46 protein-coding genes and 2 pseudogenes (1 of these 48 running past the window's edge) are annotated in these 57,671 nt (G+C 27.4%); 31 read left to right on the top strand and 17 right to left on the bottom strand.

The features are described from left to right. From hisS to F1B92_RS06625, 10 genes and pseudogenes are all read left to right on the top strand, one after another. Positions 1–802, top strand: partial view of a histidine--tRNA ligase gene (hisS, locus tag F1B92_RS06670; RefSeq protein WP_154571088.1) — the 3' portion only. It extends 431 nt beyond the left edge of the window; the window shows 802 of its 1,233 coding nt (coding positions 432–1,233); its start codon lies off the left edge, out of view; its stop codon occupies positions 800–802. Next, positions 792–2,636, top strand: coding sequence for a biosynthetic arginine decarboxylase (speA, locus tag F1B92_RS06665; protein ID WP_154571087.1), 1,845 nt, complete (start codon positions 792–794; stop codon positions 2,634–2,636). The genes hisS and speA overlap by 11 nt, the downstream gene beginning before the upstream one ends. A 2-nt stretch (positions 2,637–2,638) precedes the next feature. After that, positions 2,639–3,151 (top strand): annotated as a pseudogene (gene cysE / locus F1B92_RS06660) (serine O-acetyltransferase); the annotation flags it as partial. Between the two features lie 1,039 nt (positions 3,152–4,190). Further along, complete coding sequence (locus F1B92_RS06655; RefSeq protein ID WP_154571085.1) at positions 4,191–5,366, top strand: pyridoxal phosphate-dependent aminotransferase; 1,176 nt, start codon at positions 4,191–4,193, stop codon at positions 5,364–5,366. A gap of 269 nt (positions 5,367–5,635) precedes the next feature. After that, on the top strand, positions 5,636–6,391 hold the full coding sequence (locus F1B92_RS06650; RefSeq protein WP_154571084.1) for a MetQ/NlpA family ABC transporter substrate-binding protein: 756 nt from the start codon (positions 5,636–5,638) through the stop codon (positions 6,389–6,391). 11 nt (positions 6,392–6,402) lie between these two features. Beyond that, entirely contained in the window at positions 6,403–7,185 is a 783-nt protein-coding gene (locus F1B92_RS06645; protein WP_195836312.1) for a MetQ/NlpA family ABC transporter substrate-binding protein, read from the top strand. Between the two features lie 23 nt (positions 7,186–7,208). Then, complete coding sequence (locus tag F1B92_RS06640; protein WP_154571082.1) at positions 7,209–7,982, top strand: MetQ/NlpA family ABC transporter substrate-binding protein; 774 nt, start codon at positions 7,209–7,211, stop codon at positions 7,980–7,982. 62 nt (positions 7,983–8,044) lie between these two features. Next, positions 8,045–8,488 (top strand): MFS transporter, encoded by a 444-nt coding sequence (locus F1B92_RS06635; RefSeq protein ID WP_154571081.1) that lies wholly within the window; start codon positions 8,045–8,047, stop codon positions 8,486–8,488. Between the two features lie 5 nt (positions 8,489–8,493). Beyond that, positions 8,494–9,174, top strand: a complete 681-nt coding sequence (locus tag F1B92_RS06630) for an MFS transporter (protein ID WP_326833118.1) — start codon at positions 8,494–8,496, stop codon at positions 9,172–9,174. A gap of 126 nt (positions 9,175–9,300) precedes the next feature. Next, positions 9,301–10,131 (top strand): class I SAM-dependent methyltransferase, encoded by an 831-nt coding sequence (locus F1B92_RS06625; protein WP_154571079.1) that lies wholly within the window; start codon positions 9,301–9,303, stop codon positions 10,129–10,131. Here the strand turns inward: F1B92_RS06625 and F1B92_RS06620 are convergent. The 3 genes and pseudogenes from F1B92_RS06620 to F1B92_RS06605 all read right to left on the bottom strand — a co-directional run bounded on the left by F1B92_RS06620 (position 10,128) and on the right by F1B92_RS06605 (position 13,500). After that, positions 10,128–11,297: an MFS transporter gene (locus F1B92_RS06620; RefSeq protein WP_154571078.1), complete on the bottom strand. Its 1,170-nt coding sequence runs from the start codon at positions 11,295–11,297 to the stop codon at positions 10,128–10,130. The two genes, F1B92_RS06625 and F1B92_RS06620, sit on opposite strands and share 4 nt — an antisense overlap. A 135-nt stretch (positions 11,298–11,432) precedes the next feature. Further along, positions 11,433–13,205: pseudogene (locus F1B92_RS09205) on the bottom strand (TonB-dependent receptor). Between the two features lie 37 nt (positions 13,206–13,242). Then, positions 13,243–13,500, bottom strand: coding sequence for a hypothetical protein (locus F1B92_RS06605; RefSeq protein WP_154571077.1), 258 nt, complete (start codon positions 13,498–13,500; stop codon positions 13,243–13,245). Between the two features lie 116 nt (positions 13,501–13,616). Here F1B92_RS06605 and F1B92_RS06600 point away from each other — a divergent pair, with 116 nt between their 5' ends. The 5 genes from F1B92_RS06600 to F1B92_RS06585 all read left to right on the top strand — a co-directional run bounded on the left by F1B92_RS06600 (position 13,617) and on the right by F1B92_RS06585 (position 16,407). Then, positions 13,617–14,525: a helix-turn-helix domain-containing protein gene (locus F1B92_RS06600; protein WP_154571076.1), complete on the top strand. Its 909-nt coding sequence runs from the start codon at positions 13,617–13,619 to the stop codon at positions 14,523–14,525. A 184-nt stretch (positions 14,526–14,709) separates the two neighbouring features. Further along, positions 14,710–14,841: a hypothetical protein gene (locus F1B92_RS09380; protein ID WP_268233928.1), complete on the top strand. Its 132-nt coding sequence runs from the start codon at positions 14,710–14,712 to the stop codon at positions 14,839–14,841. Positions 14,842–14,940: 99 nt separating this feature from the next. Continuing rightward, positions 14,941–15,315 (top strand): YopX family protein, encoded by a 375-nt coding sequence (locus tag F1B92_RS06595; protein ID WP_154571075.1) that lies wholly within the window; start codon positions 14,941–14,943, stop codon positions 15,313–15,315. A 49-nt stretch (positions 15,316–15,364) separates the two neighbouring features. Beyond that, positions 15,365–15,595, top strand: coding sequence for an XRE family transcriptional regulator (locus F1B92_RS06590; protein WP_154571074.1), 231 nt, complete (start codon positions 15,365–15,367; stop codon positions 15,593–15,595). A gap of 401 nt (positions 15,596–15,996) precedes the next feature. Beyond that, positions 15,997–16,407, top strand: coding sequence for a Rha family transcriptional regulator (locus F1B92_RS06585; RefSeq protein ID WP_154571073.1), 411 nt, complete (start codon positions 15,997–15,999; stop codon positions 16,405–16,407). A gap of 932 nt (positions 16,408–17,339) precedes the next feature. On the opposite strand, the gene F1B92_RS06580 is transcribed toward F1B92_RS06585, so the two are convergent. Both F1B92_RS06580 and pta read right to left on the bottom strand, forming a co-directional pair. Further along, entirely contained in the window at positions 17,340–18,530 is a 1,191-nt protein-coding gene (locus tag F1B92_RS06580) for an acetate kinase (protein ID WP_154571072.1), read from the bottom strand. Further along, the gene (pta, locus tag F1B92_RS06575; RefSeq protein ID WP_154571071.1) at positions 18,531–19,958 is read right to left on the bottom strand and encodes a phosphate acetyltransferase; all 1,428 of its coding nucleotides are present in this window, start codon (positions 19,956–19,958) and stop codon (positions 18,531–18,533) included. A gap of 200 nt (positions 19,959–20,158) precedes the next feature. On the opposite strand from pta, the gene F1B92_RS06570 reads away from it, so the two are divergent. From F1B92_RS06570 to lpxD, 3 genes are read left to right on the top strand one after another with little or no spacing between them, the layout of a single operon-like run. After that, positions 20,159–21,847, top strand: coding sequence for an acetolactate synthase large subunit (locus F1B92_RS06570; protein ID WP_154571070.1), 1,689 nt, complete (start codon positions 20,159–20,161; stop codon positions 21,845–21,847). A gap of 8 nt (positions 21,848–21,855) precedes the next feature. Further along, positions 21,856–22,320, top strand: a complete 465-nt coding sequence (ilvN, locus tag F1B92_RS06565; protein ID WP_154571069.1) for an acetolactate synthase small subunit — start codon at positions 21,856–21,858, stop codon at positions 22,318–22,320. A gap of 9 nt (positions 22,321–22,329) precedes the next feature. Next, positions 22,330–23,274 (top strand): UDP-3-O-(3-hydroxymyristoyl)glucosamine N-acyltransferase, encoded by a 945-nt coding sequence (gene lpxD / locus F1B92_RS06560; RefSeq protein ID WP_154571068.1) that lies wholly within the window; start codon positions 22,330–22,332, stop codon positions 23,272–23,274. 1,412 nt (positions 23,275–24,686) lie between these two features. On the opposite strand, the gene F1B92_RS06555 is transcribed toward lpxD, so the two are convergent. From F1B92_RS06555 to ruvA, 5 genes are read right to left on the bottom strand one after another with little or no spacing between them, the layout of a single operon-like run. Then, on the bottom strand, positions 24,687–26,120 hold the full coding sequence (locus F1B92_RS06555; RefSeq protein WP_407643638.1) for a Mur ligase family protein: 1,434 nt from the start codon (positions 26,118–26,120) through the stop codon (positions 24,687–24,689). A gap of 16 nt (positions 26,121–26,136) precedes the next feature. Next, positions 26,137–27,336, bottom strand: a complete 1,200-nt coding sequence (locus F1B92_RS06550; RefSeq protein ID WP_154571066.1) for an alpha/beta fold hydrolase — start codon at positions 27,334–27,336, stop codon at positions 26,137–26,139. Beyond that, positions 27,326–27,550, bottom strand: coding sequence for a type II toxin-antitoxin system prevent-host-death family antitoxin (locus F1B92_RS06545; protein WP_154571065.1), 225 nt, complete (start codon positions 27,548–27,550; stop codon positions 27,326–27,328). Before F1B92_RS06545 ends, F1B92_RS06550 begins: the two co-directional genes overlap by 11 nt. A 57-nt stretch (positions 27,551–27,607) precedes the next feature. Continuing rightward, entirely contained in the window at positions 27,608–28,630 is a 1,023-nt protein-coding gene (locus tag F1B92_RS06540; RefSeq protein ID WP_154571064.1) for a D-alanine--D-alanine ligase, read from the bottom strand. Positions 28,631–28,640: 10 nt separating this feature from the next. After that, positions 28,641–29,195, bottom strand: a complete 555-nt coding sequence (ruvA, locus tag F1B92_RS06535; RefSeq protein WP_154571063.1) for a Holliday junction branch migration protein RuvA — start codon at positions 29,193–29,195, stop codon at positions 28,641–28,643. Positions 29,196–29,368: 173 nt separating this feature from the next. Here ruvA and murJ point away from each other — a divergent pair, with 173 nt between their 5' ends. The 10 genes from murJ (at position 29,369) to F1B92_RS06485 (ending at position 39,963) form a co-directional block, all read left to right on the top strand. Further along, the gene (murJ, locus tag F1B92_RS06530) at positions 29,369–30,802 is read left to right on the top strand and encodes a murein biosynthesis integral membrane protein MurJ (protein ID WP_229770963.1); all 1,434 of its coding nucleotides are present in this window, start codon (positions 29,369–29,371) and stop codon (positions 30,800–30,802) included. Beyond that, positions 30,786–32,168: a cysteine--tRNA ligase gene (gene cysS / locus F1B92_RS06525; protein ID WP_154571061.1), complete on the top strand. Its 1,383-nt coding sequence runs from the start codon at positions 30,786–30,788 to the stop codon at positions 32,166–32,168. The genes murJ and cysS overlap by 17 nt, the downstream gene beginning before the upstream one ends. Then, positions 32,165–33,883, top strand: coding sequence for an ABC transporter ATP-binding protein (locus F1B92_RS06520; protein ID WP_154571060.1), 1,719 nt, complete (start codon positions 32,165–32,167; stop codon positions 33,881–33,883). Before cysS ends, F1B92_RS06520 begins: the two co-directional genes overlap by 4 nt. A gap of 156 nt (positions 33,884–34,039) precedes the next feature. Beyond that, entirely contained in the window at positions 34,040–35,290 is a 1,251-nt protein-coding gene (locus F1B92_RS06515; protein WP_154571059.1) for a M16 family metallopeptidase, read from the top strand. Between the two features lie 2 nt (positions 35,291–35,292). Beyond that, positions 35,293–36,192 (top strand): 4-hydroxy-tetrahydrodipicolinate synthase, encoded by a 900-nt coding sequence (gene dapA / locus F1B92_RS06510; protein WP_154571058.1) that lies wholly within the window; start codon positions 35,293–35,295, stop codon positions 36,190–36,192. Continuing rightward, on the top strand, positions 36,192–36,968 hold the full coding sequence (locus F1B92_RS06505) for an enoyl-ACP reductase (protein ID WP_154571057.1): 777 nt from the start codon (positions 36,192–36,194) through the stop codon (positions 36,966–36,968). The genes dapA and F1B92_RS06505 overlap by 1 nt, the downstream gene beginning before the upstream one ends. Continuing rightward, positions 36,968–37,513, top strand: coding sequence for a CDP-diacylglycerol--glycerol-3-phosphate 3-phosphatidyltransferase (gene pgsA, locus F1B92_RS06500; protein WP_154571056.1), 546 nt, complete (start codon positions 36,968–36,970; stop codon positions 37,511–37,513). The genes F1B92_RS06505 and pgsA overlap by 1 nt, the downstream gene beginning before the upstream one ends. Further along, complete coding sequence (locus F1B92_RS06495; RefSeq protein ID WP_154571055.1) at positions 37,510–38,211, top strand: aspartate/glutamate racemase family protein; 702 nt, start codon at positions 37,510–37,512, stop codon at positions 38,209–38,211. The genes pgsA and F1B92_RS06495 overlap by 4 nt, the downstream gene beginning before the upstream one ends. Positions 38,212–38,218: 7 nt before the next feature. Further along, complete coding sequence (rseP, locus tag F1B92_RS06490; protein WP_326833121.1) at positions 38,219–39,328, top strand: RIP metalloprotease RseP; 1,110 nt, start codon at positions 38,219–38,221, stop codon at positions 39,326–39,328. Further along, entirely contained in the window at positions 39,328–39,963 is a 636-nt protein-coding gene (locus F1B92_RS06485) for a YggS family pyridoxal phosphate-dependent enzyme (RefSeq protein WP_326833120.1), read from the top strand. Before rseP ends, F1B92_RS06485 begins: the two co-directional genes overlap by 1 nt. Here F1B92_RS06485 and F1B92_RS06480 read toward each other — a convergent pair. The 7 genes from F1B92_RS06480 to F1B92_RS06450 form a co-directional block, all read right to left on the bottom strand. Next, positions 39,956–42,562 carry a M16 family metallopeptidase gene (locus tag F1B92_RS06480; RefSeq protein WP_195836310.1) on the bottom strand — a complete coding sequence of 869 codons (2,607 nt, stop codon included), beginning with the start codon at positions 42,560–42,562 and terminating at the stop codon, positions 39,956–39,958. The genes F1B92_RS06485 and F1B92_RS06480 overlap by 8 nt on opposite strands. Continuing rightward, positions 42,555–44,378, bottom strand: coding sequence for a DUF4857 domain-containing protein (locus tag F1B92_RS06475; protein WP_154571051.1), 1,824 nt, complete (start codon positions 44,376–44,378; stop codon positions 42,555–42,557). The genes F1B92_RS06480 and F1B92_RS06475 overlap by 8 nt, the downstream gene beginning before the upstream one ends. Continuing rightward, entirely contained in the window at positions 44,378–45,214 is an 837-nt protein-coding gene (locus F1B92_RS06470; protein WP_154571050.1) for an ATP-binding cassette domain-containing protein, read from the bottom strand. Before F1B92_RS06470 ends, F1B92_RS06475 begins: the two co-directional genes overlap by 1 nt. Further along, positions 45,214–48,054 carry a TonB-dependent receptor gene (locus F1B92_RS06465; RefSeq protein WP_195836309.1) on the bottom strand — a complete coding sequence of 947 codons (2,841 nt, stop codon included), beginning with the start codon at positions 48,052–48,054 and terminating at the stop codon, positions 45,214–45,216. Before F1B92_RS06465 ends, F1B92_RS06470 begins: the two co-directional genes overlap by 1 nt. A 145-nt stretch (positions 48,055–48,199) precedes the next feature. After that, positions 48,200–50,524, bottom strand: a complete 2,325-nt coding sequence (locus F1B92_RS06460; protein ID WP_195836308.1) for a TonB-dependent hemoglobin/transferrin/lactoferrin family receptor — start codon at positions 50,522–50,524, stop codon at positions 48,200–48,202. Between the two features lie 13 nt (positions 50,525–50,537). Further along, positions 50,538–51,020, bottom strand: a complete 483-nt coding sequence (locus F1B92_RS06455) for a flavodoxin domain-containing protein (protein WP_154571047.1) — start codon at positions 51,018–51,020, stop codon at positions 50,538–50,540. 26 nt (positions 51,021–51,046) lie between these two features. Next, the gene (locus F1B92_RS06450; RefSeq protein ID WP_154571046.1) at positions 51,047–53,614 is read right to left on the bottom strand and encodes a translocation/assembly module TamB domain-containing protein; all 2,568 of its coding nucleotides are present in this window, start codon (positions 53,612–53,614) and stop codon (positions 51,047–51,049) included. A gap of 212 nt (positions 53,615–53,826) precedes the next feature. On the opposite strand from F1B92_RS06450, the gene groES reads away from it, so the two are divergent. The 3 genes from groES to F1B92_RS06435 form a co-directional block, all read left to right on the top strand. Continuing rightward, a complete protein-coding gene (gene groES / locus F1B92_RS06445; RefSeq protein WP_154571045.1) occupies positions 53,827–54,093 on the top strand; it encodes a co-chaperone GroES in 267 nt (88 codons plus the stop codon). Between the two features lie 18 nt (positions 54,094–54,111). Then, the gene (groL, locus tag F1B92_RS06440) at positions 54,112–55,749 is read left to right on the top strand and encodes a chaperonin GroEL (RefSeq protein ID WP_154571044.1); all 1,638 of its coding nucleotides are present in this window, start codon (positions 54,112–54,114) and stop codon (positions 55,747–55,749) included. Positions 55,750–55,914: 165 nt separating this feature from the next. Then, on the top strand, positions 55,915–57,671 hold a 1,757-nt coding region (locus F1B92_RS06435; protein WP_154571043.1), incomplete at its 3' end, for a hypothetical protein.

Raw genomic sequence — 57,671 nt, 5'->3', positions numbered from 1 at the left:
AGGAGCCGAAATTTTAAATCGCCTTGGCATAAAAACGACACTTAAGATAAATTCTTTAGGCGATAAAGAGTGTATGCCAAAATATAAAGCAAAGCTAGTTGAGTATTTAAATAGCCTTGATGGACTTTGCCAAGACTGCCTAAGAAGAATTGATACAAATCCTATAAGAGTGCTTGATTGTAAAAATGAAAATTGTCAAAATTTACTAAAAAACGCTCCTTTAATAACTGAAAATTTAAACGATGAGTGTCAAAAAGATTTTGATAAGCTTAAAGAAATTTTAACTAATAACAATATTAAATTTGAAGTAGATCCAAAGCTTGTTCGTGGGCTTGATTACTACAGTAAAACAGCATTTGAGTTTATAAGCGATGAAATCGGCTCTCAAAGTGCAGTTTTAGGCGGTGGTAGATATGATAACTTAGTTGAGTATTTAGGTGGGCGTCAAACTTACGCAGTTGGCTTTGCTATGGGAATTGAGCGGATTATGGAAATTTTAAAATCTCGCACTCAAAGCGATGAAAGAAAAGGAATTTATCTATGTGCTTTAGATGATAAATTTATAGATGAAATTTATAAACTTGGATTAAATTTAAGAAAAACTCATAATGTCGAAACTAACTATGAAGCAAAAAATCCTGCAAAACATCTAAAATCTGCTGATAATTTAAATAAAAAGATATTTTTATGTTTAGGTGAAAATGAGTTTAAAAATAACGAAATTTGGTATAAGAATTTAGATAATGGCGATGATGAAAAGCTAAATTTAAATGATTTAGAAAGGTTTTTAAATGCTAGATAAAAAGTATGGTATTGGAATTTGGGGAGATTCAAATTTCATAATAGAAGATGGGGAGGTTTGTTTAAATACTGATTTTAAACCATCTTTATTAGATATAGTAAAGCAATTAAGAAAAGAAGATGTAAGAGGACCTGTTCTTCTTCGCTTTCCACATCTCATAAAAAAACAAATAGTTGAAATTTACTCAAATTTTGCACGAGCTATGAGAGAGTCTGAATATAGCGGAAATTTTAGTGCCGTTTATCCTCTAAAAGTAAATCAATACCCTGGCTTTGTAAAAAACTTAGTTGAGCTTGGAAAACCATTTAACTACGGACTTGAAGCAGGAAGTAAGCCAGAGCTTTTACTTGCTATGGCATATAATAACTTTGGTGCCCCAATTACAGTAAATGGCTTTAAAGATAAAGAACTAATTAATATAGGCTTTATCGCTGCTGAAATGGGGCACGATATAACTCTTACAATTGAAGGCTTAAGCGAACTTGAAGCTATAATAGAAACTGCAAAAGAGAGATTTACGCCAAAACCAAATATTGGTCTTAGAGTTAGACTTCATAGTACTGGTAGCGGAATTTGGCAAAAAAGTGGCGGGATAAATTCTAAATTTGGGCTAACTTCAACTGAGTTAATTGAGGCTATAAATTTACTAAAAGAGGCAAATTTGCTTGATAAATTTACAATGATACATTTTCACATTGGATCTCAAATAAATGAAATTCATCCACTTAAAAAGGCTTTAACCGAAGCTGGAAATATTTACGCTGAACTTCGCAAAATGGGTGCTACAAATTTAAAAGCTATAAATTTAGGTGGTGGGCTAGCGGTTGAGTATTCTCAAGTAAAAGATTCAATGCAAAGAAACTACACTTTAAGAGAGTATGCAAATGATGTCGTGTTTTTATTAAAAACAATTGCAAATTCAAAAGATGTCGTTGAGCCTGATATTTTTATAGAATCAGGCAGGTATATAGCAGCAAGTCATGCTGTTTTAGTGGCTCCAGTGCTAGAGCTTTTTTCTCAAGAATACACAGAAACAAAGCTAAATTTTAAAGCTACAAATCCGCATATTATAGATGAACTTTACTATCTTTACCAAAATATAAAATCATCAAATGCTTTAGAATACCTCCACGATGCAATTGCACATATGGATAGCATTTTGACTTTATTTGATTTAGGTTATGCTGATTTAACAGATAGGTCAAATGGCGAAATTTTAGTGCATTTAATCATTAAAAAATCAATTCCTCTTTTAGGAAATAAATACAATTTAACAGATATTTTAGATATACAAAATGAGGTTCAAGAGAGGTATTTAGTAAATTTTTCTTTATTTCAGTCATTGCCTGACTTTTGGGGTCTAAAACAGCACTTTCCAATAATGCCTCTAAATAGACTTGATGAAATTCCAACAAGATCAGCTTCTATTTGGGATATAACTTGTGATAGCGATGGAGAGATAGAATTTGATCCAAAAACAAATCCTTTATTTTTGCATGATATCGATGCAAGTAAAGAGGAGTATTTATTAGGATTTTTCTTAGTTGGAGCATATCAAGAGGTTTTAGGGATGGATCATAATCTCTTTGTTCATCCAACAGAAGCCACTGTGGTATTAAAAGATGATGGAAGTTTTGAAATACAAAATCTTTTAGAATCTCAATCAGTTATAGATATTTTAGATGATATGGATTATGATATAGATGAGATTCAATATATCCTAAATCAAAGGATAGAAAAATCAGATCTTGTAGATGAGAAGCAAAAAAAGCATATTTTGGGCGAACTTTATTTATTTTTAAATGACAATGGATATTTAAAATCAATAGGCTAAAGATGAGTTTTTTACAAATTTTAAAAGAGGATTTTACACAACCAAAAGCTCAAGATCCGGCTTTTGGTAGTTATGTTGAGATATTTTTTAACTATCCTGGTGTTTGGGCTTTGATAAATCATCGTTTTGCACACTATCTTTATCGTAAAAATTTTAGACGCATAGCAAGAGTGATATCTGGAATTTCAAGAATTTTTACAGGTGTTGATATGCATCCTGGAGCCGTTATAGGAAGAAAAGTCTTTTTTGATCATGCAACAGGTATTGTCATAGGAGAAACCGCTATAGTGGGAGATGAAGTACTTTTATATCAAGGCGTAACACTTGGAGGTGTTAGTTTAGAAAAAATTAAACGCCATCCTACTTTAGAAGATGGTGTTATAGTTGGAGCTGGGGCAAAAATTTTAGGCAATATAACTATTGGCAAAAACTCTAAAATAGGTGCAAATGCAGTAGTTACAAAAGATATACCGCCAAACTCAACTGTCGTTGGAATACCTGGCAAAATCGTGAAGTAAATTTAAAATCATCTTAAGTAAGATGGCCCTACTAAATACTTGAAAAATTTTATAAATTTAGACTTTATGTGCAAAATATTTGCTGAAATTTTGACTAAAATCTAAATTTATTGATACTAAAACTACCTATTTTGCGATAATTAATCTCTTTTTGAATTTTAGCTTTTAATTTATCACTTCTAATAGTATATGTTATAATTTTCATCGATAGCTTGTTTCATCATATTTTCGGTAAAATCCTCCATTAATTTTGATAACTTTTTTATAAAATCTCCAAATCCCATCTTATCTCCTTATTAAAAATTTTATTTAAACTTATCATTTTACTTATATAATTATAGGTTCATCACTCATCATCATTTTATCAAATTCATTAAAATCTTGATATTTTAACTCCATTCCAAAAACTCTGTTTATATCGGCTAAACTTGAAGTAAATCACTTTGAGTCTTTAAAATTAATAGATTTTTGTAAATCAGAAAAATAGCTATCAAGACTCAATTTTAGATTTTTATATTTAGTATCTATTAAATTTTCAAGTTTTTATTGTCTTTAATTAATTGTTGTAAAAATTCATTCACAATAGCCTCTATTTTAACTCTATGAGCCCTACTCTTTAAAAGACTAGCGTGCAATCCAAATAAATAATTTATCATTTTATATCAACTACAATTGCAAAAGCTCTATCAACTATCGCTAAATCGGAGATATAAATGAAGCATTATAGGTAAAAGCTAGCTTTTATGTTTGCTTTAAAACCTAGTAAGTCTATAATTGTCGCAAAAGAAAACATATTTGAATCTTTGTCTATAGGTTTTCTGAAATAAAAATTTGCATATTTTGATTGATTAAATTGATAAATTTAGACTCTTTTTTAAAAGCATTACTAAGTTTTAAATCTTATTATCTTCAATGGCGATTAAATGCCAAATTCCATTTAGTTAAAAATAAAAATAAAATTTAAAATATTATGCTATTTATTAGAATTTGATATAATTAAAAGTTCATAAAATTTTTAAAAATAAGAGGAGTTTAAATGTTAGCAAAAAGAGTTAAAAATATATCAGAATCAATAACAATAGCTATTAGTACTCTTGCAAAAGAGTTAAAGGCAAAAGGTGAAGATGTGCTTATTTTTAGTGCTGGAGAGCCTGATTTTGATACACCAAAAGCCATTAAAGATGCTGTAATACAAGCACTTGAAGAAAAATGTAAATGTTCAAAATACACACCTATTCCAGGCACAAATGATATTTTAGAAGCAATTGCTTATAAATTAAAAAAAGATAATAATTTAGAGTATAAAACATCTCAAATTTTAACAAATGTTGGAGCTAAACACTCTTTGTTTAATCTTTTTCAAGTTTTATTAGAAGAAGATGACGAGGTGATAATTCCTGCACCATATTGGGTTAGTTATACAGAAATAGTTAAATTTTGTGGTGCAAAGCCTGTAATTATTAACACTGACGAGAAAAATGGTTTTAAATTAAATGCAAATGATCTAAAAAAAGCTATCACCAACAAAACTAAATTAATAATTTTTAATATGCCATCAAATCCAACAGGTGCAGTTTATAGTAAAGATGAGATTGCTAGTTTGGGTGAAGTTTTGAAAGATACAAATATAATAGTAGCTAGTGATGAAATTTATGAAAAATTAACTTATGAAGGCGATTTTACATCTGTAGCTAGCGTAAGCGAAGATCTTTTTAAAAGAACAATAACCATAAATGGCTTAAGTAAATGCGGTGCTATGCCTGGCTGGAGATTTGGATATATGGCTAGTGCAAATGAAGAGATAATTAAAGCTTGCAAAAAACTTCAAAGTCAAAGCACTTCAAATATTAGCTCTTTAGTTCAAATAGGTGCAATTCCTGCATTAATGGGAAAAACAGATGAAGATATTAAATTTATGAAAAATGAATTTCAAAAAAGAAGAGATTTAGTTTATGCACTGTTTCAAGATGTAGAAAATCTTAGCTTAGTTAAGCCAAATGGTGCTTTTTATGCTTTTGTGAATTGCAAAAAGATAGATGAAGATTCTATGAGATTTTGTAAAAAATTACTAAATGAAGCAAAAGTGGCTGTTGTGCCAGGGATAGGATTTGGAATGGATGGATATTTTAGATTTTCTTTTGCAACAGATGAAAAGAGCATTATTGAAGGTATAAAACGAATTTCAAATTTTGTTAAAAATTATCAAATTTAATTAAAGATGGGGCTATCTCCATCTTTTAATTATTATTTAAGCAAAATTCGCTAGAATTACAAAATTATTTTTAAAGAAAGGATACGATATGAAATCAGATATGTGCGAGATGTATGGTTTAGAGTTTAGTTGTCAAATGACTTAAAAGCACTTATTATAAAATTTCTTTTTAAGTGCTTGTTAAACATTTAAAAAGGAATTTTATGATTTCAATACTTTTAAATTTCATAAATTCAGTTTTAAATGGTTTTATTTATTAAAGGAAATTTATGAAAAGTATTATTAAAACATCGATTTTAAGTTTAATCTTATCACTTAATTTATCTGCTAAAACTATTCATGTTGGAGCAGTTCCAGTCCCTCACGCTGAAATTTTAGAAGTTGTAAAACCACTTTTAAAAGAAAAAGGCTATACTCTTCAAATCACTGAAATGGATGATAAGATTTTAAATCAAGCCTTAAATAGTGGTGATATAGATGCAAATTTTTATCAACATAAACCGTATTTGGATGAATTTAACAAAGAGCATAAAACAGATCTTGTAGAATTAGTGGGTGTTCATATTGAACCAATGACGATTTATAGTAAAAAAATCAAAAATTTAAAAGAGTTAAAAAATGGTTCTAAAGTTAGCATTCCAAATGATCCTATAAACGAAAAAAGAGCTTTAATTTTGCTAGATAAGGCAGGGTTGATAAAATTTGATGCCAAAAATTTTATTATTACCAAAAATGATAAAAATTTAAAGATCATCACTCTTTTAGCAGCTACTCTTCCAAGAAGTATAGATGATGTAGATATATCTATAATTAGCACTTCATACGCTCTTGCTGGCGGGCTTGATCCAAAAATTCACGGTCTTTTTGTTGAAGATAAAGATAGCCCTTATATAAATATCGTAGCTATAAAAAGAGGAAATTTAGGCGGTGAGAAATTTGAAGCTTTAAAGAAGGCTTTAAATTCAGATAAAGTTAGAGATTTTATAGAAAAAACGTATAAAAACTCAGTAATTCCTGCGTTTTAAATCGATAAAGGATGAATATGAAAAAGATATTTAAATTAGTCTTGTTAAATTTAATTTTAGTGTCAAATTTGCTTTCTTCTAAAATTATAGTCGGTGCCTCACCTGTGCCACACGCTGAAATAATTAATTTCATAAAACCAGACTTACAAAAAGCTGGATATGATGTAAAGATAGTTGAATTTAATGATTATGTTATACCAAATTACGCTTTGGAAAATGATGAAATCCATTTTAACTTCACAATCGGACTTCCATATATGAAAGAATTTAATAGAGAAAAAGGCACTCATATGGTTGCAGTTGCTGGAGTCCATATAGAGCCACTTGGAGTTTATAGCAAGAAAATCAAAAGCTTAAATGAGTTAAAAAACAGAGCTAAAGTTACCATTCCAAATGATGTTTCAACTGAAACAAGGGCTTTAAGACTTCTTGAAAAAGCAGGACTTTTAAAGCTAGATAAAGCAGATGCTGAGTTTGTAACGGTCTTAGATATCTTAGAAAACCCTAAAAATTTAGAAATTATAACCCTTGAGCCAGCTAGTGTTCCAAGAAGCTTAGATGATACAGATATCGCAGTTATAAATGCAAATTTTGCATTATCGGCTAATTTAAGTCCAAAGAATGATTCTTTATTTTTAGAAGATAAAGACAGCCCTTATTTAAATGTTTTGATAGTAAAAGAAGGCAATGAAAATCTTCAAAGCACAAAAGATTTTGTAAAAATTATTACGAGTGATAAAGTAAGAGAGTTTATAGAATCAAAATATGATGGTTCTATTATACCAGCGTTTTAAAAATTTATAAAAAAGGATAAATTATGAAAAAATTATTTACAAGTTTAGTAGCAGTTTTATGCTTAAGCACTTCGCTTTTTGCAGAAAAAATTGTAGTTGGTGCCACACCTGTTCCACATGCTGAAATTTTAGAAGCTGTAAAAGGCGAGCTAAAATCAAAAGGATTTGATTTAGAAGTTAAAGAGTTTAATGACTATGTTATCCCAAATTTAGCCACACAAGATGAGGATCTAGATGCAAATTTTTTCCAACATATTCAGTATTTAGATGAATTTAATAAAAACAAAGGCACAAATTTAGTTAAAACTGTTGGCGTTCATATAGAACCAATGGGAATTTACTCTAAAAAAATTAAAAATCTTAACGATTTGCCAAACAAAGCAAAAGTATCGCTTCCAAACGATCCTACAAATGAGAGCAGAGCTTTAGATTTACTAGAAAATGCAGGACTTATAAAGCTTGATAAAAGCGTAAAACTCAAAACTCCACTTGACATTATAGAAAACCCTAAAAATTTAGAATTTATAGAAGTTGAAGCAGCAAGTGTGCCTAGAACTTTAGATGATGTAACAATAGCGGTTATAAATACAAATTTTGCTTTTAACGCAGGGCTAAATCCTTCAAAAGATGCTCTTGCAATCGAAGGCAAAGATAGCCCTTATGTAAATATCGTTGTTGTTAAACAAGGAAATGAAAATAGCCCTAAAACAAAAGCTTTAAATGAAGCTTTAACAAGTCAAAAAGCTAAAGATTTCATTGAAAAAAAATATAGCGGTGCGATAATTCCAGCGTTTTAATTTATTATCAAGGTAGAGCTTTCTACCTTGATTTAAATCACTAATCCCCACTAAGGCTCTTAATGAGAAATTTTGTAATAATTTGCATTGTAAATTTTTCTTTATATTTTTCAACATATCTTACTATGATAAGTGAAACAAACTACGCCAAAATAGAACTTTTTGCTTTAACTAGCACCTCTGGATTAATTACTTTTGTTTATGTTTTGGGTCTTATTTTTAGCACACTTATTTTTGGCAAATTTGTAGATAGAGTAAATTTGAAAAAAGCTTTATTTATAATTATTGGGCTTGAGGGAGTTATAACTTTTGGCTATTTATTTGCAAATAGCATAGAAATTTTACTAATTTTAAGAGTTTTAACTGGGATTTTATTTGGGATAGGAACTTGTATTTGCAATACTACAATTTCTAAAATCATACCTGAGAGTAAAAAAGGCGTGGGGATAGGTTATTTTAGTTATCATCTCATCGGCTATTTCGCCATTTTTGGCTATTTGGTTTAACTCTAATGGCTTATATAAACAGAGTTTTTTTTCTTGCAATGATATCTTTTATTATAAGTTTTTTTGCAATTTTATTTCTGAATTTAAAAGAGATAAAAATTTATAAAGCTCCTATAAAACAGCTTCAAATTTCAAATTTTATTGAGATAAAAGCAGTGCCAATATCAAGCGTGGTTTTTATAGCTGGGTTTTCATATGGTTCTATACTTGCGTTTTTAAGCCTTTATACACAAAATTTAAATTTAACTTCAGGGGTATTTTATTATCCATTTTACTCAGTTTTTGCCATAGTTTCAGTTTGGATTTATGGCAAAATATTTGATGATAAAAAAGAAAATTTTGCCACAATGCTATCGCTTTTTTTATTTTTTATAAGCCTCATTGTTTTATCAAAAGCAAAAAATAATTTTCATATTTTAATATCAGCGTTTTTTCTTGCTTTTGACTGGGCAAGCATAAAAAGCCTTTGTCAAACTATCGCCATAAAACTATCACCTAAAGATAAAATCGGTCTTGCAAACTCAACATTTTTTATCTTTGTAAATTTAGGAATAGGAATAAGTCTATATATTTTAGGAATGTTTGAGCCAATTTTTGGATTTAGAGGAGTTTATCAAATTTCAGCTTTTGCTTTAATTTTAGGAATGATTTTTTACTATAAATTTGTTTGGAAGAGTTTTAAATAGATGTTTTTATTTAAGATGGCTTTATTTTAATTTTTGCAAATTTCACTAAATTTATTTCCAAATTCATTAACTAGAGTTACCAAATTTATATATAATTATAATATTAATTTTAATAAAGGTAGTGCCATGCAAACGTCCAAGAACAAAGAAAAAATAAGTTTTAATAACACAGTTAGCGAAACTTTGCTTATAAATTTATACTTTAGAGCTAAAGAAAATGAGCTTAAAAACCCTATTTTAAAAGATGAGTTTTCAGGCGAAGTTGTAAAAAAAATTGATTATGATTTTAGTAAATTTGATAAAAGCAAATTAAGCAGAGTTGGAACTATTATAAGAGCTAAGTTTTTTGATGATGAACTTTTAAAATTAAATAATGAAAATTTAGTCATTGTTCAAGTTGGAGCTGGACTTGATACAAGACCACTTAGGCTTGAGAACAGCTTTAAAAATGCTTATTTTTATGATCTTGATTTGCCTGATGTAATAAATTTAAGAGATAATCTTATCCCAAAAGCTAAAAATAACTTCTATTTATCAACCTCTATGCTTGAAACTGCTTGGATGGATGAGCTAAAATCTAAGCATGAAAACGCTAAATTTATCTTTATTTTAGAAGGCGTTAGTATGTATTTTTGCCAAGATGATTTAAAAGAGTTTTTTATAAATTTAGCTTCTAGATTTAACGGGCTTATAATGGCTGATTTTATGAATAAATTTGCGGCTTATAAATTTGATAATAAGCATCACGATGCGATGAAACATATAAAAAATGCCAAGTTTAAATTTGGCATTGATGATGAAAGCGAGATTTTAGCGTGGGATGAAAGAATTCAATTTGTTAAAAAAGGTGTTATGTTTGATATGCATAGAAAAAGATGGGGGCTTTTAGGAAATATCGTAAGGCTTTTTAAAAGAGTTAGATATTCATGCGTGATGTATGTTTTTAAGATAAATTAAATTAACCCTAATTTATCTTTTACCAAATTTATATAAACAAAAGTAACCAAACACAAACCCGATGATAAAACAATTACAAATTTATATCCTAAAAAACTTGCTATTAGCATACCTAAATAAAACGATATAAATTGAAATAACATAGAAATACTACTTTGTATAGCAATTTGACTAGCTGGATTTACTCTATTAGCCTTACTCATCATAATAGTATTTAAAACAACACCATTTGATACATAAAAGCCAATCATTAATGAAACTATTAAAATAACTATAAATTTAGAAGTTTGTATAGGTAAAAGCATTGTTAAAATAACTATGCTCATTAAAATCATCATAAGTAAAAGAGCGTTTATTAATTTTAGTTTTTTTATAATAAATGAAACCAAAAAAGAGGTAATTATAGCAAATAGTGTCCCATATATATGAACCACGCTTCCTATATCACTAAGTCCCCATCCACTATCAACTAAAATTGGAGTTAATAGTCCATAACTCATACATATTCCAAATGCTCCAAGTATCATCACACTTATCCATATTTTTTCATCTTTTATAAAGATAAACATAGATTTAAAATCTAGCTTTTTATCTAAATTTATTGTAGATTTTTCCTCTTTAAACAAAGCCATATATAGCATAGCTATTAAAACTAATGATATTAAAAACATAGATGAAATTTGAAGTCCAAATTTATCATAGATTATTAGTGTTACACCTGAGCCTAAAATATGTCCTATTAAATTTCCACTTGCTTTAAATGAGTTTGCTAAGCTAAGTTCATTAGTTTTAAATATTTTATGTATTAAAGCCCCAGATCCTATATCATTAGTTGCTGATAAAAAGCCCATTATTGCTGCTAATAATATTAAGATAACTAAATGCTTATTTACATCTAAAAAACTTACTACTATTAAAGTAAGTATCATTAAGGCTTGAATTTTAATAATAAAGCTTTTGTATAATCCAGTTTTTGATACTATTTTATCTACAAAAGGAGCCCATAGTCCTCTAAATGCCCAAAATATAATAGTAAAATATAAAAGCCCTACTTTTTCAAGCCCTACTCCACTTTGTCTAAATATAACAACCAAACCCTCCATCAAAAATCCAGAACTTACATATCCAGTTAGATAAAGCATAAAAACCAAAACATATCTTTTCAAATTTAATCCTTTTTTGTCGTAGTAAATAAAATGGTGATTTTAAAACCAAACCCCCATCACGCCATATGCTCTTTTGCATAATTTCTCATTCTATTATTGCCTCAGCATTTTTTAAAAGCTTTTTATAATAAATTTTTAAAAGTAATACTTAAATCCCACTCCAAATTTCCTTGGATTACTATAGTTTATATAAGCCCCATCTCTTCCAAAAAAAGCTGCTTCGATATGCTCTTCATCGCCGATATTTTCTATAAAAGAGTAGATATCTAAATTATTATAGATATATCCTACTATTAAATCAGCACTTACCCACGCATTTTGCTTTTCATTATTTGCAGCGTTTAGATATTTATTTCCTTGTGAGTAAATATCAAGCCTTGAGTAAAATCCGCTTTGGTGATGATAGTTAAGTCCTACACTTAAGGTATAATCAGGTGTATTTTCTATCTTATTTCCTTTAGCTGTTTTATCTGTAATATACTCCTTGTATTCTGTATCAATTAGACCAAATTTTGCATCTACGCTAAAATTTTCATTTATATCATATATAGCCTCAAGCTCTAATCATTGTGATTTAGCTTTTCCACCGTTACTTACTCTATGTATTCTACTTGTACCACTTCCAACTATTTCAAAGAGATGCATATCATCTATATCCATATAAAATAAATTTGCTCCAAACATTAGCCTATCATCCAAGAAAAATCCCCTAAATCCTATCTCATAGTTATCGCTTATTTGTGAATTAAATTTGTTATTATCTATGTCTCCAGTTGGTGTTAATCTATTAAATCCTCCTGGCAAATAGCCCCTACTATATCCTGCGTAAATATTAAAACTATCATTTATTTTATAATTAAGTGCAATTTTTGGTAAAAATTTATTCCACGAAGTATCAGCATTTAGAGTATAAGATGGTTGTGCTAAGTGCATTCCAATTGGATATTTATAGGATTTTAGATTGATATTTTTTTCTATTCTTTGATATCTTCCGCCCAAAGTTAAAGTTAAGTTATCTAAAATGTCATAACTTCCTTGACCAAAGATAGCATAAGTATTTGCCGTACTTTTCATAGGAGTATCAGACTCTATATTTTTTTGATTAATAGCCATCTGTCTTCCTGCTCTTATATGCGTAGTATCTTCTTTTTCATAGTAAAGTCCAGCTACCCATCTAAATTTATCACTATTTAAACTTGATAGCTTTAGTTCTTGTGAAAAAGTATCAAGCTCAGCATCTTGAAAGATCTTAAAACCATCTTGCTTATTTCCATAAGTACCATCAATATCATACCGACGAATATTATCTATCTCTTTATATGTTGTGGTTGAGCTAAATTTAACACTGTTAAAATCATACTCTAAATTTAAGCCTGCTGTGATAGAGTCAGTTTCATAAAATGTATCTACATCAAATCCTGAGTTTTTAACCTTGTCTCTAGAAAGCTCTTTTACTTTGCCAAATGGCATATACGCACCCGTTTTATCTCTATCAACCATAAGAGATAAATTTAACTTTAATCTATCTATTGGCCTATAAGTTAAGGTAGTATTAAAGCGGTAGATTTTCTCATCATTTACGTCGCTTCCGTTATATGTATTAGTCATCCAGCCATCAGTTTTATTAAAATATCCACCTAAATTTAAAAATAAAATATCATCTACTATAGACCCACCTAAATTTAAATTTGTCATAATTGTGTTATCTTCTGCGTATTCAGCTCCAATGCTTCCGCCCCACTCATTTGATGGCTTTTTAGTAATGATATTTATAACTCCACCAATTGAATCTTTTCCATAAAGAGCTCCCCCAGGCCCTCTTAAAACTTCAATTCTCTCAACATTTTCAAACTGAGCTTCATACCCATAGGTGTTAGTTTGAGGTATTCCATTTATATAAAAAGTTATGGGATTTGAGTTTGTAAAAGTAGATGAGTTTATCTCTCTAAAAATTTATATTATTGGCTTCCATAAATTTAAATTGATTTGTGTTTGGAATTTGTCTAACTAGCTTTTTAATGCTTCTTATCCTTTTGTCTTCAAGCTCTGTTTCATCGATAACAGTAATAGCGTGCGGGATATCGTTAATGCTTTCTTCCATCTTTTGAGCTGTAACAGTAATCTGACTTAAAGAGATTTTATCTGCATATAAAAAATTTATAGTTATCAAAGATACTGCTAAACCTTTGCTTAACTTTTTCATTTTGTTTCCTTTTATAGTTATTTAATAGTTTTTCGTGTATAATTTTATAAAAAACAAAAATAATTATCAATATTTAATTAACGATAAAAATAATAAATTTAACGGAAAAAAAATAAATGAGCAAAATCATTAGAAATTATGAATTTCTAGAAAACTTGAAAGAAAAAAATCTTATAAAAATAGATGGCTTAAAGAAAAGTTTTAGTTATCAAGATAGAAATTTTAAGATGAAAATGTCTGTTTATGATTTGCAAAATGGCATACTTTATCGCACAACAAATATCTTACTAAATGAAGATATAACTTTTATAAAAAATTTTGCTGATAATTGCCATTTTTTGCACTTTAATACTTTAAATTCTTCGTCTGTTTGCCCTATAAATGGTAAAAGAGCTATATTAAATACAAATCAAGTCTGGACAGGTTCTATCATAAAAGATTTTAAAGGAAAAATGGACTTTTTAGGAAATACCCATCAAATTCAATCAATCATACTTAATGATAATTTAATAAAAGAATTTAATGTTTTTAATCACTTAAATCCACTAAATGATTATTTTCATATAAAATCTTCAAATATCTCTAAATTTCAAAACCAAATTTTAAACGAACTTAGAAACGCTGATATTTATAGTGGGAAGTTAAAAGAGCTATTTATTGAGAGTAAAGTTTTAGAACTACTTTTTATAACTTTTTCAAATTTAAGCATTAACGATAACAAAACAGCACAAAGAGCAAAGGAACTTTTACTAAAAGACTTATCAAGCCCACCAAGTATAAAAGAGCTAGCCAAGGCTTGCACTACAAATGAAGTTAGTTTACAAGAGAGTTTTAAAAAACAGTTTAAAAATACAATCTATGGATACTTAAAAGATGAGAGATTGAAAGTTGCTTTTGAGCTTTTAAAACGAAAAGATGTTAATGTAAGCGAAGCTGCTAAAATAGTAGGATATAATAGCCTTAGCCATTTTACAAAAATTTTTAAAGATAAATATGGCGTTTTACCTAGTAATATAGCTAAATAATTGGTTGAAAATTTATTTTATTTTTAATTTAATTAATAAAAACATAAAACAAACACGCAAATTAAGGCTTTTATGGATTTTAAGGGCATTTCTATTCACTAGATTTTACACACTTTTACGCTATTTTATAATAAAATCAGGAACAAGTCAGACACAAAATGGGCACAAAAAAAGGAGCAAAAAAATGATAAAAGGCGTGATATGCGATTACTCAAAAAGTCTTTTTGAGGTTAGAGGAATTTATATCGTATGCAAAAGCACAAATAAGATTGTAGATAAGATAAAGAATTGGAAAAGCATAGTGTTACGCTTTTAAAAGGTAAAATAAGAAATAGATACTATTTTACCATCAATATAAAAGAATTTAGCATAACAAATCTTTTATATCAAAACAACATTTTAGAAAGGATAATTAATGGAAAATTTAAAATTTAAGGCTTGGATAAAAAAACAGAATAAAATAACCGAAGTTAAGGCTATATTCTTTAAAGAAAATAATACTTTTGTAGAGACAAAACACAACATATATAACATTAAAGAGGTTCATTTAATGCAACACATAGGATTAAAAGATAGAAACGGTGATGAAATCTACGAGGGGCATATATTGAAAGACATCTACACTGGTAAAAGGTCATTTATTCACTTTATAAATGGAAATTTTTATTTAATAGACGATGGGAACTATTTCTCTTCTTTGTATTGTTTGGATACAAAATATTATGATATCGCTGGTTATGTTTATGATGACAAGGAGTTGTTACAAACGATAGATACCATTAAGATATAAATATAAATTTAAAAAATAAAGTGTATAATAATAATAAAAAAGGTTAAATATGGTTGATGAAAACATAGTTAAAAAGGTTTGTAAAGAGTTAAATTTAACGTATAGACAATTAGGCGAGCTTATAGGGTATAGTGAGGGGAGATTAAAACAACTTGCTATTACAGAGCCAGGCGAACAGGTAGAAAAAGTTTGTAAATTGCTTTTAAAAGTTAATGAGCTAGAAACTGAATTAAAAAAACAAAATGAATTAAAAAAGCTACTAAAAGACTTCATTTCTTAGGACTAATCAAAAATGATTAGTCCTAAAAGTTATAAAAACTAACTAAAATCAGAAAATAAATTATAAAATTATACTTTTAACCTTGACATTAGTTTGTATTTATGTTATAATTACAGCATAAAAGTTATAAAACATAACTTTTAAATCTAAGAAAGGAGTTAAAAGATGGAAACTATAACCGCCGTAATCGGTTTAATTTCAGCTTTGATACAGCTTATCGTAATACTTTACGAAGCTAAGAAAAAATCAAAGTAGCAAAGGGGAGCAATCCCCTGCGTCATCTTTTAACCCTGCAATTATACCATAAAGGAGCAAAAAATGGTTGATTTAGTTCAAAGTATTTTAATTTTGGTTTTAGTTTTGCAAGTTGCTTACCTTACATATAAAACAAGGGGGCTAAAATGAGTGCAATAATATCTATAAACGATATAAAAGTAAATTTTGAAATTATCGGCGATGAAATATTCGCCGACACTTTAAAAGTTAGTGAATTTTTTAACAAAAATCACCCCGAAATTTTAAGACTTATAAGAAATTTACCAAACGATGAGTTTAAAGAGTTAAATTTTAAAAAGAGCCTTTATATTGATAAACAAAACAGGACAAAACCAAAATTTAACCTAACAAAAGATGGCTTTAGTTTATTAGTTATGGGCTTTACAGGAGAGAAAGCCTATAAATGGAAAGTTGAGTTTTTAAAAGCGTTTAATAAAATGGAAGTAATATTGAAAGAAAAAGATGAAAAAGGCGACAGTTTTCACTTAAATATTTTCAAATTGGTAAATGCTACTTATATTAATGGAAAAAGATAAAAATAAATAAGACAAAATCACACACAACTATACAAAAAAGCGTTATGTAAGGATATATTGCTACCTCAAAACAATGATTATAAACATAAAATTTCTAAATTTAAATTTTAAAGAAGATATACTTTTATTGAATTTATATATAAAAAATTAAATTAAAAATGCTAATATAAGATATATTGCAAGAGGTTAAATTTAAATACAGATTAGAAAATATATAATTTTATTGGAAAAATAGTTTTGGATAGAATAGTAGATAAAAACTTAAAATTAGAAGACTTTTTAAATAATAGTAAGTTTTGGTATGTTTTTAGCTAAAAGAATGGGATAATAATTTTACTATCAATAGTAGATTGATGATAATTTATAAGTATTTTATAATAGATATGATTTTATTATTAAAGAAATTCTTAATAAATACAACAAAAAGTGATTCGCCAAGCTTAAGATACTTAAAAAAGGAAAATGAAAAAATTAAATATTCAAGCAAGGTATAAAAATAGAATATATTAAAAAATATAAATAGATAACATCCTAGTCAATTTTATTTATAATAAAAAAGTAAAAATAAGCATTGAATCATAAATAAAATTTAAAGAAGAAAAATGATAATAAAACAATCTAAATTTAATATAGAAAAAACTTGATTAAAAAATAGGATAAAAACATAAAAAATGAGTATATGAAAATAACTTGAAAAATTTACTCTATACCTACACATTTTTCTCATTACAAGCAGATAAAATGTCAGTAAAATTTAAAATATTCTTCATTTTTTATATCATCTTAGATGGCTTATTTAAAATTTTTATATAAAGCTATATAATAAAATTTACGCACAAAAATAGACTATATTATTTTCCCAGTCTTTAGGAGATTTAGCTATTTTCAACCATATTTTAAGGTTGAAAATAATATATATAATCTTTTAAAAATTATTTCTTTAAAATTAAATTTTTTACATCAAGTGCTATTGCAAGTTCCTCATCAGTTGGTACAACTAAGGCTTTTATAGGTGAGTTTTCTTTGGTTATAAATCTTATATCGCTACTTTGTTTTTGATTTAACTCTTTGTTTATTAAAACCCCAAGATGAGTTATTTTATTGCAAATATCATCTCTTAACTCAAAATCATTTTCTCCAACACCTGCTGTAAAAATCAAAGCATCAACTCGCCCTAAAACCGCAAAATAAGAACCAATATATTTTATTATCCTATACATATACATACTATAGGCTAGTTTTGCTAATTCATTATCTTGAGTTATCATTTTTCTAACTTCTCTCATATCATTTGTCCCACAAATTCCCAAAAGTCCGCTTTTGTTATTTAAAATTTTATAAATTTCTTTACTTCTTACATCTAAAACTTCAGCTAGATAGGTAATTGCAGCTGGATCTATATCACCGCTTCTTGTACCCATCATAAGTCCTTCAAGTGGAGTTATACCCATAGAAGTATCAATGCTTTTACCATTTTTTATAGCAGTTATGCTAGCACCATTTCCAATGTGCAAGGATATAGCGTTAAATTTATTAATATCTATATTTAAAAATTTAGCCGCTTCTTGGCTAACATATTTATGTGAAGTTCCGTGAAATCCATACTTTCTAACATGATAGTTTTTATATAAATCATAAGGGATTGCATACATATAAGCATAATTTGGCATTGTTTGATGAAACACAGTATCAAAAACAGCTACATTTGGAACATTTGGCGCTTCTTTTATGGCACTTTTAATGCCTTCTAAATGTGCAGGGTTGTGAAGTGGGGCTAGAGGAGATAGATATTTAATGATATCTATAACCTCATCATCTATAATAACTGAGCTTTTAAATTTATCCCCTCCATGAACTATCCTGTGTCCAATTCCATCAAGATCGTTTAAACTATCTAAAATACCATTATCTTTTAACATTTGATTTAAGATATGAGTTCCAGCTTCGTGGTTTATAATCTCTAAATTTTTAGTTACAACTTTGCCACTAAATTTTAAAATAGCTTTTGAGTTTTTATTTCCAATCTCTTCTATAATTCCACTTGCTAAAACGCTTTTATCATCCATATTGTAAAGTTTAAATTTAATTGAACTGCTTCCTGAGTTTAAAACTAAAATTTTCATCTATTCTCCTACTTGAATTGCACTAATTAGTACTGTATTTATAATATCTTCTACCAAACAACCTCTACTTAAGTCATTAACGGGTTTTTTAAGTCCTTGTAAAATTGGTCCTATTGCAACTGCTCCAGATAGCCTTTGAACTGCTTTGTATGCTATATTTCCTGAATTTAGATCTGGAAATATAAAAACATTTGCTTCGCCCGCTACTTTCGAATTTGGCATTTTTTTACTAGCTACTATCTTATCTACTGCTGCATCAAATTGAAGTGGTCCATCAATGATATCTCCAAGTTCATCTTTTGCTAAATTTATAGCTTCTTGAATTTTTTCAACACTATCACCGCTACCGCTATTACCAGTAGAATAACTAAGCATAGCAACCAAAGGATTAAAACCAAAAGCTCTAGCCATCTCCACACTACTTTTTGCAATATTTGCTAAATCTTTCGGATACGGATTAGGGATTATGGCACAATCGGCAAAAATGCAAACTCTATCTTCTAAACACATAAAAAATGCTCCACTTACAGAATTTACATTTGGTTTTGTTTTAATTATTTGAAGAGCAGGACGAACGGTATCGGCAGTTGTCCCAACAGCTCCACTCACAACTCCACTAGCTCTATTTGTAAAAACTAGCATATTTGCAAAATAATTTCTATCTTTTACTATATTTTTTGCCTCTTCTAAACTAACGCCTTTATTTTTTCTTAACTCATAAAAAGTATTAGAAAATTCATCCAAAAGATCAGAATTTAGTGGATTTATAAAGTTAGCTTTTTCTAAATTTAGACCAAGATTTGACGCATTATTTAAAATTTCATCTTTATTGCCAAGAAGTGTTAAATTTACAGCACCGCTTTTTAATAAAATTTCACTGGCTTTTAAAATTCTCTCATCTTCACTTTCTGGTAAAACTATATTTTGAATCTTTTTTGAGGCCATTTTAAAGAGCATATTTTCAAATTTAATTGGAGTAATGATTTTTTTATTGAAAGATTTTAATTTAAGCATTATATCTTGAAAATTTGATAAGTTTTTATTTAGAAATCCAATGCTATTTAAATTTAAAAATTCACACTGTTTTGTAAATAAAATTCCTTCTATATCATTTAAAAAATGCCCTAAAACTGGCGAGTTTAAATCATTTGCTAATTTAAAATTTAATGAGTTTGCCACCACTAAAACAAAACTATTTTTAAAGCTTTCAAACTTATCTATGATGGTTTTTTTAGCTTCTTTTATCATATTTTTTGCAATCATTCCATCAAATTCTTTTTGAGAAAAACACGAATTTTCATCTAGATTTTCTAGCCTAATTGGAGTAAAAATAATTAAATTTTGAAACTCTTTAATCAATGCTTTTTTTAAATTTTCAAATTCACTTAATTTTTTATCGGTTACAAAATACAAACTTTTTGCAGACATTTTAAAATTCCTTTTTGTAAAATAAGCTTATTCTATCATTTAAAAATGAAATTTTAGATAAATTATTTATATTAATTTATTTTTTTATAAATATATTAATTTTTAGTTAAATATCTTTTTAAATTTCATCAATTAACTTATACAAAATTTATCTTTTTAAGATATAATTAGCGAATTTAATATTTTACAAGGTTTTAAATATGGCAAAACTTAATGGTTCGCAAATGCTGATGGAAGCTCTTAGTAAAGAGGGTGTTGATGTTGTGTTTGGCTACCCTGGAGGAGCTGCTTTAAATATTTTTGATGAAATTTATAAACAAAATAATTTTAAATTAATTTTAACTCGACATGAACAGGCTGCAACACATGCGGCAGATGGATATGCAAGAGTTAGCGGAAAAGTTGGTGTTGCTATTGTAACTAGCGGACCAGGTTTTACAAATGCTATAACTGGGCTTGCTACTGCTTATATGGATTCTATACCTATAGTTTTAATAAGTGGGCAAGTTGCAAATTCTCTTATTGGAACAGATGCTTTTCAAGAAATTGATGCTATTGGAATTTCAAGACCATGCGTGAAGCATAATTTTTTAGTAAAAACAATTGAAGAGTTGCCAAGAATTTTAAAAGAGGCTTTTTATATAGCAAGAAGTGGCAGACCAGGACCTGTGCATGTAGATATACCAAAAGACATAAGTGCCGCAATTGGCGAGTTTAAATACTTAGATGAGATTTCTATAAAAACCTACAAACCGACATATAAAGGAAACTCAAAACAGATTAAAAAAGTAGTAAATTTAATAGCAAATTCTAAAAAACCACTATTTTATATAGGCGGCGGTGTAATAAACTCAAATGCCTGTGAAGAGTTAAGAGAATTAGTAAAAATCACACAAATTCCAGCTGTTGAGACTTTAATGGGACTTGGAGCTTTAAGAAGTGATGATGAAAATAATCTTAAAATGCTTGGAATGCATGGTAGTTACGCTGCAAATATGGCTATGAGTGAAACTGATTTAGTTATAGGAATTGGTGCGAGGTTTGATGATAGAGTAACTGGTAAATTAAGCGAATTTGCCAAAAATGCAAAAATTATCCATATAGATGTAGATCCTAGTTCAATTTCAAAAATAGTTACCGCACACTATCCTATCGTTGGTGATGCAAAAAGTATATTAAAAGAGATTATAGTAAGAGCAAAAGATGAAATAAATCCTCAAAATTTTAAAGATTGGCGAGAAAATATAAAAAAATATAATCAAATTTACCCACTCACTTATACAGATAGTGATGAAATTCTAAAGCCTCAATGGGTTATACAAGAGTGTGCAAAAATAGTAAATGATGAAGATGCAGTTATTGTAACTGATGTTGGTCAACATCAAATGTGGGTCGCACAATTTTATCCTTTTCAAAAACCACGCACACTTCTTACAAGTGGCGGACTTGGAACTATGGGTTACGGTCTTCCTGCTGCTATTGGTGCTAAATTTGGAGCAAAAGAAAAAACAGTTATTAATATTAACGGCGATGGTGGATTTTTGATGAATTTACAAGAGCTTCAAACTATAAGCGAATATGGAATTCAAGTTATCAATATAATCATAAATAATAAATTTTTAGGTATGGTAAGGCAGTGGCAAACTCTATTTTATGAAAATAGATTTTCTTCAACAGATATTCAAAATCAACCAGATTTTATAAAACTAGCTGAAAGTTTCGGAGGGGTTGGATTTGTGGTAAATACAAAAAACGAATTTAAAGATGCACTTGAAAAGTCTTTAAAAACAGATAAAGTTTGCATAATAGATGTTAGAGTCGATAGATTTGAAAATGTAATTCCAATGGTTCCAGCTGGTGGAGCTTTATACAATATGATACTAAAATAAGGGTTTTTATGAGAAGAAGAGTGATTTCGGTTATAGTTTTAAATGAGCACGGTGTTTTATCAAGAGTTGCAGGGCTTTTTGCTGGGAGAGGTTATAACATAGATAGTTTAACTGTTGCACCTATTCCAAATAGTGAATTTTCAAGGCTTAGTGTAGTAACAAGTGGGGATGAAAAAATTTTAGAGCAGATTGTTAAACAACTTCACAAAATCATACCTGTATATAAAGTTATAGAGGATGCCAAATTTGTTGAAAAAGAGATGGCTTTGGTTAAAATACCTTTAAATTCTGATTTATCAGGACTTGATGCTGTGCTTAAATCTTGTAATGCAAATGTAGTAAATAGTGATGAAAAAGTTCTTATTATAATGGCTTGCGATGATTTTGATAAGATAGAAAATTTTGTTAAAACTATGAAAAAATACGCCCCAATAGATATAGTAAAAAGCGGATCTGTTGCTCTTGAAATTTAAAGGATAAATATGAAATTAAGTAAAATTTGTGAAATTTTAGATATTAAATTTGATGGTAAAGATTGTGAAATCAACTCTTTAAATTCAATAGAATTTGCTAAAGGGGATGAGCTTAGTTATTGTGATAGTGAAAAAAATGCTAAATTTTTAGAAGCTTGCAAAGCAAAAGCTATTTTGATAACTCCAAATTTAAAAAATTTAGTTTCAAAAGAGTGTATTATATTAGAGTGCAAAAACCCTCATCTTTGTTTTGCAATTTTAAGTAAATTTTTTGCAAAGGATCTGCTTAGAGATAAAAAATCAAATAAAATTAGTGAATTTGCAAAAATTATGCCTGGTGCTTATATAGGCTCTGGTGTTAGTATTGATAATTCCAGTTTAATTATGCCTGGTGCTTATATTGGCGATGATGTGAGTATCGGGCAAAACTGCATAATACATCCAAATGTTGTTATTTATAATGATACAAAAATAGGCGATAATTGCATTATAAATGCAAATTCAGTTATTGGAAGTGATGGATTTGGTTTTGCACATAAAGAAGATGGAACTCACATAAAAATTTATCATAATGGAAATGTTGTTGTAGAAGATGATGTAGAAATTGGAGCTTGCGTTACTATAGATAGGGCTGTTTTTGCAACTACTTTAATCAAAAAAGGCACAAAAATTGATAATTTAGTTCAAATTGGGCATAATTGCGAACTTGGTGAAAATTGCTTAATAGTCTCTCAAACTGGACTTTCTGGATCGACAATTTTAGGAAAAAATGTCATAATGGGCGGTCAAAGTGGCACTGCTGGACATTTAAAAATAGGTGATTTTGCTATGATAGCAGCAAGAGGCGGCGTAAGTAAAAATTTAGAAGGTGGTAAAAAATACGCAGGACATCCACTTTGCGAGTTGAAAGATTGGTTTAAAATACAGGCTAAAATTCATAAAAATTTTAAGTAAATTTTAGCCATAAATTTAATATTTATTTCGAAATTAATATTTATAAAATTTATAGATAAGGTATTATCTATAAATTAAACTAAAATATTATTGTAAAATTTATAAGACGGCAAAATAGCTAAAATTTATGATGTCTTATATAAAATCACAAAATAGGATTTCAATGAAGTTATAAATATAAATAAATTTAGCGACGAAATACAACTTTGTAAAGAGCTTAAAAACGTGAATATTTAAAAATTACTATATTTTTGATAATTTTATTTAAATGAAGTGCAAATGAGATTGAAAGATATGGAAAATGCAATATTTTGATGGCTAAAAAGTTTTATAAAAAAAGAGTTTTAGAGAATATATTAAATAATCATAAAAAGTATAGAAATTTTTTGAGAGAAGAATTAACTGACTTAAATTTAGTGCATTAGAAATAATTATTCTTCAATTTCAAGCATAAATAGATAATTTTTTATAAGCGAAGTAAAATTATGATAATTTTGGATACAATATCAAATTTTATTAAATTAGCTAAATTTATAGGATTATTCTATCTTTATCTATAAAACAAAAAGCTAAATTTAGAATTAAAAACAAAATAACAAATTTAAATATCAAAGCTCTTATGATAAGAATCAACTTATACAAAGCAATTTTATTATCACTAAATTTAATGGTTAAAAGTAAAAAAACAGAAATAATTAATTAAAAAATATTTATAAGAAAAATTTTATGAAATCTTTCTGTTTTGATTTAAAAATCATAAGAATTAATAAAATTTAAAAAAAATAATCTTAAAATGAATACTAAAATAGTACAAAACTTTGCAATAAAAATTTTTATGTAAAAAAGTTATGGTAAAACTTAAAATTTTAATGAAATATTTAATTGTTATAGGGTAACTTTTTTGTTTAAAAGTAAAAATAAGTTTGCAAATAATAAAACCATCAATTGAATTGAAATTTTAGGGATTGCAGAGCTAGAATGAATAAATTTAGAAGAATTAAGATAAAATTTTATTTTGCATTTTAAAATAATAGCTAGGATTTTGTTTTAATAGTCAAAAATAGATAAGTTTTCAGTTTTTCTTTAAATTTTCTATCTAAAAACTTTTAAATAATTATCATTTTTTTAACTGCCCAATAGTCTAAAATTTATCTATTTAGTTAAAATGCAAAAACTTAAATCAAAAGCTAGCAATATCTAAATTTATAATACAAAAATAATAGATAAATTTAATTAGAATACAAAACTAAGGATAATTTATAAATAATGCAAGTTAAATTTAGAATTTAAGTATAAGCAAATTTAGAGCCATTAATTAAAAGGATCTTAGATTGCTTAATCTTAATTAAACAACGCTTACTTTTATAAATACTATCAACTATAAAAATATACAACACAATAAAATTTTCATTTTAAATAAAACTCGGTGCATCGTTTGAAAATAAAATCAAATCCCCCGCTTTAGTTTTTTCTCCTAAAATTTTTGTTAAATATCTTTTATCTTTTAAAATGATAAGCTTATTTTCATCTATGATATTTTTAAAAATTTCAGCATTTAAACTTCCTGTGATAATAATTAAATCAAAAATTTCATTAATTTTTTTAGCTAAAGCTTCATTCATCTCTTTGGTTGCTTCAACAATTCCAGGAGTTATTATAACTTTTTTACCCTCATACTGACTAACTAGCTCATAACTTTTACTCATACCTTCAAAATTTCCATTAAAGCTATCATCGATTATAAATTTACCTTTAGCTTCAATCTTTTGAAGTCTGTGTTCTACGCTTTTTAAATTTGAAACTTTTTTTATAATATTATTAATATCCATTCCAAGATATTTTGCCACATTTATACAAGCAGCTAAATTATAGGCGTTAAATTTACCTAAAATAGGAGCTTTAAACTGATAAATTTCATCATCAAATTTCATCTTAAATTTAATGCCATATAAATTTGCTTTTATATCTATTAAATTTAAATCATAAATTTTAGATTTATCATCTTCTTTTTTATCCGTACTGCTATGGATAAAAGCAGCTTTTAAATTTGGCGAATTTAGGGCTTCAAGCTTAGTTTTTTTAATGTTTTCTATAGTTTTAAAATACTCTATGTGTTGCTCGCCAACTTCACCAACTATAACAATATTTGGCTTTAAAAATTTAGTAATTTCAGCTATATCGCCATTTTTTCTAGCTCCTGCTTCGGCGATATAAATTTGAGTATCTAGACTTAAATTTTCATTTATATCCTTAACTAAACCCATTAAGGTATTTACGCTTCTTGGGGTTTTATAGCATTTAAAATCATCCTTTAAAATTTGGTATAAAAAATTTTTAATGCTTGTTTTTCCGTAACTTGCTGTAATTTCTATAATGGTTAAATTTTGCATTGTGGCTAATTTTTTAGTAGCTGTTTTTATAAAAAATTTTGTTTTATAGTCCTCAAAAATAAAACTTATAGTAAAACTTATAATAATTGGCAAAAATACAGGTAAAAATTCGGTTTTTTTAAATAATAAAATTCCGCAAAAAATAGTTGCCAAACAAGAAATTATGAAAAAAAATTTCACCCTTTGAGTAAAAACCAGTTTTTTATCAAGTTTTTTGTGCCAAAAAAATAAAATTGGAATATTTATTAGATAAAAATATATATAAAATAAATTTTTATTTAAAAAATTTAATCCAAAATATAAAATAATAGGCACCACAAAAAACCATATATGCCAAATCGGCTTTGTAAAATGAAAAATAACTCTTTCTATTTTATATGAAAACCATTGAAAAGAGGTTATGAGATAAAAACAAAGAGATAAAACAAATAAAAAGTAAGTTGTGAGTTTTAAAATTTCCATTATTTTTACCTTATTTAATTTTTTCTAACGCTTTTTTAAATCTTCGTTTGTATATTTTGCTAAATTTTAAATCATCTGGATTTAAAATTTGTGATTTTGTAAATGAGAAATCGCCTTTTTCCATTTTTTTATTACTAATTAAAATATCTTCTTTTATATCTTCTTTTATATCTTCTCTCTCAAATACCTCACCAACTGCTGAAAAATCATCTAAATTCTCATATTTATTTTCAGGTAATTTTATATACTCATCTTGCAAACTCTTAAACTCTTTTAAAATTTTATTACCAGTCTCTAAATCATCCTTTAAACTTGCTTCAAATTTAATCTCTTCTGTTTTTAAAACAACTGGTTTTTGACAGAGTGCCGAATCTATAGAAGATATTACATTTTGTTCAAAATCATTTATGTTTTGTTCTTTTTCAAAAACTTCACTTACTTCATAATTATCATCTAAAATTTCATTATTTAATGCATCTGTTTTTTGAAATTTTAAATACATTTCTTCTATTTTTTGTGCTATAAAATTTGAGTGCAATAAAAAGAAAAAATGATCTCCACTCAATGGAAAAAATTCACTTTTTTTAATAATTTTATGTATAAGTTCTCCACTTTTTAAGCTAACTGCTCTATCTTCTTGACCCCAAAAAATAAGCGATTTACCGTTATAATTAGAAAATTTTTCACGAAAATCTTCATCAACTACATTTTTTAGAGTTTCATACATAACTCTACTCATACCCTCAACATCTTTTGAAGCAAATAATCTATACAACCCCCCAAATCCTAAAATTTTAAAAATTTTAAAAATTTTAATTTTTAATTTTACTAAAAATGGCTTTTTTTCAACTATTCCTGCGGTACTTAAAAGAATTAAATTTTCTGGATTTAGTAAAGTGGCTACTTTTCCGCCAAAGCTATGTCCTAAAATAAAAGATGGTTTATGATTAAAATCTTTTATAAAATTTTCTACTATTTTTGCATAATCTTTTGTTTTAAGTGGCGTAAAAATATCACTTCCGCCAAAGCCCGGTAAATCAATATAAATTTGTTTTAGATGGTTAAATTTATTTTTAAATGCTTTAATCATAAGCTCTTTTTTTGCACCCCAGCCATGAAGTATTAAAATATAATCTTTTTTATCTAAATTTAATATTTCATAACTTATTTTATATGTTCTTGAACTGAATTTTACTTCTTTAATTGCCATCTTTTTGCCTTTTTTGTGCAAGTATATTCAATAAATCAATAGCTTTACTAAGCCTCTCATACTCTTTTGTACTTAATAGCACTGCTTCAAATTTATTATTTTTTACTATAACTACTTTTTTCAATTCTGCACTACTTACTTTATTTAAAATAGAGCTAAAATTTCTAACGACTTCAGTAGCTGTATAAATTTCATCTTTATTAAAACTGCTCATAAATTTACCTCAATACATAAAATTTTACATAAAATTTAACATATTTTTAATTAAATTTTACTTATTTGATGAAATTAGGTGTAAATAATCATAGTTTATTTTAATATTATTTGTATTTGGTAAATTTTTTGCCAATTCATATACTAAATTTTCAAAATCATCAAACAAATAATAAGCCAAACTTCCAGGATTTGCATTAATCTCATTTAAATAAACTTCATTATCAATCACAAAAAAATCACATCTTATTATTGCACCATCAAAACCAAAATTGTAAATTTTTTTAAATTCTTCTTGAATTTTTTGCTCTAATTCTTGTGTAATATCTGCTTTTTTAATCTTAGAATTTCCACTAAAATTTAGATATTTTTGTTCAAAATCTAAAATCTCTTTTTTGTTTGGTTCTTCAATAAAAGAGAATTTAATCTCATCTTTAAGCCTAAAACCAGCTAAATTATACTCTTTAACGCCATCAATAAATGGTTCAACTAAAAGATTTTTAGAATATTCAAAAGAGTTATCTAAAGAGTAAGCAAGTTTTGATTGCTCTTTTACAACACTTATTCCAATACTGCTTCCAAGCTCAGCAGGTTTTAATATCACAGGGAAATTTAAATTTATCTCATCTCCTCTTTTTAAAACTTGATAATCAAGAGTTTTAACTCCAACCATTTTTGCTAAATATTTTGTTAAAATTTTGCTATAGCTAAGCACGCTTGCTTCTATTTTTGCACCTATAAATTTAATATCAAAAAATTCAAATAAAGAAGCTATTTTGCCATCTTCGCCATCGTTTCCATGTATTAAATTTATATAAACATCTACTGGAATTTTTTTACTAAACATACCTTGAATAAAAAATCCACCGTTTTTTATTGTAAGTTTTTTTGATTTTTTATACTCAAAACTGCTAAAATAAGAGGCTTTCATATTATGATTTTCTATCAAATAAAATTCTTTATCTTTATCGCAAAAAACAAAATATAAGTTATTTTTAAAAACGTCTTTTAAAGTTATCGCAGATACAATACTAATTTCATGCTCATAACTCTTTCCACCAAATAAAATACCTAAATTCATAAAATTTTCCTTATGCTAATTTTTTTAAAGCTTCTTTTATTAAATCTTGTGTGTTTTTTGATTTACAATCTAAGAGTACTTTTTGAATTTTATCTTTTTTAAATCCTAGACTTTCTAAGGCTAAAATCGTTTCACTTTTATAGCTTTCAATATTTTGAGAATTTAAAATTTTAGCATCACTTAATTCAGCTACTATTTTTCTAGCAGTTTTTGCTCCTATTCCTGGTACGGATGTCAAAACGCTAATATCGCCATTTATAATAGCTAATGTAAAATCTTGACTGCTTAGAGTTGAACAAACCATCATAGCAGTATTTGCTCCAACTCCGCTTACTTTTAATAAAGTTTCAAACATATCTTGTTCTAATTTATCCATAAATCCATAAAGCAAATTTGCATCATCTCTTAAAATTTGAGTAATTATTAAGCTTATATTTTGTCCTAATTTTAATTTTGAATTACAATTTAGAGATATAATCACTCCATAACTAACTCCGCCATTTGTCTTGATAACAGCTAAATTTGGCATAAGTTTTGTTAAAATTCCCTCAATTTCTACTATCATTTTTGCCCTTAATATAATAAAAATTCATTATTTTTGATGAAATTTGTTTATTGTTTCAAGATAAAATGAATTTTTATTTTAATATTAAACAAATTTAACCCAATAAATTTAAAAATAAGCAAAATTATACTATAATCAACCTTTACTTTAAATTATAATTATGGAAAATGCATTTGACAACAAAAAATAAAGCAAATAAATTTAAACTTTTTAAAGGTTTTTTTACTAATAGCATTGGTATTTTAGTTTCAAGAATCTTAGGGTTTTTAAGAGATATTTTAACTGCATCAAGCTTAGGCGCTGGAGTTTGGAGCGATATATTTTTTATAGCTTTTAAAATGCCAAATTTATTTAGAAGATTATTTGGCGAAGGAGCTTTTACGCAGGCTTTTTTGCCAGGTTTTGTTAATGCTAGGAAAAAAGGGCTTTTTTGTGCAAGTGTGTTAATTAAATTTTTTATTTTTATTATGTTTTTAACGCTTTTAGTAAATTTACTTACTCCACTTTTTACTAAATTTTTAGCAATTGGTTTTAATAAAGAGACTATTGATATGGCAATTCCTTATGTGAGAATAAATTTTTGGTATTTAAGCTTTATATTTTTAGTTACCTTATTTGCTTCGCTTTTGCAGTATAAAGGGCACTTTGCAACAACAGCTTTTTCAACTGCACTTTTAAATATCTCAATGATCATCTCTTTAATCTTAGCTAAAAATAAACCTGATGAAACTGTTGTTTTATATCTAAGTATTGGAGTTGTAATTGGGGGTTTTTTGCAATTTTTAGTTCATTTAATAGCCCTAAAAAAAACTAAGATGCTTAAAATTTTAAAATTTGGATTTATAGGTTTAAAAAAAGGTAGAAAAGCTCAAACTAAAGGCTTTTATAAAAATTTTTTTCACGGAGTGGTTGGCTCAAGTGCAGCACAAATTGGCTCATTTATAGATACTTGGTTTGCAAGCTTTTTAACATTTGGTAGTATAAGTTATTTATATTATGCAAATAGAATTTTCCAACTTCCTTTAGCTTTATTTGCCATAGCTTTATCAACTGCACTTTTTCCAAAAATTGCAAAATCTTTAAATCAAAAAAACGATAAAGTTGCCCTAAATATGCTATCAAAAGCTTTTCATCTTCTTTTTGCACTACTTATTTTTTCTACAATTGGTGGGATTATTTTAAGCAAAGAGATAATTTGGCTTTTATTTGAAAGAGGAGCTTTTACTAGAGCTGATACAATAAATTCAAGCCTTGTTCTAGCTATGTATATGATTGGGCTTTTGCCTTTTGGTTTAGCAAAAATTTTTTCACTGTGGCTATATTCAAAAAATAAGCAAAATATCGCAGCTAAGATAACTATTCAAAGCTTAATTATAAATATCATAAGTTGTGCTATTTTTGTAAAACCTTTTGGAGCTGCGGGACTTGCTTTGGCTAGTTCAATTGGTGGATTTTATCTATTTTTTATGACTTTAAAAGAGTTTGGCTTTAAAAAGTTTTTAGATATAATTAGTTTTAAAAAAATTTTTGTTATATTAATAATTTGTATGATTGAGATAGTTTTACTTTTGATTTTTAAGGAATTTATGAATGATTATTTACGATAGCAGGCTTAAAAAAAAGGTTGAGTTTAAACCTATTGATGATGAGATAGTAAGAATTTATGTTTGTGGTCCAACTGTGTATGATGATGCACATTTAGGACATGCAAAAAGTAGCATTAGTTTTGATCTTTTAAGAAGAGTGCTTTTAAATTTAGGATATAGGGTTAAATTTGTCAAAAATTTTACCGATATTGATGATAAAATTTTAAAGAAAATGGATAAGAGTGGTAAAAGTTTAGAAGAAATTACAAACTTTTATACTAATAGATATTTAGATGATATGAAGGCTTTAAATGTTTTAAGGGCTGATTTAGAACCAAAAGCAACTGAAAATTTGGATGAGATTATAAAATATATTTTAGCACTTCTTCAAAACAATTTTGCTTATAAAATAGAAAATGATGGAATTTACTTTGATACAAGTAAAGATGATGAGTATTTAAGCTTAAGTGGAAAAAGTTTTGATGATGAGAGTTTAGCAAGAATTAAAAGTAGCGAGTTCAAAAAAAATAAGCAAGACTTTGTGCTTTGGAAATTTGATGAAAAATGGTATGAAAGTCCTTTTGGAAAAGGTCGCCCTGGCTGGCACACAGAATGCGTTGCTATGATAAAAGCTCATCTTGACTCAGGCAATGATAAATTTAGCATAGATATTCACGCTGGCGGGGCTGATCTGCTCTTTCCTCATCACGAAAATGAAGCTGCTCAGTGCAGGTGTGCTGAGAATAAAAGCTTAGCAAAATACTGGATGCACAATGGTTTTGTGCAAGTTGATAATGAAAAAATGAGTAAAAGTTTAAATAATAGCTTTTTTATAAAAGATGCTTTAAATTTAGTCCCTGGAGAGGCTTTGAGATTTTATTTGATGAGCACTCATTATAGAGCAAATTTTAATTATAGCATTGATGATTTAAAAGCTTCCAAAAAAAGGCTTGATAAAATTTACCGCCTTAAAGATAGAGTAAATGACACTAAAAAGGGTGAGGTAAATTTAGAATTTAAAGAGCAAATTTTATCTTCTTTAAAAGATGATTTAAACTCATCTTTAGCCTTATCTTATGTGGATAGTTTTGTAAATTTATCAAATGAGTTTTTAGATAAAAATCCAAAAAATAGAGCCAAAAAAGGTGAAATTTTAGCAAATTTAGAATTTATAAAAGATGTTTTTGGAATTTTAGAAGATGAAAGCTACTTTCAGTTTGGCGTAAGTAAAGATGAAAAAGAAGAAATTTTAAATTTAATAGAAAAAAGAAATTTGGCTAAAATTGAGAAAAATTACGCCTTAGCTGATGAGATTAGAGATGTTTTAAACAAAAAAGGAATTTCCATAATGGACACACCAAATGGTACAAAATGGGAGAAAATATGAAAGATTTAAGGCTGATTTTTATAAGATTTAAATCATATTATAGAGATTATATAACAGAATTTTGTTTAAGCATACTTGGTATTATTATGGTAAGTATAGGCACTGCTGGATCGGCATATTTAGTAAAACCTGTGCTTGATAAAATTTTTGTTGAGAAAAATGAAGAGTTGCTTTATGTTTTGCCGTATGCAATAATTTTAATATATTTTATAAAAGGTCTTGGTTCATTTTTACAAGCATATTTTACAGCATATATTGGTCAAGATATAGTTAGGCGATTTAGGGAAAATTTACTCAAAAATATTATAAATTTAGATATGGATTTTTTTACTAAATTTAGAACTGGCGAGTTGATTAGTAGAAATATGAATGATGTAGAGAGAATTCGCTCTATAGTCTCTTCAATCATACCTCAAATGTGTAGAGATTTTTTAATTTGCATCGCTCTTTTAGGGGTTGTAATTTATCAAAGTCCTAAATTAGCATTTTTTGCTTTAATCTTCTTTCCGCTTGCCATATATCCACTATCGCATTTAGCAAAAAAAATGAAAAAAATTTCTCATTCATCTCAAGAAAAAATTTCTGATTTAAGCTCAAATTTAAGTCAAATTTTTACAAATATAGAGCTAATAAAAGCAAGTAATGCACAAAATTTGGAATATTCTAAATTTCAAAACGAAAATAATAAATTTTTTAAGATATCTCTAAAAGGGACAAAAACGGGCGAAATTGTAAGCCCTATGATGGAAATAATTGGTGCTTTTGGTATAGCTATTGTAATAATAACTGGCGGCAAAGAGGTAATTAATGGTGATATGAGTGTTGGTAGTTTTTTTTCATTTTTAACAGCACTTTTTATGTTATACACTCCTATAAAAAGCCTTTCAAACTCATATAATAAAATTCAAGATGCAGTTGTAGCAAGTCAAAGGACGTTTGAATTATTAGATAAAACCCCATCAATCATTGGCGGAGATTTAGAATTTCCTCAAAATATAAAAAATATAACTTTTCAAGATGTATTTTTAAACTATGATGAAAAAGAGGTTTTAAAGGGCATAAATTTTAGCGTTAAAAAAGGCGAAATGTTAGCCCTTGTTGGAAATAGCGGAGGAGGAAAAACATCTATCGTAAATGCTTTGATGAGATTTTATGATATAAAAAGTGGAAATATCTTAATAAACAATAGCGATTTATATGAGTTTAACATAAAAAGTGTTAGAGAAAATTTAGGCTTAGTAAGTCAAAGAGTTTTTATATTTAATGATACAATAGCAAATAATGTATCTTATGGTGATAAATTTGATGAAAATAGAGTTATAAATGCTCTTAAAATGGCTCACGCTTATGAATTTGTAAGTAAATTTAAGGATGGAATTTATACTGTTTTAAATGAATTTGGTTCAAATTTAAGTGGGGGGCAAAGACAAAGAATAGCAATTGCTAGAATGCTTTATAAAAATCCACAAATAATCATTTTAGATGAAGCAACTTCTGCTCTTGATAATGCTAGTGAAAATGCCATTACAGAAGTCTTTGAAGAGTTAAAAAAAGATAAGATAATGATTGTAATTGCTCATAGACTCTCAACAATTAAAAATGCTACCAATATAGCTGTCATAAACAATGGAAAAATAGCAGGTTTTGGAAATGATGAAAAATTAAGTTTAGAGTGTGATGAGTATAAAAAACTAAAAGGAAAATTTGATAGTTAGCTTTTTTTAATATAAATTTGGGTAAAATAGGCAAGGTTTTTAAAGTTAAAGATTGTAATTTAGATATTTTTATAAATATTTATAAAAATATTAATTAATTTAATTAATAAAATAATTGTAAAATACAATAAATATTTAATATAAAAAGGATAAAATTTGTTACCAAAATATAACTATAAAAAATTAGAAAATGGATTAGAGGTTTATCATATACCATTAAATAAGGGTAGTGATGTGATAAGTGTAAATGTATTTTACAGGGTTGGTTCAAGAAATGAAACTATGGGGAAAAGCGGAATTGCTCATATGCTAGAACATCTAAATTTTAAATCAACAAAAAATCACGAAGCTGGAGAATTTGATAAAATAGTAAAAAGTTTTGGAGGTATTAATAATGCTTCAACTGGTTTTGATTACACTCACTATTTTATAAAATGTTCTAACTCAAATTTAGAAAAAAGCTTAGAATTATACGCAGATATTATGGAGAATTTAAATTTAAATGATGAAGAATTTCAGCCTGAAAGAGATGTGGTTTATGAAGAAAGGCTTTGGCGAACAGATAATGATCCATTTGGATATATGTTTTTTAGGATTTTTAATAACGCTTTCATATATCACCCATATCACTGGACACCAATTGGTTTTAAAGATGATATTAAAAACTGGAGTATTGATGATATAAAAGAGTTTCATTCTATCTACTATCAACCAAGAAATGCAGTCTTATTAATTTGTGGCGATATCGATGAAAATTTAACTTTTGAATTATCAAAAAAATACTTTAGCCATATTCAAAATAGACGTGAAATTCCAACCATTCATACTTATGAACCGCCACAAGATGGTGAAAAAAATATAAATATATGCAGAGAAAGCGAGGTTGAAATTTTAGCACTTGCATATAAAATTCCACCATTTAAACACGAAGATAGAGTAAAACTAGAGGCCTCAGCAGAGTATTTAACAAACGGAAAAAGCTCTATTTTGCACCAAATATTGATAGATGAAAAGAAATTAGTAAATGATATTAGTTCTTATAATATATCAAGCATAGATGAAAATTTATTTATTGTATTTGCAATTTGTAATCAAAATGTAAAAGCAAATTTGGTAAAAGATGAAATTTTAAAAATTTTAGATGATTTAAAACAAAATTTAATTTCGGACGATGATTTAGAAAAGATTAAAAATAGCGTTAAAAGTATCTTTACCTACTCTTTTGATAACACAAGCAAGGTTAGCTCGATATTTGGAAATCATATTATGAAAGATGATTTAAAATCACTATATTCATATCAAGAGAGTGTAAATTTACTTAGCAAAGATGATTTAAAATACTGTTTTAATAGATATTTTTCTAACAAAACCCTAACAACAACTATTCTGAAAAAAGACAAAGGATAAATATGGATCAAAATATAATAATAGGTGCTATGACAGCACTAATTACGCCGTTTAAAAATGGCAAAATAGACGAAAAAGGGTATGAAAATTTAATAAAAAGACAGATAAAAAATAAAATAGATGCCGTAGTTCCTGTAGGAACAACTGGTGAGTGTGCGACACTAACTCACGATGAGCATCGAATTTGTATAGAAATAGCAGTTAGTGTGTGTAAAAATACTAGCACAAAAGTTTTAGCAGGTGCTGGAAGTAACTCAACTCACGAAGCTGTAGGTCTGGCTGAATTTGCAAGAGAACACGGTGCTGATGGAATTTTATCGGTTACGCCTTATTATAATAAACCAACACAAAAAGGACTTTATCTACACTATAAAGCCATAGCAAAAGCTGTTAGCGATATACCTGTACTTTTATACAATGTTCCTGGACGTTGTGGTTGTGAGGTAGAAACAGATACCATAATTAAACTTTTTAATGATTGTGAAAATATTTATGGAGTTAAAGAAGCAAGCGGAAATATTGATAAATGTGTGGATTTGCTAGCACATGAGCCAAGACTTATTGTAATGAGTGGAGAAGATGCGATTAATTATCCAATTCTAAGCAATGGCGGAAAAGGCGTTATATCTGTTACATCAAATTTGCTTCCAAATTATACATCAAAACTAACTCATTTGGCCCTAGATAATAAATTTTTAGAAGCAAAAAAGATAAATGATGAGATGTATAATATAAATAAAATTATGTTTTGCGAAAGTAATCCTATCCCTATAAAAGCAGCAATGTTTATAGCAGGATTAATTGAGAGTTTAGAGTATAGATTACCGCTTTGCGAGCCTAGTAAAGAAAATTTAATAAAAATAGAAAAAATAATGAAACAATACGATATAAAAGGATTTTAATGGATTTTTTTAAAGGAAAAACGCTAGTTATTAGTGGCGGAACTCGTGGAATTGGTAGAGCAATCATAGAAAAATTTGCACAAAAAGGCGTAAATATTGCTTTTACTTACAATTCAAATGGCGATTTAGCAAGGGATATAGAAAAAGAACTCTCAGATAAATATGGCATTAAGATAAAATCATATCCTTTAAATATTTTAGAGCCACAAACTTATAAAGAGCTATTTTTGGAAATAGATAAAGATTTTGATAGAGTTGATTTTTTTATCTCAAATGCCATTATTTCTGGGCGTGCAGTTGTGGGTGGATATACTAAATTTATGCGTTTAAAGCCTCGTGGAATAAACAATATCTTTACAGCTACCGTAAATGCTTTTGTAGTTGGAGCTCAAGAAGCAGCAAAAAGAATGCAACTAATTGGTGGTGGTAGTATAATATCTATAAGCTCGACTGGAAATTTAGTATATATAGAAAACTATGCAGGGCACGGTACTTGCAAAGCAGCAGTTGAAGCGATGGTAAGATACGCTGCAACTGAGCTTGGAGAATTTGGTATAAGAGTAAATGCAGTAAGTGGCGGACCCATAGAAACTGATGCACTTAGAGCTTTTACAAATTATGAAGAAGTAAAAGAACAAACTGCAAAATTAAGTCCGCTTGGAAGGATGGGTGAGCCAAAAGATTTGGCTGGTGCGTGTTTATTTTTATGCTCGCCTCATGCAAGTTGGGTTACAGGTCATACCTTTATAATAGATGGAGGAACTACGTTTAAATAATGAATTTACCAAATATTTTAGCTACTTTTAGAATTTTATTGGCATTTATGTTTTTCTTTTTTCTTGTGAATTTTGGTCAAATTTTTACACAAATTCATCAAAGTTGGATTAATTATTTTACAGCTTTAATTTTTGTTATAGCTTGCGTAACTGATTTTTTTGATGGATACATAGCAAGAAAATGGAACCAAATTACAAAATTAGGTGCTATTATTGATCCGCTGGCTGATAAAATGCTAACTATGGCTGGTTTTTTAGGGCTAATGATGTTAGATAGGGCTAATGCGTGGGCTGTTTATTTGATTTTAGTTAGAGAATTTTTTATAACTGGATTTCGTGTAGTTATGGCAAGCGATGGTCTTAATGTCTCTGCAAGTATGATTGGAAAAATAAAAACAACTTTTCAAATGTTAGCCATTGGATTTTTGATTATGGAGTGGATTGGCGGTAGTGTTTTACTTTGGGTTGCTGTTTTTTTAACGCTATATTCAGGATTTGAGTACGTTTATGCTTATGTTAAATTTATTAAGGAGAAAAAAAATTGAAAACAATTGGAATTATTGGCGGTATGAGTTATGAAAGCACAACTATTTACTACAACACAATAAATCAAGTTATAAAAGATAAACTTGGAGGTTTAAATTCTGCTAAAATTTTACTTCAAAGTGTAAATTTTGCTGAAATAGAAAAACTTCAAAAAGAAAACAAATGGCAAGAAAGTGGCGAAATTTTAGGCAGTATCGCTAAGAAATTAGAAAATGCAGGAGCTGATTTTATTATACTTGCTACAAACACGATGCACAAAGTTGCAAATATCATTCAAAATTTTATAAATATTGAATTTTTTCATATTACAGATGCAACAATTAAAGCTTTAAATTTAAAAAATATCAAAAAAATAGGACTTCTTGGCACAAAATACAGCCTAAAAGATGATTTTTTAAAAGATAAATTTAAACAAAATGGTTTTGAAGTTATAATTCCAAACGATGATGATATAAATTTGATAAATGATATTATTTTTAAAGAACTTTGTGTTGGTAAAATTTCTAAAAAATCTTATGAAATTTATATAAAAATTATAGAAAATTTTAAATCAAAAGGGGTACAAGCGATAGTTCTTGGATGCACCGAAATAGGACTTTTGATAAATGAAAAAAACTCGCCACTTCCAGTATTTGATACTGCAATAATACATGCAAAATTTTCAGCATTAAAGTCAATTGGAGAAAAATTTGAGTAAAAGATTAATTAATTCTATAATAGCAATCTCCATTTTAACACTTGGACTTTTACATTGGGGGGCGTCATTTTTTATAACTATTTTAATCATATCATTTTTGATTTTTTTTCATGAACTTGGACATTTTTTGGCGGCAAAACATATGGGAGTGGCAGTTGAAACCTTTAGTGTTGGATTTGGAGAAAAACTTTATACAAAAAGAATAAATGGCACAGATTATTCAATAAGTGCAATACCTCTTGGCGGATATGTAAAGATGAAAGGTCAAGACGATGCAGATCCAACTTTAAAAAATTATGATAAAGATAGTTACAACTCACTAACGCCGATTAAAAGAATTTATATTTTATTTGCTGGACCATTTTTTAACCTTGTTTTAGCGTTTTTTATCTATATCTCACTTGGATATATAGGGGTTGAGAAACTAGCACCAAAAATTGGCACCATTCTTGACAATTCAGCTGCATCTTTATCAAACTTAAAACAAAATGATGAAATTTTAAGTATAGATGGCATAAAGGTAAAAGAGTGGGATGATATATCAAAACTTGTTGAAATAAAGCCTTTAAATTTAGAAATTTTAAGAAATGGTAAAGTCATAAACACTACTTTAACTCCTAAAATAGGCAAATCAAAAACTATTTTTGGCGAAGATATCCAAAAGCCACTAATTGGTATAAGTCCAAGTGGCGAGTTTGTAACTATATATAATAAAGGCTTTAGCTCTATCACTTATGCTTTTAGCGAAACTATAAAAGCTTCAACTCTTATTATAAAAAGTCTAGAAAAAATAGTAACTGGCGTAGTTTCTGCTAAAGAGATGGGTGGGATAATAGCAATCACTGATATAACAACAAAAGCAGCAAGCATTAGCATATCGGTGCTGTTAATTTTGACAGCTTTGATTTCTGTAAATTTAGGGGTTATAAATTTACTTCCAATACCAGTTTTAGATGGCGGACATATAGTTTTTAATCTTTATGAAATTATATTTAAAAAACCCGTTAATGAGAAAATTTTTACATATTTAAGTTATATGGGAATGGCTTTACTAGCTAGTTTGATGGTTTTTACAATAGTAAATGATATCTTAAGAATGACAGGATTTTACAATTGATAAATTTAAATGATTTTCTTGAAAGTATTGATAAAATTTCAAACCATAAAGTGAGTTTAGTTGCAGTTAGTAAGTATGTTGGAAATAATGAAATTTTAAATCTGCATACTCAAGGGCAAATTGATTTTGGAGAGAATAAAGTACAAGATTTGGTTAAAAAATCAGATGATTTTAAAGAGCTAAATTTAAATTGGCATTTTATCGGAAATTTACAAACTAATAAAATCAATGCCTTGCTCCGCACTCACCCTACCTTATGGCAAAGTTGCAACTCTTTAAATTTAGCTATAGCTGTAGATAAAAGGCTTGATTATACTCTTGATACTTTGTTAGAAATCAATATTGCTGATGAAAAATCAAAAAATGGAGCTAATAAAAATGAAGCTATAGAACTTTTTCATAAAATAAAGCAAAATTGCAAAAATATAAATTTAAAAGGCATTATGTGTATGGGTGCTAATAGTGATAATGAAAAATTAGTAGCAAAAAGTTTTGAAAATGCTTATAAAATCTACTCAAATTTAACTAAATTTGGGGCTGAAATTTTATCAATGGGAATGAGCGGGGATTATGAAATTGCTATCAAAAATGGGTCAAATATGATAAGAGTTGGAAGTTTGCTGTTTGCTAAATGATATGAGTAAAAATAGCCACAAAGTAGTTTTGATTGTTAAAATTTTCAGATATGGCAATCATAATATCGCTTGTTGAAATTTCATTAATCATTTTGATCTTTTCATCAAGTGTTAAAAATTTTTCATCATATATAAAGTGATTGATTAATAAATTTAATACAAATTCCGGATTTTTATATAAATTTTGGAATTTCAAAATAGCTGTTTTTTTATAATTTATTAAATACTCATCATCAATTAAATTTTTTGAATAATAATCTATAATATTTTTAATTTTTTTACTGATTGATTTTGCATTGTTGTTTAAAGTAGTAAAAGTTATCTGCCCAAAAGAGTGAATATATGGGTGCTTGACAAAAGAAGCATTAAAATTTACACCATATGTTTGAGCATCTTTTTCTCTTATATTTTGATTGATTAGAGTCTGTAAAATACTAACACTAGAATCAAAAATTTCGCTATTTTTGGGATTAAAATCATAGCTATTTGAGTTTAAAAATATATACACTTCATCTTTTTTAAAAGGATTGCTTTTATCTATAAAAATATGATTTCCTAAAATTGCCCTCACTCCATCATCAACAAAATTTAAATTTTCTTTATCATTTGGCAAGTTTGATATATTTTTTTCTATGAGTTCCAAAAGATGAGCAAATTTAATATCGCCTGTTATAAAAAATGTAAAATTTTGACTAAATTCATCTTTTAAGATTTGTTTTAAATTCTCTATATCAAAATCTAAATTTAGCTCTTTTTCATTATAATAAATCTCATTTAGCTTCATCTCAAATTTAGTTTTTGGCGATTTCTCTTCGTTTAAATTTGCAACAAAATCATTAAAAACTTCATTTGAAATTTTTGGATATAAAAAATCATTATGTAAAATCATAAAAGCATAATCAAGATTTGAAATCGTGGTTGTGATATTATAGCTAGAGCTTAAATTTCCTATGCTTTTATTTATAAGTAAATCATTTTTAAAAAACTCATCCAACTCTTTTTTTGAGTATTTTTCGGTACCACTTAAATTTGATATCTCAAATGCTGCTTTTAAAAAGCTAGCGTTTTTTGAAGCAGCCAAACCGCCCTTTTTTACTGCAGAAATATATACTTTTTGACTTTTTGCTGGCTTAAAAATAATCTTTTTTCCATCTGCATCTATGATAAAAATCTCTAAATTTTTATCATATTGATATTTTACATTTTTATTTGGCTTTAATGTTTTAAAAGTTGGCTTTATCTGATTGTTTTGTTTTAGTAAAAATTCTTTAGTATTTTTTAAAATACTGCCCAAATCATTAATCTCAATAAAAGACTCAAATATAAATTTATCAAAATTTATAAGTTGATTTAAAAACTCGTTAAACTCTTTTAAATTTAAATTGTTGATTAGTTTTAAATTTAGATTAAACTCATCTTTAAAACCTAAAACAAAACTATTTTCATTTATATTTTTTATCATATCATTTAATTGATTTAGCGGGGATGGATATTTTGAATAATATAAAAAAACCTCTCTTAAAAGCTCTTTTTTAGCAGAATTAAAATAGCTTTCATCTATGCCATTTTTTAACATCTTCAATACACTTATCAACTCAAACAAATCATCATATTTTAAACTTTTTATGTAAAATTTATTTAAATTTTTTTGATTTAGTATATTTATCGAGCTAAATTTAATCTCATTTTTTAAACTGTTTTTATAGTTAATTTCTAGTAAAATTTTACTCAATAAATTAAATTTAATATCATTTAAAAAACCATCTTCATTTATTTTTGGTAATTTTTTAGTTTCAAAATAAAAAGCCATTTCATCTATAAGGGGATTTATAAAAGTTATATTTTTATCTATAAATTTAATCTCTTCTTTGCGGTCATTACATTTAAATTTATTATCCAATTTAGCAAAATGCTTATCTATACTAGCTTTTAATCTCTTTGTATCCATATCTCCTAAAATAAAAAGCGTAGTATTGCAAGGATTATAATGCCTAAAATACAGCTCTTTTAATACTTTTTTATTTGCTTTTTTAATAACTTCTAAATCTCCAATAGGCAAGCGTTTTGTATATAAACTATCTCCGTAATACAGCTTTAGTCTTGATTTAAAAATTCCATACTCTTTATCATCTCTTTGGATGGCTTCATTTAAAATAATATTTTTTTCTTTTTGGATTTCATCTTCTTTAAAAGCAAGATTGTATAGAATAGAACTAAAAAATTTAAGTGCAGTGTCTAAATTATCATCACTATTTAAAATTTGTATTTTAAAATTTGTGCTTTCAAAATCAGTAAAGGCATTTAAATTTAGTCCGATTTTTACGCCTTTGTTTTGTAAGGTAGATAAAATTTCATCTCTTGAGTTAGATAGTGTAGAGTTAAAAGATAGATGCTCTAAAAAATGTGCTAGTCCTAACTGGCTATCATTTTCATTTATCGAGCCAAAATTTAACTTCATCTCTATAAATAAAAAATCACTATAATTAAATGGTTTTTGATGATAAAAAGTAAGATTATTATCTAAAACACCCTTATAATAGCTATTTTGATAAGCAAAAAGATTTATAAAACTCAAAATAAAAACTACAAATTTAATCATCTCTATCTCTATAAGCAAAAGCTGAAAATAATGCACTAAATCCAAATAAAAGTATAAAAATAGAATCTATAAATTTTTTATAAAAGATAAAATACAAAATAGATAAAATTGAGTTTAAAATAATCATTTCATAAAATATTTTATCAAAATAAAATGTAAATTTATAGTCAAAAATATCTAATTTTATTGGTAAAAAATATTTTAAAATTTCGCTATATTGGACATTTTTATCTAAAATATTTTTTGCAAAAAAGGTATAATCAGGATTTAGAACATAGGTTATTATTTGTTCGCCATTATCTAAAGTTATGATTTTGTGAAGCGGATTTACTTCATAAGTTATATCAAAATTTTTCAAATCATCTTTTATTGGAAACTTTATAAATTTATAATCATCATAACTAATAACTCCGATTTCATCACTGCTAATCATTAATGCGTGATACTCATATCTAACATTTTCATCAATTTTTATAAAAATTGGATGCTTGATTAAGCCCGTATCTTTTAGATCAATAGATCCATTTGTAAATTTTAAGTGCCAAATTTTATCTTTGCTATCCACTAAAAACACACCATCATCAAAATTTTTTAAAATTGTGCTATTTTGAAAGTATTTAATGAGAGGAAAATTAAAATGTTTAAAAGCCTCATTAAATAATTTTGTATAATCTCTATCTATAGATAAATTATTGACATTTAAAACTACTTTTTTATCAAAATCTATTAAAAAATCAGGATATTTAAGTCTTAAATATTTTGGTTGTGATTCTATCAAACCTACATATGGAAAATTTTTATATTTATGCTCATCTTTTTTGATGGTTGTTGATTGAGAATTTAGAGTTATTAAAGATGTATCATTTTCAAAAAAATCAAATTTAGATGGGAAATTTTTAATAGAACTTAAATAGTAGTAAAAATCAAATGGTAAATTATAAAAATATTCATCCTCGCTTATCTCTTTATCATCTATAATGTGGGTTGTTTGTCTGTTTTTTATATCAAATTTAGTTGTAATAAAATCATTTAAAACTGGCGAAAATTTCACTCGATACTCTATATAATTTTGATTTTTAATTTTAGATATCAACCCATAAAAACAGAAACTAAAAACAAAAGAGCCAAATAAAATCAAAAATACTTTTTGTAATAAATTACATTTTTGAATTGTAAAATTTAGATTAAGACAAACATAAATAAAGGCAAGTAACTCATAGTATATTAAATTTTCATTTAAATAAAAAGCTTGTTGATAGATGATGGCTGGATTTATTTTTAAATATATAAAAACTAAAATAAAATTTATTAAAATATTATATAAATATAAAATTTTACTTTTAGAAAAAAATAAAGCTATAGCGTTAATATAAAGCGTGCTGGCAAAAAATACATTTAAGATTAAAAATTTAATTAAAACTCTAATAATCTCATCTAAAAAATAAGCACTAAAAATAAAATAAAACAATATTATCAAACTTCCATATACTATTAAAATCAAGCAAAAGCCTATAAAAACCATTTTCAAAATAATCTTATCTAATGGTATAAAACGAAGAAGTTTTAATCTTTTAATCTCCATATATCCAAAACAAAGTCCGCAAAATAGCCCAAATGCTAAATTTAATATATCGATAAAATAAAGATTGAAATTTTTTGTGTATATAAATTGTAAATTTATGTCTTTTATTGAATTTGAGTTAATGATTTGCATAAAATTTATAAGAAAATAGCTTATAAAAACAAGATATAAAGCTAAAAAAAACAGATATACTCTTTTGATTTTTTGAAACTCTTTTATAATTAAATATATCATTAATACCTTCCAATAAGCCCTAAAAATGCCTCTTCAAAATCCATTTTTATCTTTTGTTTATCGTTTAGTTCAAAAAATCCATAAATTTTCTTTTCATTTTTATTTATTTGTAACATTGAAGTGATATTTAAATTTTCATCCCTAAAATCGCCATCCACTAAATACCCATTAAAATTTTGTTGAAAATCTTTAACATCCATAATAATTGGCTTTTTATCATTTTGCAAGACTACCATTTTTGTTAAAATTTCATCTAAATTTGACACTATGTGAGTTGTTAATAATATAGTTTTTGTTTTGTCTTTTATATAATTTTTCAAATACTCCAAAAAAAGACTTCTATATCCAGCATCAATTCCTAAAGAGTAATCATCAAGTATTAAAATTTCTGGATTTATAGATAGTAACAAGGCTAAAACTACTTGAGATTTTTGCCCACAAGATAGGGTATTGATATATCTTTTTAAATCAACTTTTAATTTATCTAAAAAATCTAAAAATATATCATCTTTAAATTTCTCTTGATAAAAATATCTGTAGAGATTGTGAATTTGGCTTATTTTTAAATAATCATAACAAACAAAACCCTCATATAAAATCCCTATTTTAGATTTTTGATCATTAGATAGATGTTTAATGTCTGTATCAAATATAAAAATTTCTCCACTTTTTGGAGTTAAATTTCCAGTAAGTAAATTTAAAAATGTGCTTTTACCAACTCCATTTTTACCCAAAAGCCCAACAACTTCGCCTCTATTTATCTCAAGGCTAAAGTTGTTGTAAATCGATCTATTTTTATAGCTAAAATTTAGATTTCTACACCCTATAATACTCATTAAAATTTAAATCCAAGCTCCAAATAAAACTGTCTTCCACGATTATACACTAGCTCATCTTTATAGTTTTCTCCGCCCCCTGTTGTGTTTTTATGGCCGCCATCATTAAAACCTATAACGCTTTTTTTATTCAATATATTAAGCACATCTAAATTTACAAACAACGAGCTATTTTTATATAAATTTTTTGCATAAGAAAGTCTAAGATCCCAGTTTAAAAATCCACTATATTTTTTTGTTTCAATAACAGGAATGCTCAATCCACTATCTTCATCATCACTACAACTTCCATTTTTTAAATAGCAATATTTAGTGGTTAAAACATTCATTTTATAAGGACCTACATAGCTAAAAAAGTTAGAAAATGATAAATTCCATTTAGGAAATTTTGTGGTAGTTCTAAGCCTTAAAGTATAAGGTGTGTTAAAATTTTCAGAAGGTCTTTTTCTCAAAATTTTGCCATTATATGAGATTAACTCATAATAATCTTGTTCTTTTGCAAATTCGTTATTTCTTTCAGTTTTTGAGTAGTCAAAACCAATCTCAAAATCATTATATGTATTTAAAATTTTAAAACTATTTTGATTTTTAAATGAGATAGTATAAATATCGCTTTTACTAAACCCATCATTTGCATAGTATCGATATTTTGTTTTTTCTACACCGCTTCTTTTATCTTTTTCTTTAATATTATGAAGCTTGACTTGATCTTTACCTTTTCTATTTATATACTTTAACATTAAATCAAAATTATTAAATTTATAATTTACAGAAAAACCTATCTCATCATCATATGGAATTTTTAAATTCTTATATAAATTTTCTTGAGGATATTTGCTTAATTTCCAAGGAGTTTGCGGATTATCTCTACTTCCTTTATACATCAAATTTTGAGTAATTGCATCATCTAGTGCAAATGCAAAAGAGCTTCTCCCATAGTATCTATTAGCACCCAAACTAAACACTAAATTTTCATCATCAAATACATCAAAACTAGCCAAAAATCTAGGTGCTAAAGTGTGTTTTTTAGTATAATTATCAAAGTCATATCTAAGCCCTGGTCTTATCAATAATCTTTTATATCTAATCTCATCATCCAAATAAGAGCCAATTTTATGCACTTTAACTCTCACGCTTCCTGGTCCATATATATCAGCTACCCCTGCAAATTGAACTACACCTGTACCATCAGCATAACAAAATGGATCGTTTTTTTGACATTTTTCAAATTCTTTTTTTACGCCACTATCGCCCATTGATTCAAAACTATATTCTTGATTTAATAATTCTAAAATATCAGCATTTCCCTCTAACTCATCAGCTTTATCTTCAAACCATTGAGCTAATTTTTGGTTTTTTAACATAGTTTCAGGATCTTTTTCTTTTGATGCTTCTTTTTTCAAATGCTCTGCGTGTTTTTTTAATTCCTCTGCTTTTTTCTTATACTCACTTTTAACTGCATCAAAAATTCTGCCATTTTTTTCATATTTTGTAGCACCGATTTGATAACTTCTCTCATTAGAGCTAAATTTACCAATTTTATATTCATACTCTAAACCAAAATTTATCTTATGAGTAGTATCTTTTAATGCAAATTCATTGCTTAATGAATCAAAAGAGTAACTAAAATTTTGTTGAGATTGCTCTACATCCCCATATCCGCCTTCGTAAGATTTAGTATTTAAATTTCCTAAATCATCTGGTTTTTTAGAGTTAAAAAGTTCGCCCCAATTTTTTCTATTTTTATCAAACCACCAAGCTATAAAGTAGTTTGTATCGCTATCTCTTTTGGTGTGTAAATTTTGATATCCGAAATTTTGAGTTATGGCAAAATTATCAAACTCGCCCTTTAACTCAAAGCCTATATTATAATCTTTGCTTTTTTGCTTAGAGTAAGAATCAAAAGAGTTAGCCAAATAGTTATCTTCGTTGCTGATTGTATAGTTGATAACAGGTGTTAAAGTAAAAGTGTCATTTATGTGCCATATGCCTTTTACAAAAAAGTTATCAATGCTCTTTTTTAGCTTTTTATCCATCGTTTTTGAAAATTCTTTATTTATAAATAAAGAGTCAAACTCGTTTTGTTTAAATTTGGAGCTGTTTTTTGTATAGCCAAAAATCAAACCAAAATTATCACTCAAATACCCCTCTAAATTTAAACGGTAAGCTGTTTTTAAAAAATCATCGTGATGAGGGATTATGGAACCGTGATCTCCAACTCTTTTTTCATAACTATCTCTTTTGATTTTTGTCCAGCCATCCCTTGTGTGAGAGACGCTAAATTTACCTGAGAAATCTTTTGTAGGAGTTTTTGTTTTTGCTTTGACAACTCCACCTGTAAAACCGCCATATTTAGCAGGGATAAAACTATCATGAATTTCTAAAGACTCCACTAAATCTATATCTAAATTTATGCCCTGAGTCTTAGAATCCAACAATCCAAAAGGATTTGTGTGATTGTCGTTAAATTTCTTCAAGACTTGAGGGTTTAGATCATTATTCATGCCATAATTATCAATCATAAATTTATTTTGATAATGATGTGCTCCATTTATGCTTATATCTTGAGCTGAGATATCGGCTAGATTGTTTGAAGTGTGAGAGTTATTAAATCTAACATTTGGATTGATTTTTAAAAAAGAAGTTATATCGCCATTTTGAGTGGCTAATTGATTTATAACATTTTTATTGATTATGCTACTACCCCCCCCCATTTTGCTAACGGTATTTTGAGTAGAGTTTTTTTCATTATAAATAACATCTACTTTATCTAACTTGATTTTATCCATTGAATACAAAAAAGAACAAAGCGTGATAGAAAATAAAATCGATTTTTTCATCATGTTTTCCTTATTAAAATTAAATTTATGATAAATTATATAAAATTTTTATTAAAAATAATCTTAATTATCATTTAACTTATATTTTTAAAATAGTTATAGAAATTTTAAAAACGCCACTTGTTTAAGCAGCGTTTTAAATGATTTAAAATTTTATTTCAAATGAAGCTGAAAAATTTCTACCAGGCGAAGTTAATCTCTCCCACCCTAAAACATTTCCATTATCTGCTGTTGTTATAGTTAATGTTCCGTTTTCTTTAGACTCTCTTATAGTGTCCCAAGTCGTGTATTTTTTATCAAAGATATTAAATACTCCAAAATTTACTTTAAAATTTTCGCTTATATTCCATGAAGTTGTTAAATCCCAAACAACATAACTATTGCTTAAATATGGATATGTTTTGATTTTTGCTGCTTTTTTTAAATTTCCACTGTTATCAACTAGCTTATATTTTGTATCGTTTTTTGACTTAGCTTTTTGATATCTTGCATCAAGTAAGATGCTAAATTTAGGATTTTCATACCCTACTCCAAATAAAGCTGTAAGTGGTTCAATAGCCATCAAAGACGTGCCATCTGATTTTTTGCCAGTTTGATAAGCTAGTTTTAAATTTACAAAAAATCCATCCAAATTTAACATCTCGCCTCTTAATATAGAATTTATCTCAAACCCTTTTATAGTTGCACTGCTTGAGTTTTGATATTGAAATGCTTTATTTTCCTTTTTTTCAAATTTATAACCGCCATTTTTCCAATCGCGTTTTTTTATCATTTCATATGAGATTATTTCACCCAACTCGATATAGTTTTTATATCTTGTATAAAAAGCTGTAAGATCAAAAGCAAAATTATCATTTTCAAAATTTAGTGAAATTTCATTATTTTGCGAAGTCTCTTTTTTGAGATCTGGATTTGCTAAATGTGGCGTTCCAAACGAGGTTAAATCCGTAATATAAGCTTCTTGTATACTTGGAAATTTAAAACCTGAGCTAAATTTATAACCTAAATTTAAATTTTCAATCAACTCATAATTTATCTCAAAAAGATAAGAAAATGCAACAGAACTTGTCTTTTTAAGTCCTGGAAAATCAAATTTTTTACTATAATTTGGTAAATGGCTAGATTTTGGAGATACCTTTTGTCTATCATATCTAAGTCCAAAATTTAAGCTTAAATCATCACTCAATTGAGCATAATCGCCCAAATAAAAATAAAATGAATTTGTATGAATCGGCTTTGTAAGAGTGTATTTATAAGAGCTGCCATAGTTATCGCCATAAAAACTATCATTAATAAATTTATTTTTATAGTAACCAACTCCACCATAAAAACTATGATAGGTATTAAAAAATTTTAAATCTGTAGTATTGACTTTTAAGTTGATTTGACTTGTCGTTTGTGTATTTTGAGAGATCTCTTTTACATGCGGTATTTTGCCGCTATTGTGATAAAGCTCCAAAGTATCGCTTTGATAATTTTGCTTTACCTCTTGCTTTGCAAGCTGTAGTTTTAAATTTTCAATTCCCCCCCCCCGATTGCTATATTCATAAACTGCTGAGACTCTTTTATACGGAGTTGTGTCTTTTTGAAATTTATTACTCACAGAAGCGTGAGTGCTATAGTTTTTTATATCATTTTTAATACTTTTTCTATCGTAGGAAAAATTTATAAAATGATTATCATTAAATCTATATCCAAGCTTAAAAAGATAAGCGTTTGAGTTATAAATGAGCGGATCTGGATAAATTCTTGTATATCCAACTAATCTACTAAATTTATTATGAACGCCATTATCTATTGCTTCATTAAATTTATCAGCAATTTCTCGGTTTTGCAAAATAAAAGTCTCATCATATCCATACCAAGTTTTAGTTTCATGCCCTCTTCTTTTAGTGTATTGAGCTAGCCCTTCAAAACCTTTTGCTTTAAAACCAGCTCCCAAAACTTGCTTAAATTCTCTATTTTTAGAAGCATAACCTGTTTTGCTATAAAATCCAAAATTTTTACCATCGCCAATAAAATCATCAGCACTTTTAGTTTTCATAAAAACAACACCACCTAAAGCACCATTTCCAGACTCTAAAGAATTTGAACCTTGATCTATTTTTAGATAGCTTAAATTTTCAAGCTCTACTAAACTTCTAGAGCCACTTATTCTTCCTTGTTTTTGGAAAAATGTAGGGTTGAAGCTTTGAGAAGCCTCAACTCCATCAACTTTTATGGAGATTCTATTTCTATCAACGCCCCTCATTGCAAAGCCGTTACTTCCACTTCTACCGCCATCAACACTCCCAACACCAACATATTTTTTAACTAAATCTTTTTGATCGTTTATATGAGATGATGAAATTTTGCTGGAGCTTATCTCTTTTTGTGCATTTTCAATCCTCTCTGTAACAACAACTTCATCAAGCATAATCTCATCAGCATAAGCCAAATTTAGAATCAAAACTAATGATAATTTTCTCAAAAATACTCCTTTATTAAATCTCATTTTTTAAATTTTCGCACCATTTTTTAGCTCTTTTTTGCCAATTCTCATCACCTTTAAAATCCACGCAAAGCCCTATAAATTTACCATTTATAAAAGCAGATGAATTTTGTATTTCATACCCATCAAGATCGCTTGAACCAACTCTTGTAGCAGCTTTTATCTTCGGCAAAAACTCAACCAAAGATGAGCAAAAACTATCAGCATGCCTAGCCAAGCCCCCAACTCCTATCAAAGCTACTTTTTTATCACTAAACTTAACTCCATCAAGTAAATTTATTTTTTCTAACCAATCTTCCTGAAGCTCGCCAAATCCATAGCTTGAGCTAGCAAATATAAGAGTGCTAAATTTACTAAACTCATCGACGCTTTTTACATCTTTTATATTAAAAATTTTAGCATCCAACTCATTGCCAATAAAATTAGCAACATCTCTTGTAGAACCTTTGCTACTTCCATAAAAAATTCCTACCATTTTTTATCCTTTCTTTTAAATTTAATCTAAAAAAGACTTTTTATTAACCCTTTTACTCCATCTTTTATCAAATCATCTTCAATATCTAAATTTTGATTTTGTGTGTTTGCGTTATTTTTTTTATGATTAAAAAGCTTATCAAGCCCCTTATCTATCTCCTTATATATTTTTTTTTGTAAATAATCCGATCTAACATCATATTTAGGATTTTTTGTAGTTCCAGTGATATTTACGCTTAAATCTGTTTTTTCAACTTGCATAAAAATTGGTATATTAATATCTGATGTTACTGTATTTAAAGTCGCTTTTGTAGTGTTTATCTCCATTTTTGGAGCTTTTAATTTTGAATCAAATTTTACTAATCCTTTATTGATATTTCCTCTCACAAAAGAATCATTAAAAATTTGTTTTGTTATATCTTTTTGGACAGCCAAACTAACAACAGTTGTAAGACCACTCTCTTTTAAACGACCGTTATTTATAGTGATATCAAAAAAACCTTGTTGTTTTAGTGTGTTATAGTTTAAAATCATATCTCCAACTCCTTCATAAAAATCACTAAAATCAAGCATTTGAGTAAGTTTAGATATATTGAATTTATCAAAATTTGCATTAAAATTTTCATTATTTAAATTGGCTTTAAATTCACCATCAAGAAGTTTAGAATTAGCAGTTAAAATGAAATTTGTAGAGTCTTTTTTAATATCTCCATTTAAGGATACAAAACCTATCATTTTTCTACCAGTAATAAAAGCTAATTTCGAAAGATCGCCTATATTGGCTATATATTTTGCATTTAAAATTCCACTATTTATCTCAAATTTACCATCAAATTTACTTACATTTGCTAAATCAGAATTTATATTTGCATTAAAATTTGCTACTGAGTTTATTAAATTGCAATCAATCATAGCATTAAATTTTGTATTTTTTGGAAAATCTTTATTGAGAATTTTACTAAGCTCCACATCATTTAAAATTCCATTATTTAAATTAACGTTCATCTTTCCATTTAAATTTTTAAAATCATTTAGATTAATATCTGCTTCTAAAATTCCACTAGCAAGAGAATTTTTGCCTATTAAAGCAAAAATATCATTTAAATTTATATGAGAAATTTTAGCCTTTAAATTTTGTCCATTTGAAGACGCTTTGATATCTCCACCAAGGGTTTTTATATCTAAATTTAGATCATTTATGGCATTATTAATCATCGATATATCGCCATTTGCATATAAATTTCCATTAAGAGTCTGTTTTGTAAGCTCTTTAAATTTACTCAAATCATCCACATTTGCTTTAAAATTTGCTTTTAAATTTTTATTTTTTAAATCATAAATAGCGTTTAAATTTGAAATATCAAATAAATTTGAGTTTAAATTTGAATTTAAATTTACAACCCCATTTGCTATTTTAATTTTTGATTTGATAGCGAAATTATTATTTTTTGGAAAGTCTAAATTTGATAGCTTTTTAAAATTATGTGCAACTATTTTACCATCATCTACATTTAAAATACCATCTCCATTTATGCTATCAAAATCATAGAAATTATCTATTTTTATATTTCCATTTATGGTTCCCAAAACTGCTTTTGGCATAGAAATAACACCCATTAAGTCGCTAATTTGTATACCTTTTATATCTGAATTTAACATATTATTTTTTAAATGAGCCACAATTTCTCCGCCAAAACCAAATAGATTAAAATCTACAAACTCAAGCTTATTATTTGCAAATTTTAAAGCACCATTTAAATCGATATTTCCATTTAATTTTTGTTTAACAAAAGGCTCTAAATTTTTTAAATCATCTATCTTAACACCAAAATCACTTTCTAAATTTTTAGTATTTAAGTCAAATTTGCTATCATTTGCAAAAATGTAAGCTATATCAGAAATCAAATTTGTGCGTGCGTGCAAAATATCATCTTTTAAATTTATAAATGAGCTAAAATTTAAAGGCATATCTTTAGGTAGAGTTATATTTATATCTTTTAAATTTTCTCGATTTGCTACCAAATTTGACGATGTGATATTTGCTTCACCTATTCCGTTTTTGATATTTGCTACAGCATTAATACTTCCAGTTAAATAAGCAGGCTTATTTAAAATCGCTAAAGTCTTAGCAATATTTAATCCGCGTGCGTCTAAATCAATATTAAAAGGCTTAAAATCTTTTAAATTTGCTAAAAATCTAACATTGCTATCAAGCATTTTTCCGACACCATTGATGCTAAAATTCTTTAAATCACCTTTTATTTTTCCAGCAAGGCCCATATTTTCATTTAAATTAACATTAAAAGTCTTTAAATTTTGAATGTTTATTTCATAGTTTAAATCAAAATTTTGCGAAAAAATAGAATATTTACCGCTAATATTTGAAAAAATTTCATTATTTATGTTAGTTTTTAAAGATAAGCTTTTAAAATTTATATCAAATTCGCTAAATTTAACATCATAACCACTTTTTTCTTTTATAATCTTTTCCACATATGGTTTTGTTATGTTATTTCCAAAGTCTGTAAAAACTATTATATACATAAAAATCAAAATAAAAATTAAAATACCGCCACAAATTTTAATCACCTTCATAAAATCTCCTTTTAAATTTAATCGTAAATTATATCTTATTTTTGTAAATTTATGAGTTTATATTTAAACTATATCTTGAGTGAATTTCACTAAACTTTTATGATGAATTTATATATAAGTATTGACAAAGTAACAAAATTTAACTATAATTTCATCACTTAAAAGCATAGAGTGCTAAAAATTAAGTAATTTTATTTTAAAAAGGATGAAGAATGAATTTCAAACCACTTGGAAAACGTGTTTTAATCGAACGCGAAGAGGAAACAAAAACAACAGCTTCTGGCATAATAATACCAGATAATGCATCAAAAGAAAAACCACAATCAGGCAAAGTTGTGGCTGTTAGCGAAGAATGTGAATGTAGCTTAAAAGTCGGAGATATCGTAATGTTTGCTAAATATTCTGGTAGCGAAATAATTTTAGACGATAAAAAATATCTAGTTTTAAACTGTGAAGATGTTTTAGGCGTAGTTGCATAATAAATTTAAGGAGATAAAATGGCAAAAGATATAATTTTTTCAGATGAAGCAAGAAATAAACTTTATGGTGGCGTTAAAAAACTAAATGACGCCGTTAAAGTAACAATGGGACCAAGAGGAAGAAACGTTTTAATCCAAAAAAGTTTTGGTGCTCCAACTATAACAAAAGATGGTGTTAGCGTAGCAAAAGAGATAGAACTAAAAGATTCTTTAGAAAATATGGGTGCGGGTTTAGTAAAAGAAGTAGCTAGCAAAACAAACGATCAAGCAGGCGATGGCACAACAACAGCTACTGTTTTAGCTCACGCTATTTTTAAAGAAGGTTTAAGAAATATTACAGCTGGTGCAAATCCTATTGAAGTTAAAAGAGGTATGGATAAAATCACAACCGCTTTAATCGAAGAATTAAAAAATATTTCAAAACCAGTAAATGGCAAAAAAGAGATAACTCAAGTTGCTACAATTTCAGCAAATTCAGACGAAAAAATCGGAAATTTAATAGCTGATGCGATGGAAAAAGTAGGAAAAGATGGCGTTATAACCGTCGAAGAAGCAAAATCAATCGATGATGAGCTTAATGTTGTTGAGGGAATGCAATTTGATAGAGGATATCTAAGTCCATATTTTATTACAAATTCAGAAAAAATGGTAGTTGAGTTAAGCAGTCCTTATATTTTACTTTTTGATAAAAAGATTGCAAATTTAAAAGATTTACTTCCAGTTTTAGAAGAAGTCCAAAAAACAGGAAAGCCACTTTTAATTGTTGCTGAAGATATTGAAGGTGAAGCCTTGGCAACTTTAGTTGTAAATAAACTTCGTGGTGTTTTAAATATAAGTGCTGTAAAAGCACCTGGATTTGGTGATAGAAGAAAAGCAATGTTAGAAGATATAGCTATTTTAACAGGTGGCGAAGTTGTTAGTGAGGAACTAGGAAGAACGCTAGAAAGTGCAAATTTAGGTGATTTGGGTCAAGCAGAAAGAGTGGTTATAGATAAAGATAATACCACAATCGTAAATGGTGCAGGTGAAAAAGCAGCTATTGAAGCAAGAATTTCACAAATAAAAGCTCAAATCATAGAAACTACAAGCGATTATGATAAAGAAAAATTGCAAGAAAGATTGGCAAAATTAAGTGGTGGCGTAGCGGTTATAAAAGTAGGTGCTGCAACAGAAACTGAAATGAAAGAGAAAAAAGATAGAGTAGATGATGCTCTTTCTGCCACAAAAGCAGCCGTAGAAGAAGGTATAGTTATAGGTGGCGGTGCAGCTTTGGTTTGTGCAAGCAAAAAGGTAAATTTAAATTTATCTGGTGATGAGCTAATAGGAGCTAATATCGTAAAAAGAGCTCTTTTTGCACCAATTAGACAAATAGCAGAAAATGCGGGATACGATGCTGGTGTAGTAGCTAATGAAATTGCTAATAGTAAAGATGATAAGCGTGGATTTGATGCCGCAAATGGTGAATATGTGGATATGTTTGAAGCTGGCATTATAGATCCAGTAAAAGTATCAAGAGTAGCTCTTCAAAATGCAGTTAGCGTGGCTAGCTTATTGCTAACTACAGAGGCTACAATTAGCGATATTAAAGAAGATAAACCAGCTATGCCTGATATGAGTGCTATGGGCGGAATGGGTGGTATGGGTGGTATGATGTAACACACCACCATTATCTTTTAAATTTGGCGTGGATTACCACGCCATTAATTTTCTTTACCAATCTCATACTAATTCTGCATTTTATTTAAATAATATTCCTATTTTTCAGCCAACCTTAAGGGGGGGGGGTATAATAAGTCCTTATGTTTATTTGAAAGGAAAAAAATGAGTATTTATTCAAAACGTTTAAAATTTCTATCTTTAGCTTTAATTGCAGCTTTTGGTTGCAACTCTATGCTCTTAGCTGGTATGCCTAAAGAAGGAAACTTTTTAGGTGAAACACAAAAAGAACAATTAGAAAAAGTCTTGCAAGAGTTTCAAGAAGAAGCAGAAAAAGGGCTTCAAGCAATAAGCAATAATTTGGAAAAATATTACCACAAATCTAAAGATTTTAAAGAATTGTTAAAAGAAATAGGAAGCGAAGTTGAAGGAGATTTTCCTCGTTTAAAAGACGCATACATAAACAATGATATAGAAACGATTTCAAAAGACATCGTAGTTATTGAAGAAAAAATTCAAGAATTGGTTAAAAATGATAATAATGAAAGCATCAAAGGTTTTAGAGAAAAACTTCAAGAAATACAAGATTTAGAAAAAAATTTAATAGAAAAACAAGAAGAACTTACCCAAGGTTACGAACAAATCAAGCAACATGGCAATAAAAAAGAGAGTATTCAAAAATTAATACAAGAACAAGAAAAAAAATTTAGTAAACTACTAGAAGAACTTAAAGAATACGATCCATATATTTTAGATGATGGCGAAGATAATAAAACAATCAAAAACCCATCTCAAACACACCCTAATATTAGTGATGGAACAGATAATTCTAATAATCCAGGTGCAAGCAACCAAGACTCTCAACTAGCTCCTGGCGGTTTTGTGTCTAATCAAAATAGTGAATTAAAAAAAGTATTAGAAGAATTTGAAGATCAAGCAGAAGATAGACTAAATGAAGTAATTAAAGATTTAGAAATATACTCTAAAACTTTTGAAAATTTTAAAGAATTATCAAATTTGCTATCTAGTAATCAAAATTCACAAGATACAAATTTAGATGGCATCATACAAAAATTTAAAGATGAAATAGAAAAAACTGAAAATAAAATTCAAGAATTAAGCAAATATAATGAATTTCAAATACTTGCTCAAGAAATACAAGCACTAAATGAAGAAATACAATCACTAGAAGAGCTAATACAAAAGCAACAAGAAGTTCTTATTAAAAAATATGATGAAGCAAAAAATAATGGCAAGGATCAAGAAAAAATAAAAAAAATCATACAAAAGCAAGAAGAAGAGTTTGAAGAATTTGAAGAGAGGCTTATTGCAGATGACCCTGATAAAATATCAGAAATAGATAGTAGCTTAAATTCAATTCCTCCAAAAAATAGAGTAACTAAAAATGTTTTTAAAGAATTTATAGAAGGCACTAAAATAAAAATAGATGAATTAAAAAAACAGCTTCAAGAATACAAAATCACATCATCAAAGTCTCCTAACAACGAAGAAGTAAAAGAAAAAATTAAAGAATTTCAAGAAAAAATTTTAGAATTTGAAAAAGAATATAAAGAAAAGCTTGAAAAAGTTGAAGAAGAAATAAATCTTGATCAAACCAGAAAAAATTTATCAGCTAAAATAGAAAAACAAACTCAAGAAATAAAACAAAAAACCGAAGAACTCACTCAAGAAATTAAAAAAATAGAAGAAAGAGAAAAACTTCAATCAGATTCTAGCAACCCAGATAATCAAAAAGATAACAACTCAAATACAAGTGGTGGTGAAAATAACGGTAAAGATAGCACTCCAGATCAACCAAATAAAAAAGAAGGAATGCAAAACGACGCACCACAAGCTGGCAAAAAAGATGAAAATGGTAAAGGTGGGGGTTTAAATAATACTCCAAACACTAAACAAGAACA

Origin of the sequence: Campylobacter portucalensis, from assembly GCF_009690845.1 — a bacterium.
In the GTDB taxonomy this organism is placed as follows: Bacteria; Campylobacterota; Campylobacteria; order Campylobacterales; family Campylobacteraceae; genus Campylobacter_B; species Campylobacter_B portucalensis.
Note: the sequence above shows the minus strand (reverse complement) of the source record. Positions and strands in the feature narration are given on the sequence as shown.

Excerpts from the sequence above, each read along its gene's own strand:
- speA (WP_154571087.1), top strand. The coding sequence starts at position 792 with ATGCTAGATAAAAAGTATGGTATTGGAATTTGGGGAGATTCAAATTTC.
- F1B92_RS06655 (WP_154571085.1), top strand. The coding sequence starts at position 4,191 with ATGTTAGCAAAAAGAGTTAAAAATATATCAGAATCAATAACAATAGCT.
- F1B92_RS06650 (WP_154571084.1), top strand. The coding sequence starts at position 5,636 with ATGAAAAGTATTATTAAAACATCGATTTTAAGTTTAATCTTATCACTT.
- F1B92_RS06645 (WP_195836312.1), top strand. The coding sequence starts at position 6,403 with ATGAATATGAAAAAGATATTTAAATTAGTCTTGTTAAATTTAATTTTA.
- F1B92_RS06640 (WP_154571082.1), top strand. The coding sequence starts at position 7,209 with ATGAAAAAATTATTTACAAGTTTAGTAGCAGTTTTATGCTTAAGCACT.
- F1B92_RS06635 (WP_154571081.1), top strand. The coding sequence starts at position 8,045 with ATGAGAAATTTTGTAATAATTTGCATTGTAAATTTTTCTTTATATTTT.
- F1B92_RS06630 (WP_326833118.1), top strand. The coding sequence starts at position 8,494 with ATGGCTTATATAAACAGAGTTTTTTTTCTTGCAATGATATCTTTTATT.
- F1B92_RS06625 (WP_154571079.1), top strand. The coding sequence starts at position 9,301 with ATGCAAACGTCCAAGAACAAAGAAAAAATAAGTTTTAATAACACAGTT.
- F1B92_RS06605 (WP_154571077.1), bottom strand. The coding sequence starts at position 13,500 with ATGAAAAAGTTAAGCAAAGGTTTAGCAGTATCTTTGATAACTATAAAT.
- F1B92_RS06600 (WP_154571076.1), top strand. The coding sequence starts at position 13,617 with ATGAGCAAAATCATTAGAAATTATGAATTTCTAGAAAACTTGAAAGAA.
- F1B92_RS09380 (WP_268233928.1), top strand. The coding sequence starts at position 14,710 with ATGATAAAAGGCGTGATATGCGATTACTCAAAAAGTCTTTTTGAGGTT.
- F1B92_RS06595 (WP_154571075.1), top strand. The coding sequence starts at position 14,941 with ATGGAAAATTTAAAATTTAAGGCTTGGATAAAAAAACAGAATAAAATA.
- F1B92_RS06590 (WP_154571074.1), top strand. The coding sequence starts at position 15,365 with ATGGTTGATGAAAACATAGTTAAAAAGGTTTGTAAAGAGTTAAATTTA.
- F1B92_RS06585 (WP_154571073.1), top strand. The coding sequence starts at position 15,997 with ATGAGTGCAATAATATCTATAAACGATATAAAAGTAAATTTTGAAATT.
- F1B92_RS06580 (WP_154571072.1), bottom strand. The coding sequence starts at position 18,530 with ATGAAAATTTTAGTTTTAAACTCAGGAAGCAGTTCAATTAAATTTAAA.
- pta (WP_154571071.1), bottom strand. The coding sequence starts at position 19,958 with ATGTCTGCAAAAAGTTTGTATTTTGTAACCGATAAAAAATTAAGTGAA.
- F1B92_RS06570 (WP_154571070.1), top strand. The coding sequence starts at position 20,159 with ATGGCAAAACTTAATGGTTCGCAAATGCTGATGGAAGCTCTTAGTAAA.
- ilvN (WP_154571069.1), top strand. The coding sequence starts at position 21,856 with ATGAGAAGAAGAGTGATTTCGGTTATAGTTTTAAATGAGCACGGTGTT.
- lpxD (WP_154571068.1), top strand. The coding sequence starts at position 22,330 with ATGAAATTAAGTAAAATTTGTGAAATTTTAGATATTAAATTTGATGGT.
- F1B92_RS06550 (WP_154571066.1), bottom strand. The coding sequence starts at position 27,336 with ATGGCAATTAAAGAAGTAAAATTCAGTTCAAGAACATATAAAATAAGT.
- F1B92_RS06545 (WP_154571065.1), bottom strand. The coding sequence starts at position 27,550 with ATGAGCAGTTTTAATAAAGATGAAATTTATACAGCTACTGAAGTCGTT.
- F1B92_RS06540 (WP_154571064.1), bottom strand. The coding sequence starts at position 28,630 with ATGAATTTAGGTATTTTATTTGGTGGAAAGAGTTATGAGCATGAAATT.
- ruvA (WP_154571063.1), bottom strand. The coding sequence starts at position 29,195 with ATGATAGTAGAAATTGAGGGAATTTTAACAAAACTTATGCCAAATTTA.
- cysS (WP_154571061.1), top strand. The coding sequence starts at position 30,786 with ATGATTATTTACGATAGCAGGCTTAAAAAAAAGGTTGAGTTTAAACCT.
- F1B92_RS06520 (WP_154571060.1), top strand. The coding sequence starts at position 32,165 with ATGAAAGATTTAAGGCTGATTTTTATAAGATTTAAATCATATTATAGA.
- dapA (WP_154571058.1), top strand. The coding sequence starts at position 35,293 with ATGGATCAAAATATAATAATAGGTGCTATGACAGCACTAATTACGCCG.
- F1B92_RS06505 (WP_154571057.1), top strand. The coding sequence starts at position 36,192 with ATGGATTTTTTTAAAGGAAAAACGCTAGTTATTAGTGGCGGAACTCGT.
- pgsA (WP_154571056.1), top strand. The coding sequence starts at position 36,968 with ATGAATTTACCAAATATTTTAGCTACTTTTAGAATTTTATTGGCATTT.
- F1B92_RS06480 (WP_195836310.1), bottom strand. The coding sequence starts at position 42,562 with ATGATTAAATTTGTAGTTTTTATTTTGAGTTTTATAAATCTTTTTGCT.
- F1B92_RS06475 (WP_154571051.1), bottom strand. The coding sequence starts at position 44,378 with ATGATATATTTAATTATAAAAGAGTTTCAAAAAATCAAAAGAGTATAT.
- F1B92_RS06470 (WP_154571050.1), bottom strand. The coding sequence starts at position 45,214 with ATGAGTATTATAGGGTGTAGAAATCTAAATTTTAGCTATAAAAATAGA.
- F1B92_RS06465 (WP_195836309.1), bottom strand. The coding sequence starts at position 48,054 with ATGAAAAAATCGATTTTATTTTCTATCACGCTTTGTTCTTTTTTGTAT.
- F1B92_RS06455 (WP_154571047.1), bottom strand. The coding sequence starts at position 51,020 with ATGGTAGGAATTTTTTATGGAAGTAGCAAAGGTTCTACAAGAGATGTT.
- F1B92_RS06450 (WP_154571046.1), bottom strand. The coding sequence starts at position 53,614 with ATGAAGGTGATTAAAATTTGTGGCGGTATTTTAATTTTTATTTTGATT.
- groES (WP_154571045.1), top strand. The coding sequence starts at position 53,827 with ATGAATTTCAAACCACTTGGAAAACGTGTTTTAATCGAACGCGAAGAG.
- groL (WP_154571044.1), top strand. The coding sequence starts at position 54,112 with ATGGCAAAAGATATAATTTTTTCAGATGAAGCAAGAAATAAACTTTAT.